Genomic DNA, 54,537 nt, shown 5'->3' on the forward strand with positions numbered 1-54,537 from the left:
CGGCCGCCCCGGCCCTCAGGAACGCCGCAGCCGCCCCACGATCATCACCGAACAGCAGGCGAGCTAGCGCCTCTCCCGAAACGATCGGTTCCTGACGCGTCGCCCCGGGCATGAGCTGAGCCGGACCAATTGAGGGGTTGACCCCTGAGCTGGCCGGTTGTCATCCCGGCATGCGAGGCGCCAACCGGCCATCTGAGGGGTCAACCCCTCAGGGCCACTGGCCGTCGCGGTGTGGGCCCAGCAACGGCTGGGCCGGGCAACCCAGGCGCTGCCCAACGGCTACCGCGGTCTGCCACTGCCACAGTCCTGGCCGGACCAATAGTCAGTACGGCGTTCGAAGGTGTCAGCCGATCGGGAGCCATGCGGCGCGGATATCTTCGGGGGATAGGGTCGCAGCCAGGGACTCGTCAACCATGCGGCGTTCGGTGATGTGTTGCTCCTGAACGCGAGCCCGGAGGGCGCTTTCGGCTGCCTCCAGCAGCGGTATCAAGCGGAATTTCCACCGTCCGCCTTCTCGGTAGAAGGTGAAGGAGAGCGGGCTCTCCTTGCCGTCCAGCTTCATAGATATTGTGCCGATGTCGCCGGAGACCTCGATCGTACCCGCGGACAAACGCTCCACGGCCGCGGCATCGAGTTGCCCTCGCCGCACCGCATGAGTAGCCAACTGAGTCGTCGACCAACTCCGGATGCTCTCTTTCGGGACCGTCGTCCGCAGGAAGATCACGGCCAGTTGGTCACTCATCCTGGCTCGCCTGAGATACGTCTCTGGTGCGGTCAAGGCCAGCTTCCTGATCGCTGCGAAATACTCGAGGCTCTCCGCCGTCAGCGAAGCCGCCACCATCTTGCCGTCCTTCGCCAGCAGGGCCTGACGATAGGAGGAGAACGCCTGCGCCACAGCGGCTTTGTCCGCAGCCGAACCAGAAACAGTCGACTGCGGCGTTGGCGTCGGCTCTGCGCGCTCCTCACCGGAACAGGCAACCAGCGCGACACACAGGACTCCGGCCGTAGCCAACTGACCCACAAACCGCTCAGGCACCCGAGCCTCCCCAGATAGCGTCCCACCGCCACAACCAGCAGCCGAGGATCCACATTGATAGGCCCCGTCGGACTCGGACCGGCAGACCCAGTTCAAAGCTGCGCGCAACGCTACAGCGTCTGTCTCCGGCCGCCACTACCAGCCTTCGCACAGCAACTGCCATCCGAGTACGTCGCGCTGCTGGCCGACCTCCCACATCTCGTGACCCTGGACGTCGAGGGCTTCGGCCAGGTGGTCTGCCACGGCACACCACGCGATCACGGCGACAGGATCTCCGGAGCAGGGCGGACGGGAGCGCCAAGAGATGGAGCGCTGTCGATGAGATGCCGAGATGATGTCTCCATGAACAGCAACCCCGGGTGGTGGCGCGGACAGTCACCGCCCGGTCAGGCCCGGGACGTCGCGCCGGCCGACATGCTTGTCTCAGGACCGGTGACGTCGATCGATCTGGACGCGATCGCACCCCGTGGTGGGCTTCGCGGCGTGCACTTCTTCCAGGCGGCCGTTTCAGGGGTCGAACTGTGGCTCAATGACATCAGTCTTGTGGTCGAGTGGTCCGAGTTTGACAACTGCCACTTCCGACAGCGCGTCCGGCCCGTGTTGAACGAGTACGGCGTTGCGGCCCAAGGCTCGTTCGCGAACAGACCGGCCGTCTACCGGGACTGCACCTTCGAGCGCGTCCGGTTCAAGATCCTCGGCGGTTTCGACACCGGTGCAGGCCGCTTCGAGAACTGCACGTTCGTCAACTGCCGATGGGAGGGCCACTTCGGCTATGACGCCGACCTCATCGACTGCAGGTTCGTCGGACGCATGAACGGCTGCGTGTGGGGCGGGACTGGTCTGAAGGAAGACTCCCGGGGCCAAGGGAGGCGCAACGTGATCACCGGCAACGACTTCACCGAGGTCACGTTCACCGACAACGTGGGCTGGCGGCGCGACTTCCCGGTCGCCTATCAGGTCTGGCCCGACGGCTTCGTCCCGGTCGTCGATGGCGTTGGCATTGACAGCTGACGGCGTCGCGAGCAGGCTCAGCCTCTTGCGACGGCGCTGACGCGTAGGCCGAGCCATTGATCGGCATTCCATGCCTCGAAGCGCTCCATCTCGGCGAAACCGAGTTTCGCGGCGAGGCGCATCGAGGCGACGTTGGCGGTCTGCGTGGTTAGCACCACCGGCTCGCCGGGAAGTACGCCGTCGAGCCAGCCGAGCGCGGCCGCGCAGGCCTCGGCGGCGTACCCGAATCCCCAAGCCTGCGGCAGGAACAGGTAGCCGAGATCGGCCTTGCCCGTGGCGGCCGGCCGGCGGTGGGTGGTGGCTCTCCTGAGCAGGATCCAGCCGATCATCGCCCCGTCGAGTTCGACGACGAAACTGCCGGGCCAGCGCTGCGGCACGTCGGGCAGTTCGCGCTCGAGTTCGGCGCGCGGGCGGGGGCCGCCGACGTACGCGTTCACTTCCGGCGACGCGAGCAACTCGATGAACGCCGTACGATCCCGAGCCTCCGGCTCGCGCAGCACGAGCCGCTCGGTCTTGATCGGCTCAGGCGGCCAGGGCACGTGCTCCAGTGGTTCCACCGGTGCACGCTAACAAAGCAGGCTCAGACCTTGACGAGTTCGTCGGCGCGCTCGGCCGCGGCGAGCTCCTCGGTGCTGCGGAACGGGGCCATGATCGTCCGCACCAGGTGGTCCCGGTTGTGGACGGCCGCGCCGATCGCGAGCACCAGGTAGACCGCGCAGATCACGTAGCGCCCGCTCTGACCGGGTACGGCGAACTGGACCGCGAACAGCCCGAGCAACGTCCACGCCGCCCAGCGGGGGAAGCGCAGGCTCAGCAGGATCGCGATGCCGAGCAGGGTCTGCGTGGCGGTCAGCAGGAACTCCTCGATCTGCCGCCCGTCGAGGTGCAGCGCGGGGCCGCCGCCACCGAGCCCGTACGCGATCGGCAGGCTCCCGATCAGCAGCGTCCACTGGTTCACCTTGGCGGAGATCAGCAGCCCCAGCGCCGCGGCGCCCTTGCCGCGCCACGCGAACAGCAGCGCGACGATGAACTCCGGCGCCTCGGACGCCAGCGGCGCCAGCCACTGGACCAGCAGGAACTGGTCGATGCCGAGCGCCTGCCCGCCCGCGACCAGCGAGTCCGCGAACGGCTCGGCCGCGGCGAGAATCACCCCGGCCGACACCACGAACATGCTCGCCACCACGATCCGTCGCGTGGTCGTGGGCAGTGCCCCGATCGTCGCCGCCGGCCCGATCAGGTCCGGCTCGTCGTCGTGCTCCGACGTCGCCGCCCGGAACAGGTAATAGGCGAAGAACGCGAGCAGCAGCAGCCCGAGCACCAGATGGATCTCACCGGTCACCGGGATCACGAACGCGACCACACCGGCGACTGCGAGGAAGCCCAGCTCACGCCGGTACCCGGTCTCGAGGACGAGAGCCTTGACCGAGCGCCCGCTGCGCCGCGAAGCGACGTACAGGCTGATCAGGACGACGCTGGACCAGCCGAGGCCGAGCAGCAACCGGTTCGAGCCGGTCATGTTGGCGGCGGCGTACTGCACGTAGTCCGGGTTGGTGCCCGCGGTGTGCGCGAAGTACAGGTCCACCGCGTACTCCGGGAGGACCGCGATGACCGCGAGCAGAGCGATCGCCAGACCGCCCGAGATGTCCATCTCCGCCGCCTCCGCGGCCCAGGCCAGCACGAACGAGGCGGCGACCACGGCGAGACCGAAGATCAGCATCGAGGCCAGTGCCGGGGGATGGGTGCCGGTGAGCCGCAGGACGACCGCGGGGATCGCCACCGCGAGCAGCAACAGCACAGGGCGGGCGGCTCGGAACATGGTTCCAGCTTGCCGTAGTTTCGATACTTTCGCAATTGCGAAAGTATGAGACCGTCGTCACCACGGCACGCCGGACTGCCCGGAGACCGGTCCAGCGGTCACAATGACAGCGCGATGACGAACCCTGAACCGACGAAGGCGCAGCTCGAATCCGCCGCGGGCACCTTCGCCATGCTCTCCGCTCCGGTCCGGCTGCACCTGGTGTCGCTGGCCGCCCAAGGGGAGTACGACGTCGGCACCCTGGCGGACCGGGTCGGCGTCAGTATCGCCACCGCCAGCCAGCACCTCGGCAAGCTCCGCCTGGCGGGCATCATCACCGCCCGCCGCGAGGGCCGTCGGCACATCTACACCGTCGACGACCCGCACGTCCTGAACCTGGTCGACCAGATCTTCGAACACATCGCCCCCGACGGCACCTTGGCCCCTGACCCACCACGTCGCACCCGGCCGCCGCACACGGACTAGAGCACGTGCCGAAGGTAACGCTCCGGTGCCTGTAGGTACGCCTTCCAGTTCTGTACGAGTTCCAGGTCGGACCACGTCGTACGCCGGATGCCCCACTCGCCCACCTCGAGGATGGTCGCGCCCGGCAGGGCTGCGATCACCGGTGAATGCGTCGCGCACAAGACTTGCGAGCCGGACTCGGCCAGGCGTTGCAGTACGCCGACCACGGCGAGGCTGCTGGAGAACGAGAGGGCGGACTCGGGCTCGTCGAGGCAGTAGAAGCCCTGCCGGGTGAAGCGGTCGTTGATGAGGGTCAGGAAGCTCTCGCCGTGGCTCAGCTCGTGGAAGACCGGGTCCGGTGGGCCGGCGGTCTTCGGGTTCTGCTCCAGGTATGTGTAGAAGCCGTGCATCGTCTCGGCGCGCAGGAAGAAGCCCGCCCGCTTGGCGCCGACGCCGCGGGTGACCTGGAGGTCGTCGGCGAGGGACGACTCCGTGGCGCGGGTGCTGAGGCGGGCGCCGGTGGAGCCGCCCTCGGGGGACAGGCCGAAGGCGACGGCGATGGCCTCGACCAGCGTGGACTTGCCGGCGCCGTTCTCGCCGACCAGGAAGGTGACGCCCGGGTCGAGGTCCAATCCGTCCGTCAGCAGGTGCCGGACGGCCGGAATCGTGTGTGGCCAGCGGCCGGACGCGCGAATGCCCTCCGCCGCCGCGACCCGGCGTACGGGGTGCGTGGCGAAGGGCATCCACTCAGGTTAGTCGTCCTCGTCGTCCAGGCGGGCGAGCCAGGTGGCGAAGCGCTCGATCGGCGTCTCGAACTCCGGGTTCAGGTCGACGAACTCACGCAGCCGCTCGGCGACGAAGGCGAGGGAGACCTCTTCCTCGCCCCGGCGCTTCTCGAGCTCCTCGATCCCGCGGTCGGTGAAGTACACGTCAGCTGAACGCCTGCTTCAGCAGCGTCGCCTGCTCGGTGCCGTGGACACCGTGCGAGCCGACCGCCGGGGCGGACATGGCCGGCCGGGACACCCGGTAGAACGGCTTGCCGCCCAGGTGCTCGGTCAGGTTCAGCGCCATGAACGGCCACGGACCCTGGTTCGCCGGCTCGTCCTGGACCCAGCGAATCTCGGTCGCGTTCGGGTACTTCGCGAGCTCGGCGACGACCTCGTCCGCGGGCAGCGGGTAGAGCTGCTCGACCCGGAGGATCGCGGTGCTGATCTTGTCCGGCTCGACCTTCTTCCGCTCGGCGAGCAGGTCGTACACGATCCGGCCCGAGGCCAGGATGACCCGCTCGACGGCGCCCGCGTTCGCCTCGGCCTCGGCGTCGCCGATGACCGGCCGGAAGGTGCCGTGGGTCAGCTCCTCCGGCTGCGACACCGCCTCCTTGCGCCGCAGCAGCTGCTTCGGCGTGAAGACGATCATCGGGACGTGCTCCTCGCCGAGCGTGTGCCGACGGAGCAGGTGGAAGTACGACGCCGGGGTCGACGGCTGCGCGACGGTCATCGCGTCCTCGGCGCACAGCTGCAGGAACCGCTCGATCCGGGCCGAGGTGTGGTCCGGGCCCTGGCCCTCGTAGCCGTGCGGCAGCAGCAGTACGACGCCGGACTTCTGGCCCCACTTCGCCTCACCGGACGAGATGTACTCGTCGATGACCGACTGGGCGCCGTTCACGAAGTCGCCGAACTGCGCCTCCCAGAGCACCAGCGCCTCCGGCCGCGCCACCGAGTAGCCGTACTCGAAGCCGAGCGCGGCGTACTCACTGAGCAGCGAGTCGTAGACGTAGAAGTTGCCCTGGTTCTCCTCGTCCAGGTGCTGCAGCGGGACGTGGTCCTGCCCGTTGACCCGGTCGATGACGGCGGCGAACCGCTGCACGAACGTGCCGCGGCGGCTGTCCTGACCGGCCAGCCGGACCGGGCGACCGTCGAGCAGCAGCGAGCCGAAGGCGGTGATCTCCGCGCTGGCCCAGTCGAGCGGGCCCTCGGTGATCGCGTGCGCCCGGCGCTGCAGCTGCGGCTGCACCTTCGGGTGCACGGTGAAGCCTTCCGGCAGCGTCGTGTACGCGTCGGCGATCTTCTTCAGCGTCTCGACGCTGATCGCGGTCGCGTCCGGGCCCTCCGGCTTGTCCGGGTACACCGGGACGGTGACGTACGGCGCCGGCGTGTCGGGCTCGTTCTTCGCGTCCCGGACCTCGGCGAACACCCGCTCGAGGCGCTGCTGGAAGTCCTGCATCGCCTGCTCGGCCTCTTCGATCGTGATGTCGCCACGACCGATCAGGGCCTCGGTGTAGAGCTTGCGGACCGAGCGCTTCTGCTCGATCAGGTCGTACATCAGCGGCTGGGTGAAGCTCGGGTCGTCACCCTCGTTGTGACCGCGGCGGCGGTAGCAGACCAGGTCGATGACGACGTCCTTGTTGAACGCCTGGCGGTACTCGAAGGCCAGGTCCGCGACCCGGATGCAGGCCTCGGGGTCGTCGCCGTTGACGTGGAAGATCGGCGCCTGCACCATCCGTGCGACGTCGGTGGAGTACATCGACGAGCGGGACGAGGCCGGCGAGGTGGTGAAGCCGACCTGGTTGTTCACGATCACGTGGATCGTGCCGCCGGTGCGGTAGCCGCGCAGCTGGGACAGGTTCAGCGTCTCGGCCACGACACCCTGGCCGGCGAAGGCCGCGTCACCGTGGACGAGCACCGGCAGCACCGGGAACGCGGCGCCGCGGTCCAGGATGTCCTGCTTGGCCCGGACGATGCCCTCGAGCACCGGGTCGACGGTCTCCAGGTGCGACGGGTTCGCCGCCACCGAGACCTTGATCTTGTCGCCGAACTCGGAGACGAACTCGCCCTCGGCGCCCAGGTGGTACTTGACGTCGCCGGAGCCCTGCACGGTCCGCGGGTCGATGTTGCCCTCGAACTCGCGGAAGATCTGGCCGTACGACTTGCCGACGATGTTCGCCAGCACGTTCAGCCGGCCGCGGTGCGCCATCCCGATCGCGACCTCGTCCAGCCCGGCGCCGGCCGCCTCCTCGCAGAGCTCGTCGAGCAGCGGGATCGTGGTCTCCGCGCCCTCGAGCGAGAACCGGCGCTGACCGACGTACTTGGTCTGCAGGAAGGTCTCGAACGCCTCGGCCTCGTTCAGCTTGGCCAGGATCCGCAGCTGCTCCTCGCGCGGTGGCTTGGTGTGCGGGCGCTCGACCCGCTCCTGGATCCACTTGCGCTGCTCGGGGTCCTGGATGTGCATGTACTCGATACCGGTGGTCCGGCAGTACGAGTCGCGGAGGATGCCGAGGATCTCGCGCAGCTTCATGAACCGCCGGTCGCCGCCGCCGAACGAGCCGGTGGCGAACTCGCGGTCCAGGTCCCACAGCGTCAGGCCGTGAGTGGCGACGTCCAGGTCCGGGTGGCTGCGCTGCTTGTACTCCAGCGGGTCGGTGTCGGCCATGATGTGGCCGCGCACCCGGAACGCGTGGATCAGCTCGAGGATCCGGGCCTGCTTGCTGATGTCCTCCTCGTGGCTGTGCGGGAGGTCGGCGGCCCAGCGGATCGGCTCGTAGGGGATCCGCAGCGACTGGAAGATCTCGTCGTAGAAGCCCTCGCCGCCGAGCAGCAGCTGGTGCAGCCGGCGCAGGAACTCGCCCGACTGGGCACCCTGGATGATCCGGTGGTCGTACGTCGAGGTCAGCGTCATCACCTTGCTGACCGCGAGCTTGGCCATCGTCTCGTCGGCGGCGCCCTGGTACTCCGGCGGGTACTCCATCGCGCCGACGCCGATGATGCAGCCCTGGCCGGTCATCAGCCGCGGCACCGAGTGCTGGGTGCCGATCGTGCCCGGGTTGGTCAGGCTGATCGTGGTGCCCTGGAAGTCCGGCAGCGCGAGCTTGTTGTCCCGGGCCCGGCGGACGATGTCCTCGTAGGCCATCCAGAAGTCCGCGAAGGTCATCTCCTCGGCGGCCTTGATCGACGGCACCAGCAGCTGCCGGGTGCCGTCCGGCTTCTGCATGTCGATGGCCAGGCCGAGGTTGATGTGCGCCGGGTGCACCAGGGTCGGCTTGCCGTCGGTCTCGTCGTACGACGCGTTCATGTCCGGCAGCGTCTTCAGGGCCTTGACCAGCGCCCAGCCGATCAGGTGCGTGAAGGACACCTTGCCGCCGCGGGCGCGCTTGAGGTGGTTGTTGATGACGATGCGGTTGTCGATCAGCAGCTTGACCGGCACCTGCCGCACGCTCGTCGCCGTGGGGACCGTGAGGCTGGTCTCCATGTTCTGAGCGGTCCGCGCCGGGGCTCCGCGCAGGATCAGCCGCTCGGCGTCCGAGCTGGTCGCGGGAGCGGGCTTGGGCTGGGCCTTGGGCGGCTGGTTCACCTTGCCTCCGGTCGGGGCGCCGGACCGGGCCGGTGCTTGCTTGGCTGCGGGCTGCTGCTGGGGTGCGGCCTGGGCAGCGGCCGGCGCCGGCGTGGAGGGCTGCTTCGCGGCGGTCGTCGCGGCCGGAGCGCTCGAGGCGGGCGCTGCGGCAGCGGTGCCGCGGCTCGGCGCCTCAGGGGTCTTGTTGTCGGACACCGCGTCCGGCCGGGGAGCGTCGGCCGGGGTGGTCGTCACCGGCGTCGCGTCACCTGGCCTGTACGTCTTGAAGAAGTCCAACCACGCCGGATCCACCGACTTCGGGTCCTGCAGGTACTTCTCGTACAACTCGTCGACCAGCCATTCGTTCGCACCGAAGGCTGCTAGGGGATTGGTGTCTGATGGCTCGGTGGCCACTTGGCAGTTCGCCTCTTCCGATTTCGGGTCCGGTACCACGGGTTGGTCATGCTGATGTTATGGGTGGTGCCCCAAGCAAAGGCTAATAGCACGCGGACCACTTCCACAGCCGGGGACCACCGGACCAGTGTGTCGAGTGGTCGGGCCCCGGCGAGCGGATCTGCCGACGCCTGAAACACTGCTCATAAAGGTGTTTCAGGCCACACGCCGTCCGCTCACGTCCGGCCGGAGCGGACAGTGACGGCCGCGGTTGCGGGACGCCTTGCAGAGGTGGCTTTCCGGCGTTCGTCCGAGCTGTCCCGGGTAGGGCGGGCTGAGCGTGGCTGGCCACTGTATGCAGTTGTCCACTCGCGACCCGTGACGATCAGGACCGCGCAGAAGTGTGGTCAACGTCACGTGCGAAATCAGTCCAGTTGGGGATGATTGGCCTTCATCGGTTCGCGAGCCGCCGGACCAGCTTCAGCCCGGACCAGGTGCTGTCGACCGCGCAGACCTTCACGTCGACGACGTCGAGCGGGAGTGCGAGCTCGCGGATCCCGTTCTCGTCCAGGTCGGTGGGCACGCCGGACGAGCGCTTCGGCCACACCGCCCAGATCATCCCGGCGGTCGCGGTCCGCTCGAGCAGCACCGGGAGGCGCCGGGTGAGCCGGGCCCGGTCCGGGCAGAACATCAGCACGACGTCGTACGACGGCCGGGTGGGCCGGCGCGCGACCGACGTACCGGCCGGCAGCCCGTCGAGGACGAAACCGGCCGGCGCGTTGTCGAGCAGGACCAGGTGCTCCGGCTTGATCCCGAGCTTGGCAGCCAGCGGCTTGCCGGAGTAACCGGGTGTCGCGCTCATGCCGGGATGGTAGTCACCTGCTCGTCGAGCGTGCGCAGCTCCGGGACGGCGTGGGCACCGGAGACGGTCGCGGACAGCGGGGTCTGCCAGATCTTCCGCAGGACCCCGACGAAGGCGGTAGCGTCGTCTCGGGTGTCGAAGTCGAGGTCGATGTGGACCGTGCCTGGATCGTCCACCGGCCGGCTGACCCGGTAGGCGCGGACGTGGTGGTCGCGGCGGGCGCGGTCGTAGCGGTCGAAGGCCGCCTTCCACGCGTCGTAGTCGTCGATGGTGTTCTCGATGTGCAGTGTGATCATGCGATCAGCGTGATCCGCGGGGCGCGGCCGTCCCATCCCCGATCCTGGGGATCTTTCGTACGCTCACGGTGTGCGGGATCGGGTGCTGCGACTGTGTTCCGGCACGCTCGACGCGAAGGAGTTGCGCGAGCGGGCGCTGATCGAGCTGCGCCGTACGGTGCCGTTCGGCGCCCACGTCTGGACGCTCACCGACCCGGTCACCCGCGTGGGCACGTCGCCGCTGGCCGACATCCCGGGGCTGTCCTGGCCGGAGCTTCCCGCCCTCGTCCGGGCGCGGTACCTGAGCGAAGGCACGCGCTGGACGGACCTGACCGGCACCTGCGTGGCGACTTGGCGCCATACAGCAGAGGTACTGACGGCAGTGTTCGCCGACCGGTTCGGATGCTGGGCCTGGCTGGACCTGTGGCGCACGACCGGGCCGCCCTTCACCTCTGGCGAACGCGACCTGATCGCGGCCGTGGTTCCGGCCCTGACCGCAGCCCTCCGGAAGGCGCAGGCAAGAACCTTCGCGATCGCTCCGTCGACGGCTCCTCCCGCGGCGCCGGCGGTTCTCGTGCTGGGCGCCGACTTCCAGGTTCAGGTCGGTACGCCGGCGGCTCGTGAGGCGCTTCATCGGCTGAACCCGCCGGACGATCCCGCCGTCGTCGAGCAGGCGATCCCGGCTGCGGCGTACAACCTGGCGGCTGCTCTCGTCGCGGCCGAGAACGGCGTACCGGTCGGGCCGCCGTGGTCGCGGGTGCATCTCGGCGCGGGTCGGTGGGTCACGCTCCGCGCGGCCCGGACCGCGCCCGACGACGGCATCGCGGTCACCATCGAGGAATCCACCCCGGCCGAACGGCTCGAGGTCTTCGCCCTCGCCCACGGCCTGACACCGCGCGAACGCGAAGTCCTGGCCGAGCTCGTCACCGGCACGGACTCCCGGCACCTGGCCCGGCGCCTGGTCCTGTCCGAACACACGGTCAACGACCACATCAAAGCCATCCTGGCCAAAACCGGCGCTCCGACCCGCCCCACGCTGCTCGCCCGGGTCGCCGGAACCGGGTGAACCGCCCCCTGCGAGGGCATACTGACGAAATGGCGTTGACGGATGAGGCGATCGTCAAGATCAAGGGGATGATCACCTCGGGGGAACTGGGACCCGGCGACCGGCTGCCGAAGGAGGCGGATCTCGCCGCCCGGCTGGGGCTGTCGCGGAACTCGCTGCGGGAAGCGGTGAAGGCACTGACGCTCGTCAACGTGCTGGACGTCCGGCACGGCGACGGCACGTACGTGACGAGTCTCGACTCGGCGCACCTGCTGGACGCGCTGAACTTCATGGTCGACCTGCACCGCGACGACTCGGTCCTGCAGTTCTTCGAGGTACGGCGGTTACTCGAGCCCGGTGTCGCCGCGCTGGCCGCGACCCGGATCACCGCGGAGCAGGTCACCGAGCTGCGACTGCTGACCAGCGACCTGGCGCCGGACGCCTCGGTCGAGGAACTGGTGGCGAACGACCTGCAGTTCCATCGCGGGATCGCCGAGGCGACCGGCAACCAGGTGGTCTGCTCGCTGCTGGACGGCATCTCCGGCGCGACCCAGCGGGCCCGGATCTGGCGCGGCGTCACCCAGGCCGGCGCGGTCGAACGCACGCTGGCCGAACACGCCGCGATCCTGGACGCGATCGAGATCCGCGACGCCGAGGCCGCCCGCGCCTGGATGACCGCCCACATCGCCGGCGTCGAGACCTGGTTGCGCAAGGCGCCATGACCGGCGAGCCGCCGCCGCCGCGCAGCGCGTTGACGCTGCGCATCGTGCTGGCGGCCTTCGGCCTGTGCCTGTGGATCGCGGCGACCGTCCTGGCCGCCGTCTTCGAGCTGCCGACCGGGTGGGTGGTCGCGTTCGGCGCGCTCGCGGTCGTGGCCGCCGTCGACCTGTTGATCGTTGCCCGGCGCAAGCTTCACGAAAACGGTTGATCGCGGCGGCCGGCCGCCCGTATCCTGGCAGTCGTCCCATTCCCGGCGTCAGGGGTCTGCGTTGTAACTCCGAGGTCTTTCGTCAGTCGATCGATCGCCACCTGTTCTGGTGCGCGGTCTCGTCCGAGACCTCGTTGGGAGTGCAACGCTCATGAGTTTTTCCCTGTCCTGCACCGACCTCTTCTTCGCCTGGCCCGACGGCGAGGTGCTGTTCGACGGCCTGACGTTCGTCGCCGGGCCGGTTCGTTCCGGCCTGGTCGGCCGCAACGGCGCCGGCAAGTCGACGCTGCTCCGGCTGATCGCCGGCCGGCTCACCCCGCAGCGCGGGGCGATCCGCGTCAGCGGCGAGCTGGGGTACCTGCCGCAGGACCTGACCCTCGACACCTCGTTGCGGGTCGACCAGGCGCTCGGCATCGACGCCGTCCGGCGCGCGATCACTGCGATCGAGTCGGGTGACGCCTCGGAGGAGAACTTCGCGGCCGTCGGCGACGAGTGGGACGTCGACGAGCGCGCGGAGGCGCTGCTCGGCAAGCTCGGCCTCGGCGCGATCGGCCTCGACCGCAGCGTCGGCGAGTTGTCCGGCGGCGAGACGATCCTGCTCGGGCTCGCGGCCGAGTTGCTGCGGCGTCCCGACGTCCTGCTGCTGGACGAGCCGACCAACAACCTCGACCTGCGGGCCCGGCGGCACCTGTACGACGCCGTCGACCAGTTCCGCGGAGCGTTGCTGATCGTCAGCCACGACCGGGAGCTGCTGGACCGCGTCGACCAGATCGGCGACCTGCGGAAGGGCGAGGTCACCTGGTACGGCGGAAACCTGACCGCCTACGAGGAGGCCGTCGCCGTCGAGCAGGAAGCCGCCGAGCGGATGCTGCGCGCGGCGGAGGCCGACGTACGGAAGCAGAAGAAGGATCTGGTCGATGCGCGGATGAAGATGGACCAGCGCCGGGCCCGGGGGCAACGCGCCTTCGAGCAGGGCGGCATCCCGAAGATCGTCGCCGGTGGGCTCAAGCGGGCCGCGCAGGTGTCGGCCGGCAAGCATCTCGGAATGCAGTCCGAGCGGCTCGAGTCGGCGCAGGAGGCACTGGCCGACGCGGAGGAGAAGGTCCACGACGACGACACCATCCGGGTCGACCTGCCGAAGACCGCCGTTCCCGCGGGCCGTGTCGTGCTGCGGCTGGAGGACCACGTCCTGCGGACCGGGGCGCACGTCGACCTGGAGATCCGCGGTCCGGAGCGGATCGCGCTGACCGGGCCGAACGGCGCCGGGAAGACGACGCTGCTGCAGTCGATCGTGACGGGGGAGTTGCCGGCGGTTCCGTTCCGGTACCTGCCGCAGCGGCTCGATCTGCTCCGCGACGACTTGTCGGTCGTGGACAACCTCGCGCTGCTGGCGCCGAGCACGGAGAACCAGGAGCGGCGGGCGCGGCTGGCGCGGTTCCTGTTCCGTGGCCGGGCGGCGGATCAGTTGGTCCGGACGTTGTCCGGTGGTGAGCGGTTCCGGGCGACGCTGGCGGCGTTGTTGCTGGCGGAGCCGCCGCCGCAGTTGCTGATGCTGGACGAGCCGACCAACAACCTGGACCTGTCCAGCGTGGGGCAGTTGCGGGATGCGCTGGCGTCGTACAACGGAGCGTTGGTCATCGCGAGCCACGATGTGCCCTTCCTGCGGGAGATCGGGATCACCCGGTGGGTCGAGCTGACGCCCGGGAGCCTGACCGACATCGATCCGCTGTAGGGGGCCTGTCCTCGCCCCGTCACCCCGACTTCGGCGGGTGACGGGGCGAACTTTTTGTGCGCCGGCGGGAATAGGACGTGCGGCTGCCCGGTTGCCGCCTGATACCCCATGGGGGTATGTTGGTCGGCATCGAGGACGGAGAGGGCACGATGAACGAGCACCACGACCACACCGGGAACGCCGAGCACACCGCTCACACGGCTCACACAGAGCACACAGAGCACACAGAGCACACAGAGCACGCCGGGCACGCTGGGCACGAGATGCACGGCGGGCAGGCGGCGCACGGCGGGCACGGGGGACATGCAGGGCACGGCGATCATGCGGCGCAGTTCAAGGACCGGTTCTGGATCAGTCTCGCGCTGGCGGTGCCGGTGGTGTTCTTCAGCGAGATGTTCGCCGACCTGCTCGGCTACATGCCGCCGGACTTCCCCGGATCGGGGCTGATCGCGCCGGTGCTCGGCACGGTCATCTTCGTGTACGGCGGTCGCCCGTTCCTTACCGGCGGCTGGAGCGAGCTGAGGTCGCGGCAGCCCGGGATGATGCTACTGATCTCGATGGCGATCACGGTCGCGTTCGTCGCCTCCTGGGTGACCACGCTGAAGCTCGGCGGCTTCGACCTGGACTTCTGGTGGGAGCTCGCGCTGCTGATCGTGATCATGCTGCTCGGGCACTGGCTGGAGATGCGTGCGCTCGGCGCGGCCTCCGGTGCGCTGGACGCGTTGGCCGCGTTGCTCCCGGACTCGGCCGAGAAGGTGACCGACGACGGGGTCGTCGAGGTGTCGCTGCACGAGTTGCAGGCCGGCGACGTCGTCCTGGTGCGCTCCGGTGGACGCGTGCCGGCGGACGGAACCGTGGTCGAGGGTCAGGCCGAGGTCGACGAGTCGATGATCACCGGGGAGTCGCGGCCGGTGTCGCGCGCCGTCGGTGACCCGGTCGTCGCCGGAACCGTTGCCACCGACAACGCGCTGCGGGTCGAGATCACCGCGGTCGGCGACGACACCGCGCTGGCCGGCATCCAGCGGCTGGTCGCCGAGGCGCAGGCCTCGTCGTCGCGCGCGCAGGCTCTCGCCGACCGTGCCGCGGCGTTCCTCTTCTACTTCGCGTCGATCGCCGGCGTGATCACGTTCCTGGTCTGGACGTTGCTGGGCGAGCTCAACGAGGCCGTCACCCGAACCGTGACCGTGCTGGTGATCGCCTGCCCGCACGCCCTCGGGCTGGCCATCCCGCTGGTGATCGCGATCTCCACGGAGCGAGCCGCGAAGGCCGGCGTCCTGGTGAAGAACCGGTTGGCGCTGGAGCGGATGCGGACGATCGACGCGGTGCTGTTCGACAAGACCGGCACGTTGACGAAGGGCGAGCCGGCCGTCACCGGCGTGGCCACCGTCGAGGCGGTCTCGCAGGACGAACTCTTGGCGCTGGCCGCCGCGGTCGAGGCTGACAGCGAGCACCCGCTGGCCAAGGCGATCGTCAGGGCGCACGCGGCCCAGGCCGCCGGCGCGCGAGCCGGCGGGGGAGCCGCAGGAGTTTCCGGAGGCAATGGAAAGCTCGTTGCCACGGACTTCCGGTCGCTGACCGGGCGCGGCGTCCAGGCCGTGGTGGACGGATCCGAGGTCGCCGTCGGCGGACCGGCGTACCTGCGGGAGAACGGCCTCGCCGAGCCGGACGGGCTGGAGTCCGAGGTCGCGGGCTGGAAGGACCGCGGGGCCGCGGTGCTGCACGTGGTCCGCGACGGCGAGGTGCTCGGCGCGATCGCGCTCGAGGACGAGGTCCGGGAGGAGTCCCGGCAGGCGGTCGCCGCGCTGCACCGGCGTGGTGTGAAGGTCGCGATGATCACCGGCGACGCGCACCAGGTCGCCGAGGCGGTCGCGAAGGAGCTCGGCATCGACGAGGTGTTCGCCGAGGTGCTGCCGCAGGACAAGGATGCCAAGGTCGCCGAGCTGCAGGCGCGTGGGCTGAAGGTCGCGATGGTCGGTGACGGGGTGAACGACGCCCCGGCCCTGGCGCGCGCCGAGGTCGGGATCGCGATCGGCGCCGGTACCGATGTCGCGATCGAGTCCGCCGGTGTCGTGCTCGCCGCCGACGACCCGCGGGCGGTGCTGTCGGTGATCGAGCTGTCGCGGGCCAGCTACCGCAAGATGTGGCAGAACCTCGTCTGGGCCACCGGCTACAACGTGATCACCGTGCCGCTCGCCGCGGGCGTGCTCGCCTTCGCGGGAGTCGTCGTGTCGCCGGCCGTCGGTGCGCTGCTGATGTCGATCTCCACCATCGTCGTCGCCCTCAACGCGCAGTTGCTCCGCCGCCTCGACCTCTCACCCACGAAGCTGGCCGCGTAGCCCGTCCACCGTGACGCGCACCAGGCGCCGTACCGCCGCTTTCGACGGTACGGCGCCTGCTGCTTGCAGTGCATGAACGCAGTACGTCGCCAGCTCCTTCGGCGGTACGTCGTCGCGCACGGCACCGAGCCGCTCGGCGATGAAGGTGACGAGGTGCTCGCGCGCGTGATTGACGTGCGCCGACCGGTGGAGCGAGGCGGCGGGCTCGGACGGCGGGTGCTCGTGGCAGATGAACGCATACGCCTCCAGCACGTCCTCGATGCGGTGGGTCCGCTCCCAGGTCTCGCCCAGTTGCCGGAGATGGTCCGCGACCTGGCGCTGGTGCCAGGCGGTCAGGATCGCGTCGACGTCCGCGAAGTACTTGTAGAGCGTCGCGCGCCCGATCGCGGACCGCTGGGCGACCTCGGCCATCGTCACCCCGGTCAGCCCGCGCTCGGCGACCAGGGCGGCGGTCGCGTCGAGCACCGCCGTCCGCACCGCCTCCCGATGGCTGGCGATGCTGTCGTCCCACAACTTCGGCATGCCGTGATTCTATCCGGACGATCTGCCTATGATCGAGACACACTGTCTCGAAAAAGGAGTTGCCGATGCCGGCCCTCGAAGCACACCTCGACACCGAGCGCGCCGAGCGGTACCTGACCCAGCTGACCAGTCACCTGTCGCACGGCCCGGGCGGGCTGACGGTGCTGTCCGCGGCGGCGACCGAGCTCGTCATCGACCTCGGCACCGCAATCTGGACGATCCGCTCCACGCCCAGCCACCTCGTCCTGCACCTGCAGGCCGACAACCCAGCCGACCTCGAGCAGCAGAGCGCCCGCGTGGCACACCGCGTCGAGCAGATCGCCCACCGGGACGGCCTGCAGGTCAACTGGCAACCGACCTGATCAAGGGGCCGGACCACGCTCGGCGACCCGGCCCCCTGTCTCAGTCCATCCAGCCAGGCCGGTGCGTCAGGCGGCGGGGAGCCGTCCCAGGAGCCGCTGCATGGTGGCGATTTCCGTGGTCTGGGCGGTTTGGATCTTCTTGGCAAGGGCGATCGACGCGTCGTCCTGGCCGGTGGTCTGTTCGGTCTTGGCCATCGTGATCGCGCCTTGGTGGTGCTTGATCATCATGTCGATCCACAGACGGTCGAACATGCTGCCGGTGGCTCGGTCGAGGTCGTCCATCTCCTGAGGGCTCATCATGCCGGTCATCGTGTGACCTGCATGCTCGCCCGGCGTCGGCACCGGCCTGCCCCAGCCCTTCAGCCACCCGGACAGTTGCTCGATCTCCGGTGACTGGGCGGCCTTGATCGCGGTCGCGAGGGCCTTGACCTCCGTGGTCGTGGCCTTCCGCAACGCCAGGTCGGCCATCGTCACGGCCTGCTGGTGGTGCGGGATCATCTGCGTCGCGAACGCGACATCCGCGTCGTTGAACGCGGTCGCCGGGGCGCTGCTCGGGCTGGTCGCCGGGGTCGGCTCGCCGCAGCCGGCCAGGCCGAAGACTGCGGTGAGGAGGGCGGCCGAGGCCGCGGTCGTGCGGTAGACGTGCGTCATCACATTCCTTGGTTCGTCGAGACAAAGTGGGTACGGCGGAAGTAGGCGCACGTCGGCCTATATGCGCAGTACACCCAACGACGACGGCGTCAGCCGAAGCGAGAACCGTTCACCCGCCACCCGCCGCGCCACCGCGAAGGGCGTGCGAATCACTCGCCAGGCCAGCAGGCTCCGCAGACCCAGCAGCAGCGCGAGCAGCAGCACCAGCCCGGTGAGCACAGCCACGCAGGCCCCGCCCATGCCATGCGCCTCGTCAGCCGGAGAGACGTGGACCGCAGCCAGGTCAGCGTCCAGCACCGGCGATGCGGTGTGCGTCATGGCCGGCCCGGGCATCGCCGTCATCGGGTCGTGGTGAGAGGTCAAGCCGTGCATGGCGAAGACGCCGGCGACTACTGTGAGTACGCCGAGCAACCGCAGCATGCGACCGGCCATCGCGACAAGGGTAGCGGGGTAGGCCGGTTGCACAGTCAGCGCCCGCCGGGTGTGCATTCTCCACGGTGAGTACCAGGGATGCCCGTCGTACGTTCGATGAAATCCCAGGGCTGGAGGTTTCGATGGCCGGTACATCTGTAGGTGCGGACGACTATGCGCTCGCCCGGGTCCCCGAGCACGCGCGGTACTCCTGGTGGTCGGTCGCGACCCAGCGGTTCGGGCAGATCTCGGCGCTCAGTCAGTTCCTGCTCGGCGCGACGCTCGGGTTCGGCATGAGTTTCTGGGACGCGTTCTGGGCGCTCACGCTCGGCGCGGTGATCCTCGAACTGGTGGCGATCCTCATCGGCGTCATCGGCGTCCGCGAAGGGCTGCAGACGTCGGTGATCGCGCGCTGGACCGGCTTCGGCCAGGCCGGCTCGTCGCTGATCGGGCTGGCGATCGGGATCAGCCTGATCGGCTGGTTCGGGATCCAGTCCGCGGTGTCCGCGGCCGGGCTGAGCCAGCTGATCGGCATCCTCCCGACGTGGGGCTGGTCGCTCGTCTTCGGTCTCGCGGTGACGCTGGTCGTGCTGCGGGGCTTCCACTCGATGGCCTGGGTCGCGTACGTGACCGTCCCGGCGTTCCTGCTGCTGGTCGGCTGGTCGATCATCAGTGAACTGTCCGACCACAGCCTCGGGTCGCTGGTCAATGCCGCGCCGGCCGGTCCGCACCTGAGTCTGCTGGAGGGCACGACGCTGGTCGCCGGCGGATTCATCGTCGGAGCGGTGATCACGCCGGACATGACCCGCTTCAACCGGACGGTCGGTGACGTGGTCAAGCAGACCGTGCTCGGCATCACCCTCGGCGAGTACGTGATCGGCCTGGTCGGCGTCCTGCTGGCGCACGCGATCGGCTCGGCGAACGTGGTCACGATCGTCACCTCGTCGGTCGGCTGGGTCGGCACGCTGGTGATCATCCTCGGCACGATCAAGATCAACGACTGGAACCTGTACAGCTCCGGCCTCGGCGTCGTGAACTTCATCGGCACCGTCTTCGGCCGGCACGTCAACCGGGCCGCCGTCACGCTCGTCGTCGGTGTGCTCGGCAGTGTGCTCGCGGCCGGCGGGATCCTGGACAAGTTCACCGAGTTCCTGATCCTGCTCGGGGTCGCGTTCCCGCCGATCGCCGGGATCATGGTCGCGGAGTACTTCGTGGTGAAGCGCTGGCGCCCCGACCTGGACGCCTCCCGGGCGAGCGGCGCGCTGCCCGCGACCGCGCCGACCTGGGTGCCGGCCACGATCGTGATCTGGATCGGCGCCGCGCTGATCGGCAAGTACGTCGCGTGGGGCCTGCCGAGCATCAACTCGCTCGTGGTCGGCTTCCTGGCGTACGTCGTCGCCGGCAAGCTCGGCCTGATCCGCGGCATCGGCACCAGCCGCACGATGGACAGCGAGCCCGCCACCGCCACCGCCGTACCCGCGACAAGCTGAGAGGAATCGCAGATGCGCATCGGTATCGATGTCGGTGGCACCAACACCGACGCCGTGCTGCTGGACGGCACCACCGTGCTGGCGGCCAACAAGTCCGCGACGAGTGCGGACGTGACCGCCGGCATCATCGACACGCTGGACCGGCTGCAGGCGGAGCGATCCTTCGACCCCGCACAGGTGCAGGCCGTGATGATCGGCACCACCCACTTCATCAACGCGCTGGTGGAGGCGCGGCGGCTGGCGCCGACCGCCGCGCTGCGGCTCGGGCTGCCCGCCACCGCGTCGCTGCCGCCGCTGGTCGACTGGCCCGAGCGGCTGGTCGAGGCGATCAGCGGCCGCAGCTACCTGGCGCACGGCGGTCACGAGTTCGACGGCCGGCACATCGCCGAGCTGGACGAGGACGAGCTGCGCCGGCACGCGGGCGACATGGTGAGTCACGGCGTCCGGTCGGTGGCGATCTCGTCGGTGTTCTCGCCGGTCAGCAACGAGTTCGAGCTGCGCGCGGCGGAGATCCTGCGGTCCGAGCTCGGCGACGACGTGGCGATCTCGCTGTCGCACGAGATCGGCCGGATCGGCCTGCTGGAGCGGGAGAACGCGACCATCATCAACGCGGCGCTGCGCGAGCTGGCCGCTTCGATCGTCGATGGACTGGCCAGCGCCGTCGCGGGTCACGGCATCTCGGCGCCGCTGTACCTGAGCCAGAACGACGGCACGCTGATGGACGTCGACTTCGCCCGCCGGTACCCGGTCGCCACGTTTGCGTCCGGGCCGACCAACTCGATGCGCGGCGCCGCGCTGCTGTCCGGTCTCGACACGTGCGCGGTCGTCGACGTCGGCGGTACGACGAGTGACGTGGGTGTCCTGACGCACGGCTTCCCGCGGGAGGCAACGACCGAGGTCGACGTGGCCGGCGTCCGGACCAACTTCCGGATGCCCGACGTGCTCAGCATCGGGATCGGCGGCGGCAGCTTGGTGGCCGACGGCGGCGACCAGGTGACGGTCGGACCGCGGTCGGTCGGGTACCGGCTGACCGAGGAGGCGCTGGTCTTCGGCGGCCGGACGGTGACCGCGACGGACATCGCGGTCGCGGCCGGGCGTGCTGAAGTCGGAGACCCGGGCGCGGTCGCCGATCTCGACCCGACGCTGGTGAAGGCCGCGCTCGCCCGGGTCGCGGCGGACATCGCGGACGCGGTCGAGCGGATGCGGACGTCGCCGGACCCGTTGCCGGTCGTGGCGGTCGGCGGCGGCTCGATCCTGCTCCCGGACGACCTGCCGGGCAGCCTCGCCGTGCACCGGCCGGACAACTTCGCGGTCGCGAACGCGATCGGCGCCGCGATCGCGCAGGTCGGCGGCGAGGTCGACCGGGTGTACGCGATCGACCCGGGCCGCCGGGACGCCGTGGTGGACGAGGCGCGGCAGGAGGCGGTCGACCGCGCGATCGCGGCCGGCGCCGACCCGGCGGCGGTGCGGATCGTCGACTTCGACGAGGTCCCGATCCCGTACCTGCCCGGCAACGCCACCCGCATCCGCTGCAAGGCGGTCGGCGACCTCCGTCTGGGGGAGACCCGATGAAGCTGCGGGCCGAGGATCTGGGCGCGTTGGCCCGGGGCGCTGCCGTGCTCGGCACGGGCGGGGGCGGGGATCCGCACATCGGGCGGTTGCTGGCACAGCAGGCGTTGCGGGAGCACGGGCCTGTGGAGATCGTTGCCGTCGGCGACCTTCCCGACGACGCCTGCGTGCTGCCGGTGGCGATGATGGGCGCGCCGACGGTGATGGTGGAGAAGCTGCCGTCGGCGGACCAGATCTCGGTCGCCGTGCAGACCCTGGCGAAGTACGTCGGGAAGACGCCGACCCACCTGGCCTGTATCGAGGCCGGCGGGGTCAACTCGACCGTCCCGGTGATCGCCGCCGCGCAGCTCGGGCTGCCGCTGGTCGACGGCGACGGGATGGGCCGCGCGTTCCCCGAGCTGCAGATGGTGCTGCCGACGCTGGCCGGGATCGAGGCGACGCCGATGTCGATCGTGGACGAGAAGGGCAACCGCGGCGTCTTCGACACGATCAGCAACGAGTGGGCCGAACGGCTGGCCCGCTCGGCGACCGTCGACATGGGCTGCTCCGCGATCGTGTCGCTGTACGCGATGACGGGCGTGGACGTCCGCGGTTCGTTCGTCGCCGGCACGCTGAGCAAGTGCGTGACGATCGGGCGCGCGATCGAGCAGGCACAGCGGGCCCACACCGATCCGGTCGCGGCGGTGGTGGACGAGCTGGGCGGCCGGCTCCTGCACGTGGGCAAGGTCGTCGACGTGCAACGCCGTACGACGACCGGCTTCGCGCGCGGTGACGCGGCCGTCGACGGACTGGACGCCTCGCACGGCCGGCTGCTGGTGCTGCGCTTCCAGAACGAGCACCTGGTCGCGGAGCTCGACGGTACGGCGGTGGCGACGACGCCGGACCTGATCATCGTGCTGGACACCGAGTCCGGTGAGCCGATCACCACCGAGGCGCTGCGCTACGGCCACCGGGTCAGCGTGCTCGCGGCCCCGGCCGACGAACGCTGGCACTCCCCGGAGGGTATCGAGCTGGTCGGTCCGCGGTACTTCGGCTACGACCTCGACCCGATCCGAGCGCTGGAGGCGGTATGAGCTGGCAGCTGGGTGTCGAGCACCTGCGGGATCTCGCCCGCGGGGCGGCGATCCTCGGGACCGGCGGTGGCGGCGACCCGCTGATCGGGCGGCTGCTCGTCGAGCAGGCGATCCGCGAGCACGGCCCGATCACCGTTCTCGACCCGGACGAGCTGGCCGACGACGCGTTCGTGATCCCGACCGCGCAGATGGGCGCGCCGACCGTCATCGTCGAGAAGATCCCGCGCGGCAGCGAACCGGTCGGTGCGCTGCGTGCGCTGGAGAAGCACCTGGGCAGGCGCGCCGACGCGACGATGCCGATCGAGTGCGGCGGCATCAACTCGATGATCCCGTTGCTGGTCGCCGCCCGCACCGGGTTGCCGGTGGTCGACGCGGACGGGATGGGGCGTGCGTTTCCCGAGCTGCAGATGGAGACGTTCTCGGTGTACGGCGTCCCGGGGTCGCCGATGGCGATCGCCGGGGAGCACGACGAGACCGTGGTGATCGACACCGGCCATGACAACCGGCAGATGGAGTGGCTGGCGCGCGGCATCACCATCCGGCTCGGCGGCGTCGCGCACATCGCGGAGTACTCGATGACGGGCGCCGAGGTGAAGCGGACCGCCGTACCGCGGACGCTTTCGCTCGGGCTGTCGATCGGCCGGGCGGTCCGGGAGGCGCGGGCGGCGCACGAAGACCCGATCGAGGCTGTGAGAGCAGCACTCGCCCCGACGCTCTACAACCACCTGCGGGTGCTGTTCCGCGGGAAGGTCGTCGACGTGGAGCGCCGTACCGTCGAGGGTTTCGCGCGAGGACGGGCCCGCTTCACCTCGTACGACGGGGCATCGCGGCTCGAGCTGCGCTTTCAGAACGAGAATCTGGTCGCCGAAGTCGACGGCGAGGTGGTGTGCACGGTGCCGGACCTGATCTGTGTGCTGGAGGCGGACACCGCGGAGCCGATCACCACCGAAGGCCTGCGCTACGGCCAGCGCGTCACCGTGGTCGGCATCTCCACCCCGGAGCTGATGCGCACCCCCGAGGCGCTGGCCGTGTTCGGGCCGTCCTGCTTCGGGCTGGACGTCACGTTCAGCCCTGTCGAGCGCCGCGCGGAGGCGCTCGTCCTCTGACCCTCGGCCCGCCGTGCTGACCCCTCCGCGGCGGGCCGGGGTTCCACCGGACGTCCCGCACTCAGCAACCTCGCGGTCCGTCGGCCCGGCACGCTCAGCCCGTGATCCGCACGGCCGATTTCGCGCGTTTGCTGAGTGCTGCAGGTCCGCCGGTGGCAGGATCGGCGCATGAGCACGGTCGTGCGGGAGCGGGATCTGACGGCGCTCGTTGTCGGGGTGACGCTGCTCGGCTCCGGTGGTGGGGGTGACACGCGCGCCTTCGGCCGGATGCTGCGCCGGCGGCTCGGTGCGGGGGAGTTGGTTCTGCGGGACGCCGCGGATCTGCCCGATGCCTCGGTGAGTCCGATCGGCGTGGTGGGAGCGACCAGTGTGCTGATGGAGAAGCTGCCGGGCGGTGGGGAGTTCGACGCCGCGGTGCGGGCTGTCAGCCGGTGGACGGGTACCGAGGTCACCGGGCTGATGCCGCTCGAAGCGGGTGGGCTGAACGGGCTGACGCCGTTGATCGCCGCCCTGGACCTTGGCCTTCCGGTGGTCGACGCGGACCTGATGGGGCGGGCGCTGCCGCGGCTCGATCAGTTCTCTTGGGCAGTCGCGGGCCGCTCGCTGACTCCGTGTGCACTCAGTGAGCCGAGCGGTCAGGTGATCGTCGTGGACAACGTTGACGCCGCCGGTCTCGAACGCGCCGTGCGCAGCTTCGTCGCCCACACCGGAGGGTGGGCCGTGCTCGCGCTGGCACCGACAGCGGTGGGGGCCGCGACCGCGGACGCCGTACAGGGGAGTCTGACCCGGGCGCTGGCGCTCGGACGAGCCCATGCCGCCCTCGAGTCCGATGCCACGCCCGCTGCGGTCGCCGCGGGTCTCGGTGGACGGCTGGTCGGTGCCGGGCGGGTCGAGGAGGTCGCCCGTCATCTCATCGCCGACGGTGGTGCCGCCTTCGGTCGCGGCAGCATGTGCATGGTCGATGCCGGCAGCCGTGCGGTCATCCGGATCGAGACCGAGAACGAGTACCTGCTCGCGCTGGTCGACGGCACACCGGTCGTCACCACACCGGACCTGCTCTGCGTGCTCGATCGGCGGACGCTGCAGCCGATCGCGGTGGACGCCATCCGCACCGGCGACGAGGTTGTGGTGGTGGCGTTGCCAGGGCCTGCCTGGTGGCGGCGGCCCGACCGGCTCGCTCACGTCGGCCCGCAGGCGTTCGGGCTGTCGTGTCCGCCGCAACTGCTGGAAGCGTCATGACAGACCTGGCGCCGACGCTGGCCGCGATGCTCAGCTCGCCGGGCTGGAACGACGTGGTCGTCCTCGCCGCCACGGCGATCCGGGAGCCTCGTCTGACCGGCTCCCAGGTGGTGCTGGAGGTCTCCGCGCATCCGGAGCAGCTGGACGGCCGGTTGCTCGTCGTACTGCTGGCAGATGATCACGCGGACTGGCGGATCGACGCACTGATCAGCAGGGCCTCGGCAGCCGGCGCGGGTGCGTTGCTGCTTGCGGGTGTGGAGCCTTTGGGGCGCGGTGCGCAGCTCCTGGCGGAGCGGCTGCAGCTGCCCGTGTTGGGCTGCCCGGACCCGCTGGCAGCGCACGAGTACCTGCGTCGCGTCACAGCAGAGCCGGAGGTGCTCCGGTCGGACTTGGTACTGCGAGCTGTCTCGGCGCTGCGGCGCGCGGGCGGCGACCTGAACGCGGTACTGCGGACCACGGCCGACGTACTGGACCGGCCGGTCACATTGGCGGGGGCCGACGGCGGCACGCTGGCCGGTGAGCCGTTGGAGCCCGACGAGCGTACGGCGCTGGCGACGGCCCTGCCACGCGTGCCTGTGGCATGGGCCGCGCCGTACCGCATCGACCTCCCCAGCGGCGCCGTACTGCTTGCGGTTGCTGTGCTCGGCGTCGGGCCGGTGTGCTGGCTGGTGGCGCGGCTGCCCGGTGCGGTGCCGGCCGAGGTCGCCGCCGTGCCTGACGTGCTCAGCGTCGTCGCACCGGCGGTCGGTGAGCGTATGGCGCTCAGAACGCTGGAGCTGGAGCGGGACGCCCGTCAGCGGACGTCATTGCTCGGTGAGCTGCTCCACGGCGAGCCGTCGGAGGCGACGCGGCGGCGTGCGGTGGATCTCGGCTGGCAGCTCGACGGCTGGCACACCGGGATCCGGATCGGGGCCGAGGGACAAGTTGATGTCGCCGGTCGGCGAGCCGATGTGGTGGAGGCGTTCGACGCCGAAGGGCTACGGGCTGTTGTGGTAGAGCAGGGCGACGGCTGGTCCGCGTGGATCACCGCTGTCCGGGAACCGACGGCAACCGAGGTGCAGCAGCAGGCCGCCGCGATCCGGCGGGTCCAGCGGCGACTGGTGCAGACCGTGGACACGTACGTCGGCGTCGGGCGGGTGCAGCCGGGGCCGAGCGGAATCGCCACGACCCTGGCCGAAGCGGGCGACGCGGCCGGTTTGGCGCGCGGCCGGGCCGAGACCGGCCGCTTCCTGCACGTGGACCGGCTGGGCCTGGCGCAACTCCTGCTGGCCTGGACCCGCACCGACACGTTCCAGCCCGCCGCGCGGGCGCTGCTGGCTCCGATCAAGGACCAGCCCGGAGACCTCGTCACCACACTGGCTGTCTACCTGGACACAGAATCCTCCGTGGCCGAAACAGCCGCAGTGCTTGGCATCCACCGCAACACCGCCGCCGCCCGGATCGCCAAGATCCAGCACCTCCTGGGCGTCGACCTCACCAACCCGGACGAACGGCTGGCCCTACACCTGGCCTCCCGCACAACCCCTACGGAGTAGGTGCGTCCTCGCGGAGGAGGCCGGCCGACTTCAGGTCCGACCAGAGTGCGGTAGGGACCTCGGTGCGAGCCAGGGCGGCGTTGGTGTGGACCTCTTCGGCGTTGCGGCAGCCGACGGCGATGCCGGCGACGGCTGGGTGTGCCAACGGGAACGCGATAGCCGCCGCAGGCAGCGTGGTCCCGTGCGACTCGCAGATGTCCGCGAGCTTGTTCGCCTTGTCGATCAGCGACTGCGCCGCGGGCTCGTAGTTGAACGTGGTCCCGGCCGCGGGCCGTGGCTGCGACATCAACCCGGAGTTGAACACGCCCACGGCAACCACCTGTACGTCGTTGTCCACGCAGGCCGGCAGGACGTCGTCGAGGCCGTCCGGGTCGATCAACGTGTACCGACCGGCCAGCATGATCACGTCGATGTCGATCTCGCGCACGAACCGGGTCAGCATCGCCGACTGGTTCATCCCGGAGCCGATCGCGCCGATCACGCCCTGCTCGCGCAGCTCGATCAGCGTCGGGAACGCGGTCGCGACCGCCTCCTCGAAGTGGTCGTCCGGGTCGTGCACGAACACCACGTCCAGCCGATCGGTCCCGATCCGCCGCAGCGAGTCCTCGATGCTGCGCAGGACGCCGTCGCGGGAGAAGTCCCAGCGCCGGCGCCGCGTCGTACTGACGTCGAATCCCTCGTCGTCGGTGGCGGCGTCGGAGGCCTCGTAGATGATCCGGCCGACCTTGCTCGACAACACGTACTCGTCCCGCGGCCGGGATCGCAGGCCGAGGCCGAGCCGTTCCTCCGCGAGCCCGAGACCGTAGTGCGGCGCGGTGTCGAAATACCGCCAGCCCTCGTCCCACGCCGCATCCACGGCGGCGACGGCGTCCGCCTCGTGCACCTCGCCGAGCAGGTTGCCCAGCGGCGCACCGCCGAGCCCGACGCGCTGACCGTCCGGAAAGAGCTTCATCAGCGCGCCGCCGGAAGCCGCAGGTTCTGCATCCCGCCGTCGACCGCGAGCGCCGTACCGGTCGTCGAGCCCGAGAGCGGGCTGGCCAGGTAGACGATCGCCTGCGCGACCTCGGCGGCCGACACCAGCCGGCCCATCGGCTGCCGCGCCTCGAGCGCCGCACGCTCCGCGGCCGGGTCCGCCGCGACGTCGAGCAGCCGCCCGACCCACGGGGTGTCCGCCGTACCGGGGTTCACGCAGTTGACCCGGATCCCTTCGCGCACGTGGTCCGCGGCCATCGCCATCGTCAGTGCGAGGACGGCGCCCTTGCTCGCCGAGTACAGCGCGCGGTTCGGCAGGCCGGCGGTCGCGGCGATCGAGCAGGTGTTCACGATCGCGGCCGCGTCCGACTTGCGCAGGTACGGCAGCGCGGCCCGGGTCACGCGCGCGATGCCGACCACGTTCACGTCCAGCACGCGGTGCCATTCGTCGTCGTCGTTCGCGGTCACGTTGCCCTGCGCGCCGATGCCGGCGTTGTTCACCACGATGTCGATCCCGCCGAGCTGCAGCGCGGCGGCCGCGACCGCGTCCCGCACCGAGCCGTCGTCGGTGACGTCGGTGGCGATCCCGGTCAGCGGCTCGGCGACCTCCGGCTTCAGGTCGAACACGACCACCTGGGCGCCGCGGGCGGCGAGCAGCTCGGCGGCCGCGAGCCCGATCCCCGAGGCGCCACCGGTGACAACCGCGCGGAGGCCGGCGAAATCAGTCACTTCTTCTCCTTGGTCAGGTCGGTCCAGATCTTGCCACCCGGGAACCGGAAGTCGGTCAGCGTCTCGGCATCCATCTCGGCGCCGAACCCGGGCCGCACCGGCGCCACGTACTGCCCGTCCCGGATCACCACCGGGTCCAGGAAGTGCTCGTGCAGGTGGTCCACGAACTCGATCACCCGGTCGTCCATCGATCCGCTCACCGCGACGTAGTCGAACATCGACAGGTGCTGGACCAACTCACACAGTCCTACCCCGCCCGCGTGCGGGCACACCGGGACGCCGAACTTGGCCGCCAGCAGCAGGTTCGCGACGTTCTCGTTGACGCCGGCTACGCGGGCCGAGTCCACCTGCAGCACGGACAGCGCCTGGGCCTGAAGCAGCTGCTTGAACACCACCCGGTTCTGCACGTGCTCACCGGTGGCCACCCGGATCGGCGCGATCGCCTTCGCGATGGCCGCGTGCCCGAGGATGTCGTCCGGGCTGGTCGGCTCCTCGACCCACCAGACGTCGTACGGCGCCAGCGCCTCGACCCAGTGGATCGCCTCCGCTACGTCCCAGCGCTGGTTCGCGTCGACCGCGATCCGGATGTCCGGGCCGACCGCCTCGCGGGCCAGCCGCATCCGGCGGATGTCGTCGTCCAGGTTCGCGCCGACCTTGAGCTTGATCTGCGTGAACCCTTCGGCGACGGCCTCGTGGCAAAGCCGGACCAGCTTCGCGTCGTCGTACCCGAGCCAGCCGGGCGTCGTCGTGTACGCCGGGTACCCGCGCTCGCGCAGGACCGCTTCCCGCTCGGCGCGGCCGTCCTCGGCCTTGCGCAGGATGTCCAGCGCCTCGTCCGGCGTCAGCGCGTCGGTGAGGTACCGGAAGTCGACCAGGTCGACGATCTGCTCCGGCGTCAGGTCCGACAGCAGCTTCCACAGCGGGACGCCGGCGCGCTTGGCGGCGAGGTCCCACACCGCGTTGACGACCGCGCCGATCGCCATGTGCATGACGCCCTTCTCAGGGCCGAGCCAGCGCAGCTGCGAGTCGTGCACGAGCGACTTCCAGAAGCCGCCGAGGTCGGTGAGCGTGGCGTCCAGGTCGAGCCCGAGGACATGGTCGCGGAGCGCCTCGATCGCGGTCGTCTGGATGTCGTTGCCGCGGCCGATCGTGAACGCGAACCCGTGTCCCTCCAGCCCGTCCCCGGCGTCGGTCCGCAGGATCACGTACGCCGCGGAGTAGTCCGGGTCGGTGTTCATCGCGTCGGAGCCGTCCAGGTCCAGCGACGTGGGGAAGCGGACGTCGTACGTCTCGAACTCGGTGAATCGTGGCATCGAGGACCCGATCTGCTGCGGTGGGCGGTCTGTCGGGACGGATCCTATAGGATATGTGGCTCGCGCGATAGGTGGCCCGGACCTGGGTCACTCACCAAGTCGCCGTTGAAGGCGTCGCGCCCGCTCGAGCAGCGCAGGGCGCGGGGGTTGGTGAGTGACCCAGGTCCGCCAGTTACAGTCGGTGGCGTGGCGGACGTGCGTGATGGAGTGCTGCGGCTGGGCAAACGGTCGTTCGGGGTGGACGAGTTCGCGCTGATGGCGATCGTCAACCGGACCCCGGACTCGTTCTTCGACCGCGGTGCGACCTACGCGACCGACGCGGCGTACGCGGCGATCGACAAGGCGGTCGCCGAGGGCGCCGACCTGGTCGACATCGGCGGTGTGAAGGCCGGGTACGGCGAGCCGGTCAGCGAGGACGAGGAACTGCGCCGGACAGTGGACTTCGTGGCCGGTATCCGGGCCCGCCACCCGTCGCTCGTGATCAGCGTGGACACCTACCGCAGCGGAGTCGCCCGGCAGGTCGCGGCGGCCGGTGCGGACCTGATCAACGACACCTGGGCGGGCGCCGATCCCGACCTGGTGCACGCCGCCGCCGAAGCCGGTGCCGGCCTGGTCTGCAGCCATGTCGGCGGTCTCTCGCCGCGCACCGACCCGCACCGGATGGCGTACGACGACGTGGTCGCGGACGTGATCCGTACGACGACCTCACTCGCGGAGCGGGCGCTCGCCGCGGGCGTCCGGCGGGACGGCATCCTGATCGACCCGACGCACGACTTCGGCAAGAACACGCTGCAGTCGCTGGAGCTGACCCGCCGCCTGGACGAACTCACGGCGACCGGCTGGCCGGTGCTGGTCGCGGTGTCGAACAAGGACTTCATCGGCGAGACCCTCGAACTGCCGCCGGGGCAGCGCGGCAACGGGACTCTCGCCGCGCTCACCGTCTCCGCCTGGCTCGGCGCCCGCGTGTTCCGCGTGCACGACGTCCCGGCCGCGCGGCAGGCCCTCGACTTCATCGCCGTACTGCGTGGCACGGCACAGCCCGCCGGAACCCGAAGGAGCCTGGCCTGATGCGGCTGCTGGACGAGCTCAGCGACGAGGAACTGATCGCGGTCTACGAGGTCGCGGACCGGAGCGTGCCGCACCTGCGCGCGAACTTCGTCAGCAGCCTGGACGGCGCGGTCGAGATCGACGGGCGGTCGAAGGCGCTGTCGAGCGACTCCGACAGCCGGGTGTTCAGCATGATCCGGCGGCTCGCCGACGTCGTCCTGGTCGGCGCCGGGACGATCCGCGACGAGGGCTACAACCCGCTCAAGCTGTCCGCGAAGGCCCGCGAGTGGCGGACCGCGGCCGGGCTCGCCGAGAACCCGACGCTCGCGATCGTGTCCTCGCGGCTCGAGCTGAGTCCGGTCAACCCGGTGTTCAGCTCCGCCGTCCGGCCGATCGTCGTGACGCACGCGGCCGCGCCGCCGGACCGGCGGGAGGCGCTGGAGGAGGTCGCCGAGGTGCTCGTCCTCGGAGCGGCCGAGGTCGACCTGCCGGCGGTCGTCGCGGAGTTCTCCGGGCGTGGGCTGCAGCAGATCCTGTCCGAGGGCGGGCCGCATCTGCTGGGTGCGCTGACCCATGCCGACCTGGTCGACGAGCTGTGCCTGGCGCTGGCACCGCTGCTGGCCGGGCCGGGATCAGGCCGCATCACGGCCGGCCCGCCGTCGACGCTGACCCGCCGGATGAAGCTGAGCTCGAGGCTGGTTGCCTCCGACGACTACCTGTTCTTCCGCTACCTCCGGGAGGCCTGACCCGTGCCCGTCGTTGCCGCCGCGGTCTGCCCGCACCCACCGCTGCTGATCCCCGAGGTGGCCTCCGGCGCCGCTCCCGACCTCGATCCGCTCCGAGCCGCCTGCCTGACCGCGATCGAAGCGCTCGCAACAGCAACCACCGTCCTGGTCGTCGGCTCGATCCCCGCCGGCACCCCTGTCTTTCCGCGGGTCTACGGCGCCGACGCAGGTGGCTCGTTCGGGGCCTACGGGGCGCCCGGGGTGCGGTTCGGCGCCGGGCCGGAGGTTCTGCCGTTGTCGCTGGCGGTCGGTGGCTGGTTGCTCGAGCAGTCGAAGGCGGCTTCGCTGCCGCGTACGTACTGGGCCGTGCCGACGGACGCCGTACCGGACGAGTGCGTCCGGCTCGGCCGGGAGATTGCCGACGGCAACGATCGGGTCGGTCTGCTGGTCATGGGCGACGGTTCGGCGCGCCGCAGCGAGCACTCGCCGGTGCACCTGCATCCGCGCGCCGAGATCTTCGACACCACGGTCGCGAAAGCCCTGCAGCACAAGGATCTCGACGTCCTCGAGGCCCTCGACCCGGACCTGGCCGGCGAGTTGCAGGCCGCCGGCCGCGCGCCGTGGCAGGTGCTCGCCGGAGCCCTCGCGGGGACGCCGTTGGCGGGCGATCTCCGCTACGAGGCAGCGCCGTACGGCGTCGGGTACTTCGTCGCGAGCTTCACCTGAGATGACCGACTCACCTGAGCCGTCCGGGGAGCGTGCCGGGTATCGGCGCTCGGCGAAGTCGCCCCGAGGTGAGGCCCGGCGGCGCGAACTGCTGGACAAGGTGGCCGACGAGCTCGGGACCAACGGGCTCGTCGACTTCTCGCTGCGCCGGGCGGCCCGCGCGGCCGGTACGACGCACAAGGTCCTGCTGTACCACTTCGACGGACCCGAGGACCTGCTCACGCAGGCAGTCCTGCAGTTGCGCGAGCGCCGCATCGACCGTGCCGTGGTCGCGGCGGGTGAGGGCGACGGCCGGTCGCTGGCGGACCGGGTGCGCTCGATGTGGCCGACGCTCATCGGCACCGAGTCGTGGGTGCTCGACCAGGCGATCGGCCTCGCGATGTACGACGCCGGGCGGTACGCCGACCTCGCCCGGTCGGCCTCGCGTCAGTACCTGCCGGCGTTGCTGTCGCTGTGCCCGGAGGACTGGGACGAGCAACGCAGGACCGAGGTGGCCGAGCTGATCCTCGCGACGCTGCGCGGTTTCCTGATCGAGTGGCGGACGAGCGGCGACGCGGCCGGGATCGAGGCCGGCTTCGCGGCGCTCGTGCGCGCCCTCGACCGCGAGGAGCGGGCGTAGACAGCGAGGAGCAGGCGTAGACAGCGAGGAGCAGGCGTAGACAGTTTTGCGAACCGCGTGGTTCACTTCTGCTATGCGCGAGAAGGTGAGCTTCACGAGTGGCGGGGTCATGTGCGCGGCCTGGCACTACCCGGGCGCCAACGGCGGGTGTGTGGTGATGACCGGCGGTTTCGGCGTCACGAAGGAGCCAGGGACGGACCGGTTCGCGGAGCGGTTCGCCGCGGCCGGGTTCGGCGTCCTGGCGTTCGACCACCGGAACTTCGGCGAGAGTGCGGGTGAGCCGCGGCAGGTCGCCCGGGTGTCCGATCAGCTGGCGGACTGGCGCGCCGCGATCGCCTGTGCCAAGACGCTTCCGGGTGTCGAGCGGGTGGCGATCTGGGCGTTCTCACTCCCCGGCGGATACATCGTGCAGCTCGCCTCGGAAGATCTCGGGATCGCCGCCGCGATCGCCCAGTCCGCCAACGTCGACGGCCCGACCGTGACGCGCAACGCCTCGCGCTACCAGACGCCCGGCAGCGCGCTCCGGCTGATCGGCCGCAGCCTGCTCGACCTGGCCGGCGGTCTCTTCGGCCGGCCACCTCGCCTGGTGGATCTCGCCGGGCCGCCCGGCACGGTGGCGCTTCTCAACACCCCCGACGCCCAACTGAGCAACGCGACCCTCAACCCGGACAACCGCTATCCCGAGTGGCAGCAGGCGATCGCTGCTCGGTCTGTGTTCCCGGCCGCGCTCTACCGTCCGCTGAAGTACGCGCCTGATGCCCGCTGCCCGATGCTGTACGTCGTGTGCGCCGACGACCAGTCAGCCCTGGCAGCGCCGACGCTGAAAGCCGCCGCGAGCACCCCGAACGCCGACGTCCTCCAGGTGCCCGGCAACCACTACGCACCCTTCCTCGACGCCCACGAACAGGTCGTCGAGGCCGAACTCGCCTTCCTCCAGAAACACCTGACCCCGAGACCAGCCCCGACCAGTCCAGCCGCTTAGGCCGACTCGATCGGCACGGCAGGCCAGCGGTCCGCGGTCGCGGCCAGGTCGTCGCGGCCCGCGGCACGTAGTTGTTCCACCAGTTCGTCGCGGGCAGCTCCTACTGCGGCGACCGCGTCGTCGGACGTGGCGTGCGGGCCGGACCAGTTGCACACCGCGTCCCCGGCGTACCAGTCATCCGTGGCGGAACGGCGTACGTGGGCCGTCGCCAGCCGTGCGGCAGCGAGAGGGCGGTCGGCGAGCTGCACGACCGCGTCGACGGCGATCACGTCGGCGGACAGGTCGAGGCGCGGCCGCAGCTCGACCGCGTCCGTGAGAACGAACTCGTACCCAGCCGGCGCGCGCTCTCCCAACCAGGCGAGCGCCTCCTGGGCCGTGTCGTGCAGCAGGCGGGCGTTGTCCGGATCCGCGAGCGTGTGGACGCCGCACATCCGCGTGTGCGTCGGCCGCAACTCGTTCTGCCAGAGCCGGACCTGCAACTCGTCCCGCCCCGACAACCGCCGCCCGAGAATCCGCGCCAGCCCGACCACGTCGAAGTTCAGCTCGTCAGCCGTCCGCCGCCGCCCCGGCACCGTCGCCTCACCGGCCCGCGTCCCCCGGGCAGTCCACGGACCAACGTGCCACCGCGCGAGAGCCGTCATACCCCCGACACTAATCGGTCAGCTCGCCTTCGCCGGGGCCGGGACGTCGAAGGTCTGGGCGAGGTCGGTGAGGATGGCCCAGGCGCCCTGGAGGCCGACGCCGGTCATCCAGGTGGTGTCGGAGACCTCGTGGACCTTGGGGGCCAGCGGCTTCCACAGCGGGTTCGCCTTGAACTGGGCGGCGGTCTTCTGGCCGAGGCCCTTCTCGTCGGCGTACACGGTGACGAAGATCGCGTCCGCGTCGGCGTCCTTGATCCGCTCCGGGCTGATCTCCAGCGCGAAGTCGTCGACGTCCTGCGACTTCGGGCGGGCCAGGCCGGCGTCCTGCATGACGATGCCGGAGAAGCTCTTCTTCTGGTACAGCCGGGTCGGGCCGTCGACGAACCGGGTGACCGAGATCGTCGGGTTGCCCGCCTTGGCGTTGATCGCGTCGCCGACGGTCTTGGCCGCCTTCTCGTACGCCGTGATCTCCTGCTCGGCGAGCGCCTCCTGACCGAGCGCCTTGGCCTCCAGCCGGATGTTGTCCTTCCAGGTCGGGCCGGTGGTCTCGGACATGATCGTCGGCGCGATCTTGGACAGCTGCTCGTACTGCTTCTCGTGCCGGACCTTCGCGGTGACGATCAGGTCCGGATTCAGCTCGGCGATCTTCTCCAGGTTCGGCTCGGCGAGCGTGCCGACCGCCTGCGCCTCGGAGCCGTACGTCGTCCGGTCGTCGCCGAGGTAGTCCGGCAGGCTGCCCTTGATGCTGCGGTACTCCGTGTAGCCTACAACCGGCGTGTCGAGGATCAGCGTGGCGTCGACGAAGCTGGCGTCGAGTGCGACCACCCGCTTCGGTTTCGCCGGGATCTCGGTGCTGCCCATCGCGTGCTCGATGGTGCGCGGGAACCCGTCGGACGCGCCGGCGGCGTCCGGGGAGTCCTCGTCCTGGGACCCGCCGCAGGCGGTGAGGGCGAGTGCGGTGACAGCGAGCAGGGCGGTGATGCGGGGCAGGCGCACAGACGTCTCCAAGCAACCGGATCAGGCAACGGGATAGGGTGACTCACGACCTCAGCGAAGTAAGGTAAACCTAACCATATGTCCTCCGCCGCTCCCACTGCGAGCCTGGCCGTCCGGCGTACCGCGGCGCTCCTCGCCCTGGTCGTCGTCCTGGTGCTCGCGTTCGCCGCGAGCCTCGCGCTCGGCTCGCGCTGGCTCGGACCGGGGGCGGTCTGGCACGCCCTCGCTGCGAACTCCGGGTCGGACGCGGACGTGATCGTGCGCAGCCTGCGATTCCCACGCACGGTGGTTGCGGTCCTGATCGGGCTCTGTCTCGGGATCGCCGGCGCGTTGATGCAAGGCCACACCAGAAACGCGCTGGCCGAGCCGGGCATCTTCGGCGTGAGCTCCGGCGCGGCGTTCGCCGTGGTGCTCGGACTCCAGCTCGGCCTGGTCGAGTCGGTGTCGTCGACCGTCTGGGTCGCGCTGATCGGCGCACTGATCGCCACCTTCGCCGTACAGCAACTGGCCTCCCGCGGCTCGGGCGCCACGCCCGTCGGCCTGGCGCTGACCGGTGCAGCGGTCGCTGCACTGCTCGGCGCGCTCATCTCAGCCGTCGTTCTCCTCGACGCCGACACCCTCGACAGCTATCGGTTCTGGGCGGTCGGATCGGTCGCCGGCCGCGGGCTGGATGTCGCCGCTCAGGTGCTGCCGTTCGCCGTTGTCGGCCTGCTGCTCGCCGCTGTCAACGCCCGTGACCTCGACCTGCTTGCCCTCGGCGACGACGTGGCGACAGGCCTCGGCCTGTCCGTGCGCCGGGCCCGGCTCGTCGGACTGGCAGCGATCGGCCTGCTGACCGCCGCCGGTGTCGCGGCGTGTGGTCCGATCGGGTTCCTCGGCCTGCTGGCCGGCCACGTCGCGCGCCGGATCTTCGGCGCCCGCAACAGCTGGCTGATCCCCGCCGCGGGCGTCATCGGGGCGACCGCACTGGTGCTCGCGGACCTCGTCGGCCGTCTCGTCGGCGGCGCAGGCGAGGTCCAGGCAGGCGTCGTCCTCGGCATCGTCGGCGCTCCGATGTTCGTCCTCGTCGTACGCCGCCGGGCGGTGGCGCTGTGAAATCTGTGAGATCACGGACGGTCGTCCTCAGCATCCTGTTCGCGGCGCTCGCGGTCGCGGTCGCGCTGGTCTCGCTGAGCGTGGGTACGACGAAGCTCCCGCTCGCCGACGTGGTCGAGGTACTCCTCGGTGGCGGCCGGCGCGGCACCCGGCTTGTGGTGCTGGAGCTACGTCTGCCGCGCGTTGCGACCGGACTGCTGGTCGGCATGGCGTTCGCGGTGTCGGGTGCCCTGTTGCAGACCCTGTCGCGCAACCCCCTCGCCAGCCCGGACATCGTCGGCGTGAACTCGGGCGCGTCCGCCGGGGCGGTCGCCGTGATCGTGCTCGCCGGGACCGGCGGCGGCAACATCTCCGGCGTCGCGGCCAAGGTCGGGATCCCGTTGGCGGCTGTTCTCGGCGGATTGCTCGCGACGCTGGTCGTCGGCGCGCTGTCGGTCCAGCGCGGCGTGGTGGACGCGGGCAGGGTGGTGCTGATCGGCGTCGGCGTCGCGGCCGCGGCGAACTCGCTCGTCGCCTGGCTGCTGGTGGTCGGTGACGTGAACGACGCGGGCCGGGCCGCCGCCTGGCTGGCCGGATCGTTGAACGCACGTACCTGGAGCGACGCGATCCCGGTGCTGATCGCCGTCGTGCTGTTGTTGCCGGTGACAATGATGTTCAACCGGGATCTGTCCGCGCTGGTGCTCGGTGACGACGTGGCGTCGTCGCTCGGCGTCCGGTTGGCGCGGATCCGGCTGGCGTTGCTGGTGATCGCGACGGTGCTGGCCGCGATGGCGACCGCGGGCGCCGGTCCGATCGCGTTCGTCGCGCTGGTGGCGCCGCAGGTCGCGCTGCGGCTCACCCGGACGGAACGGCCGCCGTTGCTGACCACGGCGATGCTCGGCGCGCTGTTCGTCGTCCTCGCCGACCTGTTGGCGCGGAACGGGCTGCACTGGGCGCACGTCGGCCCGTACGAGTTGCCTGTCGGCGTGGTCACCGCCGCGTGCGGAGCGCCGTACCTGCTTCACCTCATCGGTCGCCAGCAGAAGGGACGCTAGTGCACGTCGAGAACCTGACCCTCGCGTACGACGCTGATATGCCGGTGGTCGACGGCCTGACGCTGGAGGTGCCGTCCGGTCAGCTGACTGCGGTTGTCGGGCCGAACGGGTCCGGCAAGTCGACCCTGCTGCGTGGGATGAGCAGACTGCTCGCTCCACAGAGCGGGCGTGTGCTGCTGGACGGCAAGGACATCCACCAACTGCCTGCGCGCGAACTTGCCCGCAAGCTCGGTGTCCTGCCGCAAGGACCGGTCACACCGGAGGGGATCACCGCTGCCGAGCTGGTGTCGCGTGGACGGCATCCGCATCGCGGTCTGTTCGGGAGGCTCACCAGTGATGACGATGCCGCGATCAACGACGCACTGCGGGCAGTTGAGCTGACAGAGCTCCGTGACCGGCCGGTCGACCAGCTGTCCGGTGGTCAGCGTCAGCGGGTGTGGATCGCGATGGTGCTCGCGCAGGGGACACAGCACCTGCTGCTGGACGAGCCGACGACGTACCTCGACCTCGCGCATGCCGTGGACGTGATGAACGTGGTCCACGCCGCCGCCACGACCGGACGGACCGTCGTGGCTGTGCTGCACGACCTGACGCTCGCAGCGCAGTACGCCGACCACCTGGTCGTGATGGGGGACGGGCGGATCGCCGCGCAGGGCCGTCCGGTCGACGTACTGACCGCGGACTTGCTGGCCGAGGTGTTCGGCTTGAAGGCGACTGTTGTCGAGGTCGGCGGCGCACCGGTCGTCGTACCGGATCGTAGGCTGGCTGGATGACCTGCACCGTGAGCCGTCTGGCGGGCGTGCTGGCTGACTCGGTCAGCTGGCTGTCCGTGAGTACGGCGGCGCGTGGCCCGGGCTGGGTCTCGTGTGCGGAGCTGATCGCGGAACAGGAGGCCGGCGGCGACCCGACGCTGGCGTGGCGGTCGGCTGCCGCAGCCGACTACGCGCGGGACTACGGGATCGAGCCGCCGGTGCAGGTCGCGGCCATGTTCACGCTGATGTGGTACCTCCAGGTGCCGTCTCTGGTCGCCGGGGTCACCGGGGCGGCGACAGGTTTCTCGCCTGAGGTTTCACCGGCGGCCCTGGCGTTCAAGCGGCACCCGGTGGCGCACTACCCGGCTGAGGTGGCGCTACTGTCCGACGTGGTCGTGCCGGTCGAGGAAGCTGCAGCACAGCACAAGGCTCACGTCAGCGCGTTCCTCGACTCCTACCGTCCCGGGGTCAAGCTGGGGTCGTTGCAGCGGTTCGGGGCGGCGGACGACGAGGTGCGGGCGGCGATCCGGCTACCGGAGGACGCGCCGTACGCCGACCGGGCCGCGGCGGCGTTCGGAGTGTCGCTGGAGGAGAAGCTGCGGACGTCCTGCTGCTACTTCTACGTGTTGCCGAACGTGACCGCCTGCACCACCTGCCCCCGGTTTCGCTGAGAGCGAACCTCCGGATCGCGAGGTTGTCCGGATCCGGCCGGAAAGTGTCGGTGGCCTCGGGAAGCATGCTCGGCATGAGTCCGTACGCACCCCAGACGTCACCGACGGGTAATTTCCGGTCGGTTGTCCAGCCCTGGACCCGGAGCTAGGTTCGCTGACGTGACCTCGTCCGGTGGTTCTCCGGCGACGACCCCGATCGGCTCCCGGGCCGAGGCGGAGGGTTACGTCGCGATGGTCTGTTTCAAGCACGGTCCACCACGACTGTTCGGCGTCGAGCTGGAGTGGACGGTGCATCACGCGGATGACCCGCACCGGCCGCTCGACGCCGGCCGACTGAGCAAGGCCCTGGGCGTGCACGCCCCGGCGACCCTGGTGCGAGGCAGTCCGCAGCTGCCGCTGAGCCGGGGCGCTCTGGTCACCGTGGAGCCGGGTGGCCAGGTGGAGATCTCCGGCCCCGCGGCGGACTCGGTCCCGCGGCTGATCGAGGACACCGCCGCCGACGCCGCCGAGCTGACGGCCCTTCTGCTGGACGCGGACCTCGTTCCGGGCGACCACGGCCTGGACCCCTTCCGCACGCCGCGCCGCATCCTCACCGTCCCGCGGTACGCCGCGATGGAACACGCCTTCCAGCGGCTCGGGCCGCACGGGCCGCGGATGATGTGCAGCACCGCCGGGCTGCAGATCTGCCTCGATGCCGGCGAGACGGACCAGACCGCACTGCGCTGGCGCGCGCTGCACGATCTCGGCCCCGCGCTGGTCGGCCTGTTCGCCAACTCCCGGCGCCGGGCGGGCGCGGACACCGGCTGGGCCTCGGCCCGCACGCAGGCGACCTTCGGCACCTGCGCCCCGTTCACCGAGCCGCCGCCGCTCGACGCCGACCCGGCCGCGGCCTGGGCCCGGACGGCCATGGAGGCGCCGGTGCTCTGCCTGCGGCGGGGCGACACCTGGGACGCACCGACCGGGCTGACGTTCGGAGCGTGGGCGGACGGACAGCTGCCCGGCGACAGACCGACGTACGACGACCTCGACTACCACCTGTCCACACTCTTCCCGCCGGTCCGCCCGCGCGGGTATCTCGAGGTGCGCTACCTCGACGCGCAGCCAGGCGACGGGTGGATCGCCCCGACCCTGCTGCTCACCGCGCTGATGTCGGCTCCGATCGACCAGGTGCTGGCCGCGGCCGAGCCTGCCGCCGGGCGCTGGTTCCCGGCGGCCCGCGAAGGCCTGAAGGACTCCTTGGTCCTGCGCGCCGCGCGCGCCGTGGTCGCGCTGGGCACCGAGGTCATGGACCGGACCGGCGCGGATCCCGATCTCGTCGCTGCCGTCGCGACCCGGCTGCAGCGCATCGTCGACACCACCCACGGAAGGCGAGCTTCATGAATCACCAACTGTCCGACCTGTCGCCCGAAGGCCTGCGGGCGTTCGTCGGTGAACAGCTCGAGCGCTCGCGGGCGCGGACGGTCCAGCTGACCGAGGCGGTCGACACCGACGACCTGGTCAAGCAGCACTCCAGACTCATGTCGCCGCTGGTCTGGGACTACGCGCACGTCGGCAACCAGGAGGAGCTCTGGCTGGTCCGTGACGTCGGCGGCCGCGAGCCGCTGCGCCAGGACATCGACGAGCTGTACGACGCGTTCCAGCACGCGCGCGCCGACCGCCCGTCGCTGCCGCTGCTCGGGCCGGCCGAGACCCGCGTCTACGTGAACGAAGTGCGCGACAAGGTGCTGGACGTGCTCGACCACGTGAAGTTCGACAACGGCCGGGAGCTCGTCGACAACGCGTTCGCGTTCGGCATGATCGCGCAGCACGAGCAGCAGCACGACGAGACGATGCTGGCCACGCACCAGCTCCGCGAGGGCGCTCCGGTGCTGGACGCGCCGCCGCCTCCCGCGGGTCGGCGGTTGCCGTCGGCCGAGGTGTTCGTGCCGGGCGGCGTGTTCGAGATGGGGACGTCGATCGAGCCGTGGGCGCTCGACAACGAGCGGCCCGCGCACGCCGTCCACGTGCAGCCGTTCGTGATCGACACGGTGCCGGTGACGAACGGGGACTACCTGCGGTTCGTGCTCGGCGGCGGGTACTCCGATCCGCGGTGGTGGTCGGAGGCCGGGTGGGCGCACGTCCGGCAGGCGTCGCTGGTCGCGCCGCGGTTCTGGTCGCAGGCCGACGGCGAGTGGTGGCGGCTGCGCTTCGGGCACCGGGAGCTGCTGCCGCTGGACGAGCCGGTCATGCACGTCTGCTTCTACGAGGCGGAGGCGTATGCGAAGTGGGCCGGGAAGCGGTTGCCGACCGAGGAGGAGTGGGAGTTCGCGGCCCGGTTCGACCCTGAGAGCGGCCGGACCCGGCGGTTCCCCTGGGGTGACGAGTCGCCGGGTCCGCAGCACGCGAACCTGGGGCAGCGGCACCTACGACCGGCCCCGGTCGGCGCGTACCCGGCAGGTGCTTCGCCGCTGGGCGTGGAGCAGCTGATCGGCGATCTGTGGGAATGGACGTCGAGCGACTTCCACGGCTACCCGGGGTTCCGCGCCTGGCCGTACGACGAGTACTCGCTGGTCTTCTTCGGGCCGGACTACAAGGTGCTCCGCGGCGGCTCGTTCGGCACCGACGAGGTCGTTGCCCGCGGCACCTTCCGGAACTGGGACTACCCGATCCGCCGGCAGATCTTCGCCGGCTTCCGGTGCGCGCGCGACCCGCGTCCCGAGGAGCTGCACGCCTGATGTGCCGCCACCTGGCCTACCTGGGTCCGCCCGTCACACTCGCCTCGCTGGTGCTGGAGCCGGAGCATTCGCTCTACGAGCAGAGCTGGGCGCCGGCGGACATGCGCGGCGGCGGATCGGTCAACGCCGACGGCTTCGGCATCGGCTGGTATCCCGAAGGGGACGCGGCCGTGTCCGGCGGGCCGGTGCGCTACCGGCGCGACGTACCGATCTGGACCGACGAGAACCTGCCCGGCCTGGCCGGCACGATCCGGTCCGGCGCCGTCCTGGCCGCCGTCCGGAACGGGACCGTCGGCATGCCGTACGGTCAGTCCGCGGTCGCGCCGTTCGCCTCGGACCACTGGCTGTTCAGCCACAACGGGCGCATCCCCGGCTGGCCGGAGGTGACGCTCAAGCTGGCCGAGCAGTTACCGGTCGCCGACCTGCTGAGCCTCAGCGCGCCGATCGACTCGGTGTTCCTGTGGGCCCTGATCACCCATCGGCTCGCGGAGGGTGTGCCTCCGGCGGACGCGATCGCCGCGGTCGTGCACGAGGTGGACACGCTCGCGCCGGGATCGCGGCTGAACATTCTGCTCACCGACGGCGAACAACTCGTCGCCACCGCCTGGACCCACTCCCTGCACGTACGCCGGGCCGCCGACTCCGTGACCGTCGCCTCCGAGCCGTTCGGCGCGGGCGACTGGACCGCCGTACCGGACCGCTCGCTTCTCGTGGCCACCGCCACCACAGTGCAGATCACCAGCATGGAAGGACAAGCGTGACCCTCATAGACGTACATCTGACGCCGGACTACGCCGCTCGGGCTTTGCGGGAGGACGTTCGGGCAGGGCTGACGGCCACGCCCAAGTGGTTGCCGCCGAAGTGGTTCTACGACGCGCGGGGGAGTGAGCTGTTCGAGGAGATCACGCGTCTGCCGGAGTACTACCCGACCCGCGCGGAGCGGGAGATCCTGCAAGCGCGCGCCGGGGAGATCGCGGCGATCACCGGCGCGCACACGCTGGTCGAGCTCGGGTCCGGGTCGTCGGAGAAGACCCGGCTGCTGCTCGACGGGCTCCGCGACCACGGCACGCTCACGTCGTTCGTCCCGCTCGACGTCTCGGAGTCCGCGCTGCGGGACGCCGCCGACGCCATCAACGCCGACTACGCGGGCCTCAAGGTCCACGGTGTGGTCGGCGACTTCACCGCCCACCTCGACAAGCTGCCGGGCGAGCCGCCGCGGGTGGTCGCGTTCCTCGGCGGCACGATCGGCAACCTGATCCCGGCCGAGCGCGAGGCGTTCTACCGGTCGGTCCGCGAGGTGCTCGAGCCGGGCGAGTCGCTGCTGCTCGGCACCGACCTCGTGAAGAACCCCGCCACGCTGGTCGCGGCGTACGACGACGCGGCCGGCGTCACCGCCGAGTTCAACAAGAACGTGCTGCGGGTGATCAACCGGCAGCTCGGCGCGGACTTCGACGTGGACGCCTTCGAGCACGTGGCGATCTGGGACGCGGACAACGAGTGGATCGAGATGCACCTGCGCGCCACCCGCGCGCTGCGGGTGCTGATCCCGGAGATCCACCTCGAGGTCACGTTCGACGAGGGCGAGGAGATCAGCACCGAGATCTCCGCCAAGTTCCACCGCTCCGGCGTCGAGGCCGAGCTCGACAAAGCGGGCTTCACCCCGGCCGCATGGTGGACCGACGGCGAAGCCCGCTTCGCGTTGTCACTCTGGCAGGCTGTCTAGCTGGCCTGCTAGCTGCCTTGCTTGATCAATCCGTTGATCTTGTCGACGTAGGCCGGCAGGTCGGTGATCGGCTTCTTGCCGCTCAGGATGGGCTGGTAGTTGGCCGTGGTCAGGTCGCCGACCTGCTGGGCCCACTGGGTGGTGAAGCGGACGCCGACCGTCTTCTCGGCTGCCAGGTCGGCCTTGACCGTGTCGACGACCGTGGTCTGCTGCGCCTTCGTCAGCGCGTCGAAGTAGCTGGTCTGGGCCGGGGTGTACGCCGGCGGCGCGACCGGCGAGGCCGGCAGGACGGCGTCCCACACCTTGGTGTTGAGGTACTGCAGCACCTTGAACGTCGCGTCCTGGTCCTTGGTGTACTGCGGCGTGCAGATCCCGACCGAGTCGTACAGCGTGGTCGCAGTCTGCACCTGCGGGAACGGCGCGAACCCGTACTTGATCTTCGGCTTGTCGGTCTGGAACCCGGCCGCCAGCCACTGCCCGCCGAACGTCATCGGGATCTTGCCGGCCGCGAACAGCGACTGCACGTTCGCCGCGTCGTACCCGGGCGGCGCGACCGATCCGTTCTTGATCGCGGCGGTCAGCTTCTCGACGCCTTCCTTGTACTTGTCGTCGGCCTCGGCCTTCGTCGGGTGGTTCACGTTGTCGGTGAACGGCGCGCCGCCCGCCGAGACCGAGTACATGCTCATCGTGAACGGCCCGTCCGGACCGGTCAGCTGGTCGGCGATCAGGCCGTACTTCGCGCCGTTCTTGTTCGCCAGCTTCGCGGCCGCGGCGTACATCTCGTCCCACGTCCAGCCGGCCTTCGGCAGCGGCAGCCCGGCCGCGGTGAACGCGTCGGCGTTGTACCAGACGCCGTACGTGTTCATCAGCGACGGCAGGCCGCCCATCTGGCCGTCGGCGGTCTTCCAGTTCTCCATCGCGGACGGGACGAACTTGTCGGCCTTGAAGTCGCCGTCGCCGTTCTGGATCTTGTCCGCCCAGTCGACCAGCAGGCCCTGCGACGTGTACTGCTGCTCGGTGTCGTTGCCACACCAGAACAGGTCGGGCAGCTTCTTCGCCTGGGTCAGCGACGCCAGCTTGTCGCCGTACTGACCGCTCGGGGTGTCGAGCAGCTGGACCGTGACGTTGTCGTCCTTGAAGTCCGCCAGCGCCTTCTTGATCGCGGCGTTCGTCTCGGCCGACTCCCACGTCATCACGGTCACGGTGACCGGGCCGTCGCTCGAGCCGCCGGAGTCCGACCCGCTGCAGCCCGTTGCCGCGAGCAACCCCGCGCACGCCAGCGCGGTCACAACCGATGTCCTCTTCACAAGGATTCTCCCTCTATTTCTGGTTCGTGCTGCCGAGAGCGCCGAGGCCCTGGATGAAGTAGCGCTGCGCGGCGAAGAAGATGATCAGCGGCGGCAGCATGTACAGCAGGTTGGTGGCCATGTAGTAGCTCCAGTCCGGCGTCTTCCCGGCGAACGGGGAGATGAAGGACGCCATCCCGACCGACAGCGGCCATTTGCCGGACGAGTACAGGTAGACCAGCGGGTTCAGGTAGTCGTTCCAGGACGCCTGGAACGCGAGGATCGCCATCGTCAGCCAGGCCGGCCGGGTCAACGGCAGCATCACGCTGACGAAGATCCGCAGGTGGCCGGCGCCGTCGATCTTGGCCGCCTCGTCGATCGAGTACGGGATGGCCAGGAAGTACTGCCGGGCCAGGAAGATGAACAGCGGGTTCCCGCCGAGGAACGCAGGCACGATCAGCGGCAGCCAGGTGTCGTACCAGCCGATGCTCTTGTAGAGCTGGAACAACGGGATCAGCCCGACCACGCCCGGCAGCAGCATGCTGCCGACGAACAGGTAGAACCACGTCTTGCGGCCAGGGAATCGCAACCTGGCCAGCGCGTAACCCGCCATCATCGCGGTCAGCACGCCACCGAACACGCTGAGAGCGGTGATGACGAGCGAGTTGAGGAACAGCCGGGGGAAGTGGATCGCCTGCGGCCCCTTGACGAAGTTGCTCCACTGGAACTCGTGCGGGAGCAGCCTCGGCGGGATGTCGAACACCGCGGTCCGGCTCTTCAGGCCGATCGTGATCATCCACAGCAGCGGCACGATCATCACCGCGCAGATGAACAACGCGACGACGTACCAGGCGGTGGTACCGACCAGGCGCGGCTTCTTCTTCGGCGGTGGGGCGGCCTGGATGGCGGGCGCCGTCACCGGGGGAGCTTCAGTCGGGAGTGTTGTCACTGTACGTCCAGAGCGAGGAGAACTTCGCGGTCAGGGCGATCACGGCGATGATGATCACGAACAGCACCCACACCTGCGCCGAGGCGTAGCCGAGCTGCGGGATCTTGCCCAGGGTCGGGAAGCCGTTCTCGTAGATCGACAGCATCAGCACCTTCGTGCTGAACCCCGGTCCGCCGTTGGTCAGGATCTTCGGCTGGTTGAACGTCTGCAGCGCCGCGGTGGTCTGCAGGATCACCTGCAGCAGCATGATCGGGCTGATCACCGGGAGCGTGATCCGGTAGAACACCGACCACGGCCCGGCGCCGTCGACCTTGGCGGCCTCGTACAGCTCGGTCGGGACCGCCTGCAGCGCGGCCAGGAAGATGATCATCGTCCCGCCGACGCCCCACAGCATCACCAGCACCACGGAAGGCATCGACATCGTCGAGCTCTGCAGCCACAGGCTCGTCGGCAGGCCGAGCCGGTCGAGGATCGTGTTCATCAGCCCGACCTGCGGATCGAGGATGAACTTCCACAGCGTGATCGTCGCGACGGCCGGCAGCACCACCGGCAGGTACGCCAGCGTGCGGACCACCCGCACCCCGGCGAACCGCTGGTTGAGGAACATCGCCAGCGCCAGGCCGAGGACCAGTGACAACGGGACATAGAGCAGCACCAGATAGCCGGTCGCCCGCAGCGCCGGCCAGAACGCCGGGTCGGTCGTGAACAGCCGGCGGAAGTTGCCCAGGCCAACGAAGACCGGGTCGGTCAACCCGTTGTACTTCGTCAGCGCGAGATAGAACGATCGGATCAGCGGATACCCCACGAAGACCAGAAACCCGATCATCGCGGGTGCGATGAACAGGTACGCGGCCTTCACGTCGGAGCCGGCATTGCGGCTCATGCCACCACGGGTCGTGCGCCTTCGGGTAGCGGATCCGCCGGCAGAGACTGAATTCACCCGGCCTCCTGGACGGTAACGTTTCCAACGTTTTACTGTTGGGTGACGATGCCGTGTCGTGAAAAGGAAGTCAACCCCGTGTCCGAAACGTTTCCAAGCCAGCCGGAGGCTCCCCGGCCGACGATGATCGACGTCGCCCGGCGGGCCGGTGTCGGCCTCGGCACGGTGTCACGCGTGGTCAACGGCGGGCACGGCGTCCGTGACGAGACCGCGGAGCGGGTCCGGGCCGCGATCGACGAGCTCGGGTTCCAGCGCAACGAGGTGGCCAGGGCGCTCCGGCCGGGCAAGAAGTCGACCTCGCTCGCCCTGGTCCTGGGCGACCTGACCAACCCGTTCTACGCGAGCATCGCGAAGGCGTCGCTCGAGGTCGCCGGGCAGTCCGGGTTCGCCGTGGTGCTCGGCAGCGTCGACGAGGACCCCGAAGGTGAGAAGCGGGCCATCCAGGAGCTGGTCAGCCGGCAAGTAGCCGGTCTGATGATCGTGCCCGACCAGGGCGACCACGCGTTCCTGCAGGGCGCCGGCGTGCCGGTGGTGTTCGTCGACCGCCCGGCGACCGGGATCGACGCGGACATCGTGATGGTCGACAACGAGGGCGGCGGGCGGCTGGCGGCCGAGCACCTGCTGCAGCAGGGCCACCAGCGGATCGCGATCCTGCTCGCCCCGTCGTACTACACGATCGGGCGCCGGTTGCGCGGGTTCCGGCGGGCGCACCGCTCGGCCGGGATCGACGTCGACGAGTCGCTCGTCATCCAACTGCCCGAGGGCAACGCGGAGGCCGCGGAGAAGGCGACCCGTGAGGTGATGCTGCGCCCCGATCCGCCGACCGCGATCTTCGCGTCGACGAACTTCCTCGCCGAAGGTGTACTGCGCGCGCTGGGCGAGCTGAGCGGCCCGGAGCCCGCGGTGGTCGGGTTCGACGACTTCCGGCTGGCCGACATGCTGCCGACACCGGTCACGGTCGTTGCCTCCGACATCGCCGAGCTCGGCCGCAGTGCGGCGCGGTTGCTGCTCGATCGCGCGTCGGGCACGGACACCCGTCCACCGCAGCGGATCGTGCTGCCGTGCGCGTTGATCGAGCGCGGGTCGGGCGAGCGGCCGCCTTCTGCTGCCGACAGAAAAGCTCGATGAGTCGCCGCCGTCCTGGCTAGGGTCGCGGTGTGTACTACGAGAGCTTCGGCAGCGGCCGGCCGATCTTCTTCCTGCCCAGCTGGGGTGGCGACGCCGGTGAGGCCCGCGATGTCCACGAGCCGATCTTCGAGGCACGCCCCGGCTGGCGCCGGATCTACGTCGACCCACCGGGCACCGGCCGGTCCCCGGCCGACCCGTCGATCACCGACCAGGACGGCATGCTGTCGTCCATCGCCGGGCTGATCGACTCGCTCGCCGGTGCCGAACCGTTCGCGCTCGCCGGTACGTCGGCCGGCGGCCTGCACGCCCGCGGGATCGTCAGACGCGACCCGTCCCGCGTCCTCGGATTGTTGCTGAGAGCACCGGGCATCGTCATCGACCGCTCCCGCCGCACGCTCCCGACGGACGAGCACCTGCGCCCGTCCACGGCACGCGAGCGTCAGCACCGGTACTACGGCGCGGCCGAGGCGTCGGCGGACCTCGCCTTTCTCGGGCGGATCCAGGGAGACGTCTCGACGTACGGCCTGCGGGAGGATCCGTCGATCCGCTTCGAGCGGCCGACGCTGGTCGTGACGGGCCGGCAGGACACCACGGCCGGGTACGCCGACGCGTGGGCGATCATCGAGGACTACCCGCGCGCGACGTTCGCCGTACTGGATCAGGAGGACCACTTCCTGCCCGGCCCCGGCGCGGCCGTGTATCGCGCGCTGGTCGAGGACTGGCTGGACAGGATCGAGCACCCGGACGCGTGAGGGGCGGGACACGCGTCCGGGTGCTGCGCGAGGGGCAGATCAGAAGTTCGGCCAGGCCCAGCCGAGGTAGTTGGAGAAGTACGGCAGCGCGCGCGTGCCGATCGCGCCGCTGACGCTGGTGGCCCAGAACGTGCCGTCGCCCTTGGCGACTCCGACGTGGCCGTAGGCGCTGATGTTCCAGAAGACCAGAGCGCCCTTCGGCGGGTTCAGATCGCCGCGGTGGGCGGCGCCGCGGGCCACGGCGTCGTTCCAGTCGGCGATCGCCGAGGCCCAGATCCCGGTCTTCCCGTACGAGTTCTCGGCGGCCATCTCGCAGTACCCCTGGAAGGCGGTCGACCCGTTGCGGGCGGCGTACCAGGCGACGGCCTTGTCGGCCCGCGGGTTGCTGGTGCACAGCGGCGCGACCAGACCGCTGCTGCCGGTATTGACGTACGCGTCGGTGATGAAGCCCTTGCCGGGGATGTGGTCCCAGATCAGGCTGCGGCCGAACTTGCCGGTGACCGGCTCGCCGTAGAGCTGACAGTCGATCTCGACCGGGCCGTCCGGCTGGTTGCCGACCGAGCCGAAGCTGGTCGCGTTGCCGGACCGGATGGCGACACCGGTGTTGCTGTCGGTGTCCACGGTCCCGGTCGCGGCGCTGGCCGGGAGCACGCCGGTGCCGAGGACGGCGGCACCGGCGAGCAGGGTCATGGCAGAAAGGCGGGCGGTGATGCGCATGAGGGCGGTACGCATGGTGGTGATCCCTTCTGGAGTTGTACTCGCAGGGAATCAAACCGTGACGGTGTTGTCGCAGTGGGCAACAAGGGCTCAGAAGTTGGGCTGCGCCCAGCCGAGGTAGTTGGAGAAGTACGGCAGGCTCCGCTTGCCGATCGCGCCGCTGACGCTGGTGGCCCAGAAGTTGCCGTCACCGGTGGCCAGCCCGACATGGCCGTAGGAGCTGATGTTCCAGAACACCAGGGCGCCCTTCGGCGGGTTCAGGTCGCCGCGGTGCGCGGCGCCCCGGCGTACGGCGTCGTTCCAGTTGGCGATGGCCGACGCGTAGACGCCGGTCCTTCCGTACGAGTTCTCGACGGCCTTCTCGCAGTAGCCCTGGTACGCGGTGGAGCCGTTCCGGGCGGCGAACCAGGCGATCGCGTCGTCGGCCCGCGACTGCGGCGCGACCGTGGTGGCGGCGACCGGCGCCGCGGCGGCGGCGGTCGCGGGGAGGGTGGCGCCCGTCAGGGGCAGTGTGGCCAGTGCGGCGGTGGCGATCAGACGCTTGAACATGGTGGAAACCCTTTCGCTCTGAACTGCCTGTTGTCTTGGAGAATCCCTTCCTTTGTGCAGACAATCAGAGCGTGATCGGATTGTCGCAGTGGGCAACGGAACTGAATCACTGCGGTTTGGTACTTTGTGTAGATAAGTGACGGCGAGAGCGGAGAGTGCGCCGTGCGCCCAGCCCAGGCTCGATACGTGATCGGAGCGCGCATGCGCGAGCTGCGCGAGGCTGCCGGGATGCCGTTGACCCGGGCGGCCGCCGAGTCCGGCTGGGACAAAGGCCACCTCTCCCGGGTCGAGCGCGGTCACACCAAGCCGAGCCGCGAGCTCATCGAGTGGTACGACGACTCTTTCGGGGCGAACCAGGCGCTGGTCAATCAGCTGATGGAGCTCGACGCCGCCGTCCGCGCGGGCCGGGACATGTCGCAGCGGGACATGCGCCGCCACGTGCAGCCGGTGCTGCTCGGCGGATCCGTACCGATCGACCACCACCCGGACGATCGGGCTGAACTGGTGGGGGAGACCGTGCCGGACGGGACCCAGGTGTGCCGGGAGCAGGTCTTCGAGAAGACCTGGATGATCCGCAACAGTGGCGAACGCCCCTGGCGCGACCGCTGGCTCACCCGCCAAGGCGCCGCCGGCACCCCCGGCTGGCTCCGCTCCCCGAACCGCGCCCCGGTCCCCGACGCCGAACCGGGCGACATCGTCACGGTCGCGATGTCCCTCCAAGCCCCGTGCCAGGTCGGCGCCTCCACGGCGTACTTCAAACTCACCGACGACGCCGGCCGCCTCTACTACCCCGGCCTGGAGTCCCCGCCCCTCTACTGCACCATCTTCACCGTCTACGAGCTGTAGTTGGTCCGCGAAGTGGCATGCGGAGCCCGGCTATGGCATCCGGAGACCTGGAATATCAGGTCTCCGGATGCCATTGGTCGTCTCAGGTGTGATCTCCGGCGATGCGGGCGGCAGTGGTGCATGGGTGATTCAGGTCGGTCCAGCCGACCCGGACCATCTCGTACCCGAGCGCCCGCAGGCGGTCCTCTCGCCACTTCTCGGCGATCACGGTCTGCGCGTCGGCCCCGTACTTCTGCGCTCCGTCGAACTCGACGATGCGATTGCGGAACAGCAGGAAGTCGACTCGGGCGATCAACCGGCCGTCCTGATCGCGGATCTCCACCTGGAGCCGCGGGGCGGGAATCCCGGCGTTCGCCATCAGTACCCGGGTCCGCGACTCGCCCACCGACTCGCTGAGCCCGTCGGCGAACAGCGCGGCTGCCTTGGCGCGCGGCGACCCTGGCCAGTGTTTGTGCCGGTCCGCCGCAGCGATGAGTTCGTCCGGCGTAGTCAGCTCGAGGTGCAGGGCGGCGTCGGCCAGCACCACGCCGACCTCGTACGACGTGGCGCAGGCCGTCTCGACGATCGACCGCGCCGGGCTGGTGACCCGGATGTCGTCGACCTGCGTGATCTCCTCGGCGCCGATGGGGGAACGATGGACCGTCGTGATCTTGTCGGACCGTGTCCGCTTGGCGGGGCGGGTGACGTGGATCCGGCTCAGGTCCAGTCCCCAGGTCGGGAGCCCGTGAAGTACTGCGGCCGACTGGTGACTGACCACCGCGTCAGGGCCCATCCGGCCGGCGACGGCCCGTGCGGTGAGGACATGCATGCGTTGCGCCCGCTCCCAGGGCGCCTCGTCCGCCGGCCATTCGAGCGGATCGACGTACACGTCCCGCGAGAGGCGCAACCAGTGCCCTCGCCGCACACGCAGACGGAGCTCACCGGCGCTGTACCCGGCGTCCAGCGCGTTCGCCCGCGAGAACCACCCGCCCCGCGCCGTCACCAGCCTTCTCAATCTCGGATTCACACCAACAACATGCCGCCCTCGGCACCCTGACGGACGCCCGTCCTCGCCACCTGTGGACAACACCTGGGACCTGCAGTTGCTACCTGGGACCTGCACTTGCTACCTGGGAGCTGACAGAGCAGGTCTCAAGCTGCATCTTCTGGTCTCAGGTCCGGGCGGTGGCTCTAGCGGTCGTAGTCCGCGGCGATCTCGGCGTCGAGTTCGGCCTTGCGTTTGATCCAGCGTTCGCTGAGGCCCTTGACCTCTTCGCCGATGAAGTCGATGAAGCCCAGCGAGATGCGGATCCGGTAGTGGGCGTCGGTGCCGTCGCCGGAGGCGTCGAGAACCTTGCGCAGGGAGTCGGACCAGCGGATCAGGGAGGCGTTCTCGGTCATCATCGTCTGGTACCAGGCGTCGTCCTGGACGACGTACACGTCGCGGCGGCTGCCGGGCTCGCGCTCGCGGGTCGCCAGGCGCAGCTGCAGCAGGTAGTTGACCGCCCCGGACACGGCGGCAGGGCTCGCCTGCAGCTGGTCGGACAGCTCGGCGGCCGTCATTCGTCCGGTCTCGCTGGACAGGATCGCGGCGAACACCCTGGCCGCCATCCGCGGCCAGCCCGTCTCGGCGAGCAGGTTGCCGAACTGCTCGGTGTACCGCCGGACGGCGTCGTCGTCTCGCTCTGCGCTCACGGACCCATCATCTCCTCCCCGGGCCGCCTGACGTGTCAGAAACGCGTTAGGAAGATTCACAAATTTCTGAATGAAGTGTACGTTACGAATCATGACATCAGCCATCGTGGTCTCCGGACTGCACAAGTCGTACGGGAGTACGCACGCCCTCGACGGTCTCGACCTGGAGGTCGCGACCGGTGAGGTGCACGGCTTCCTGGGGCCGAACGGCGCCGGGAAGTCCACCACCATCCGCGTCCTGCTCGGTCTGCTGCGCGGTGATGCCGGAGATGTCTCGCTGCTCGGCGGGGACCCGTGGCACGACGCGGCCAAGCTGCACCGGCGGCTGGCGTACGTGCCCGGTGACGTGAACCTGTGGCCGAACCTGACCGGCGGCGAGGTGATCGACCTGCTCGGCCGGCTCCGCGGCGGGCTGGACGAGAAGAAGCGCGACGACCTGCTGCGCCGGTTCGACCTCGACCCGACCAAGAAGGGCCGGACGTACTCGAAGGGCAACCGGCAGAAGGTCGCCCTGGTCGCCGCGCTGGCGAGCGACGTCGAGCTGCTGATCCTGGACGAGCCGACCTCCGGCCTGGACCCGCTGATGGAGGAGGTCTTCCGGCAGGTCATCGAAGAGGAGCGCGCCCGCGACGGCGACCGCACTGTCCTGCTGTCGAGCCACATCCTGTCCGAGGTCGAGGCGCTGTGCGACCGGATCAGCATCATCCGCCGCGGCAAGGTGGTCGAGACCGGCACGTTGTCCGACCTGCGGCATCTCACCCGGACGTCGATCCACGCCGAGCTGACCGCATCGCCGAACGGACTGGCCCAGCTCCCCGGCGTCCACGACCTCGACGTCGAGGGCAACCGGGTGCGGTGCGAGGTGGACACCGCCCAGCTCGACGCGGTGATGCGGCAGCTGTCGGCGAGCGGCATCAAGAGCCTGGTGGCGCAGCCGCCGACGCTGGAAGAGCTGTTCCTGCGACACTACGACGGCGACCTCGAGCCTGAGGCGGCCGTGCGATGAACGACTTCGTCGGTACCGGGACGCTGGTCCGGCTCGCGCTGCGCCGGGACCGGATCCTGATCCCGATCTGGATCGTCGTGTTCGTGATGTCGGCGGCCGGGTCGGCGAAGGCGTCCATCGACCTGTACTCCGATCAGAACGCGCTGGTCGAGGCCGCTCGGACGTCGAACGCGTCGCCGGCCCTGGTGTCGCTCTACGGCCGGATCTTCGACGAGTCGTCGCTCGGTGAGGTCTCGCTGTTCAAGCTCACCGCATTCGGCGCGCTCCTGGTCGGGCTGCTCGGCGGCATGCTCGTCGTCCGGCACAGCCGGAGCGAGGAAGAGTCCGGGCGGCTGGAGTTGCTGAGCGCCGGCGTCCTCGGTCGGTACGCCGCTCTCGCCGCCGCGCTGGTCGTTTCCGGGGGAACCGCGATCGTGCTCGGCCTGTTGACCGCGCTCTCGTTGATGGGGAGCGGCCTGGACACGAAGGGCTCGTTCGCGTTCGGGCTGATGTGGGCCGCGGCCGGACTGGCGTTCGCGGGTGTCGGCGCGGTGACGGCACAGGTCACCGAGAGCGCCCGGGCCGCGAACGGGCTGACGGCGATCGTGCTCGGTGTGTCGTACGTACTGCGGGCGATCGGCGACTCGTCGGCCGACGGCAGCACGCAGTGGGTGTCGTGGCTGTCGCCGATCGGGTGGTCCCAGCAAGTCCGTGCGTACGCCGGTGACCGGTGGGTCGTCCTGCTGCTGCCAGTCGTGTTCCTGGCGCTGATGGTCGCGGCGGCGATCGCGCTGATCCAGCGGCGCGACGTCGGCGCCGGTCTGGTGCGGCCGCGTCCCGGACCGCCGCGCGGTGCCGCGTCGTTGCGTTCGCCGCTCGCACTGGCCTGGCGGCTGCATCGGGGGTCGCTGTTCGCGTGGGGTTTCGGGTTCCTGCTGCTCGGTCTGCTGGTCGGCAACATCGCCAGCAACGTCGACGGGTTCGTCACCAGCGACAGCGCGAAGGAGATGGTGCAGAAGCTCGGCGGCGTGGAGGGCATCACCGACGCGTTCCTGGCGACCGAGCTGGGCATCATGGGGCTGCTGGCGTCGGCGTTCGGGATCCAGGCGGCCCTCCGGCTCCGGTCGGAGGAGACCGCGCTGCGGGCCGAGCCGCTGCTGGCGACCGGTGTCACCCGGGCGCAGTGGCTCGGGAGTCACGTCGTGATGGCGCTGTTCGGCACCGCAGTACTGATCCTCGTCGCCGGTCTGGGGTCCGGCGTCTCGAGCGGTGCGTCGCTCGGCAACATGGGCCGTCAGGTACCGCGGATGCTCGCCGGTGCCGCCGTACAACTGCCGGCAATCTGGCTGGTGACCGGGCTGGTCGTCCTCCTGTTCGGCCTGGCGCCGAAGCTGGTGACCGGCGGGTGGGCGCTGTACGGCCTGTTCTTGCTGATCGGTCAGTTCGGCGAGCTGTTCAACCTGCCGCAATGGATGATCGACCTCAGCCCGTACGGTCACACGCCGCGGCTGCCCGGCGGTGAGTTCTCCGCCATGCCGGTGCTCTGGCTGACCGCAATCGCCGCCGCACTCACGCTGACCGGCTTCGTCACGTTCCGCCGCCGCGACATCGGCTGAATCCGGATCGCGCTGGTCTGAGGGGTCCAGCGCCCACGGGCCCGCCCGGCACCTCGCCGGGCGGGCCTGTTTACGATCGCTGCGTGTTCAGTGAGCGGCTGGTGGACTTCTGGAGTGAGCGGCACCTGTGCGTGCTGAGTACGGCGCGCGCGGACGGGACCGTCCATGCGACGCCGGTCGGGGCGACGCTGGAC

At 70.1% G+C, this 54,537-nt stretch carries 57 protein-coding genes (2 of these 57 only partly in view); 34 read left to right on the plus strand and 23 right to left on the minus strand.

Features of this window, described 5'->3' with window-relative positions; translation table 11 throughout:
- Positions 1 to 67: the 3' end of a WhiB family transcriptional regulator gene (locus tag ACWEOO_RS26725; RefSeq protein ID WP_363716717.1), read on the plus strand. Its footprint begins 233 nt before the window's first position; the window shows 67 of its 300 coding nt (coding positions 234-300); its start codon lies off the left edge, out of view; the stop codon is at positions 65 to 67.
- Between the two features lie 276 nt (positions 68 to 343).
- Here the strand turns inward: ACWEOO_RS26725 and ACWEOO_RS26730 are convergent, their stop codons facing one another.
- A complete protein-coding gene (locus ACWEOO_RS26730; RefSeq protein WP_452145354.1) occupies positions 344 to 1,036 on the minus strand; it encodes a hypothetical protein in 693 nt (230 codons plus the stop codon).
- 342 nt (positions 1,037 to 1,378) lie between these two features.
- Here ACWEOO_RS26730 and ACWEOO_RS26735 point away from each other — a divergent pair, with 342 nt between their 5' ends.
- Positions 1,379 to 2,047, plus strand: a complete 669-nt coding sequence (locus tag ACWEOO_RS26735) for a hypothetical protein (RefSeq protein WP_452145355.1) — start codon at positions 1,379 to 1,381, stop codon at positions 2,045 to 2,047.
- A 17-nt stretch (positions 2,048 to 2,064) separates the two neighbouring features.
- Here ACWEOO_RS26735 and ACWEOO_RS26740 read toward each other — a convergent pair whose 3' ends face one another.
- Positions 2,065 to 2,604, minus strand: a complete 540-nt coding sequence (locus ACWEOO_RS26740; protein WP_452145356.1) for a GNAT family N-acetyltransferase — start codon at positions 2,602 to 2,604, stop codon at positions 2,065 to 2,067.
- Between the two features lie 23 nt (positions 2,605 to 2,627).
- Complete coding sequence (locus ACWEOO_RS26745; RefSeq protein WP_452145357.1) at positions 2,628 to 3,863, minus strand: sodium:proton exchanger; 1,236 nt, start codon at positions 3,861 to 3,863, stop codon at positions 2,628 to 2,630.
- Between the two features lie 114 nt (positions 3,864 to 3,977).
- On the opposite strand from ACWEOO_RS26745, the gene ACWEOO_RS26750 reads away from it, so the two are divergent.
- Entirely contained in the window at positions 3,978 to 4,328 is a 351-nt protein-coding gene (locus tag ACWEOO_RS26750; RefSeq protein WP_359925220.1) for an ArsR/SmtB family transcription factor, read from the plus strand.
- Here the strand turns inward: ACWEOO_RS26750 and ACWEOO_RS26755 are convergent.
- The 5 genes from ACWEOO_RS26755 to ACWEOO_RS26775 form a co-directional block, all read right to left on the minus strand.
- Positions 4,325 to 5,050 carry an AAA family ATPase gene (locus ACWEOO_RS26755; RefSeq protein WP_452145358.1) on the minus strand — a complete coding sequence of 242 codons (726 nt, stop codon included), beginning with the start codon at positions 5,048 to 5,050 and terminating at the stop codon, positions 4,325 to 4,327. The two genes, ACWEOO_RS26750 and ACWEOO_RS26755, sit on opposite strands and share 4 nt — an antisense overlap.
- A gap of 9 nt (positions 5,051 to 5,059) precedes the next feature.
- Positions 5,060 to 5,236, minus strand: coding sequence for a DUF6104 family protein (locus ACWEOO_RS26760; RefSeq protein ID WP_355476126.1), 177 nt, complete (start codon positions 5,234 to 5,236; stop codon positions 5,060 to 5,062).
- Position 5,237: 1 nt separating this feature from the next.
- Entirely contained in the window at positions 5,238 to 9,047 is a 3,810-nt protein-coding gene (locus tag ACWEOO_RS26765; protein ID WP_452145359.1) for a multifunctional oxoglutarate decarboxylase/oxoglutarate dehydrogenase thiamine pyrophosphate-binding subunit/dihydrolipoyllysine-residue succinyltransferase subunit, read from the minus strand.
- A gap of 430 nt (positions 9,048 to 9,477) precedes the next feature.
- The gene (locus ACWEOO_RS26770) at positions 9,478 to 9,888 is read right to left on the minus strand and encodes a DUF3052 domain-containing protein (RefSeq protein ID WP_452145360.1); all 411 of its coding nucleotides are present in this window, start codon (positions 9,886 to 9,888) and stop codon (positions 9,478 to 9,480) included.
- Entirely contained in the window at positions 9,885 to 10,184 is a 300-nt protein-coding gene (locus ACWEOO_RS26775; RefSeq protein ID WP_452145361.1) for a hypothetical protein, read from the minus strand. The genes ACWEOO_RS26770 and ACWEOO_RS26775 overlap by 4 nt, the downstream gene beginning before the upstream one ends.
- A 70-nt stretch (positions 10,185 to 10,254) precedes the next feature.
- Between ACWEOO_RS26775 and ACWEOO_RS26780 the strand changes: the two genes are divergently transcribed.
- The 5 genes from ACWEOO_RS26780 to ACWEOO_RS26800 all read left to right on the plus strand — a co-directional run bounded on the left by ACWEOO_RS26780 (position 10,255) and on the right by ACWEOO_RS26800 (position 16,204).
- Complete coding sequence (locus tag ACWEOO_RS26780; protein WP_452145362.1) at positions 10,255 to 11,229, plus strand: LuxR C-terminal-related transcriptional regulator; 975 nt, start codon at positions 10,255 to 10,257, stop codon at positions 11,227 to 11,229.
- Positions 11,230 to 11,258: 29 nt separating this feature from the next.
- Positions 11,259 to 11,930 carry a FadR/GntR family transcriptional regulator gene (locus tag ACWEOO_RS26785; protein ID WP_355698868.1) on the plus strand — a complete coding sequence of 224 codons (672 nt, stop codon included), beginning with the start codon at positions 11,259 to 11,261 and terminating at the stop codon, positions 11,928 to 11,930.
- Positions 11,927 to 12,136: a DUF6343 family protein gene (locus ACWEOO_RS26790; RefSeq protein ID WP_452145363.1), complete on the plus strand. Its 210-nt coding sequence runs from the start codon at positions 11,927 to 11,929 to the stop codon at positions 12,134 to 12,136. Before ACWEOO_RS26785 ends, ACWEOO_RS26790 begins: the two co-directional genes overlap by 4 nt.
- A gap of 151 nt (positions 12,137 to 12,287) precedes the next feature.
- The gene (locus ACWEOO_RS26795) at positions 12,288 to 13,868 is read left to right on the plus strand and encodes an ABC-F family ATP-binding cassette domain-containing protein (protein WP_452145364.1); all 1,581 of its coding nucleotides are present in this window, start codon (positions 12,288 to 12,290) and stop codon (positions 13,866 to 13,868) included.
- Between the two features lie 116 nt (positions 13,869 to 13,984).
- Positions 13,985 to 16,204: a heavy metal translocating P-type ATPase gene (locus ACWEOO_RS26800; RefSeq protein ID WP_452145365.1), complete on the plus strand. Its 2,220-nt coding sequence runs from the start codon at positions 13,985 to 13,987 to the stop codon at positions 16,202 to 16,204.
- On the opposite strand, the gene ACWEOO_RS26805 is transcribed toward ACWEOO_RS26800, so the two are convergent.
- Positions 16,181 to 16,726, minus strand: coding sequence for a TetR/AcrR family transcriptional regulator (locus tag ACWEOO_RS26805; protein ID WP_452145366.1), 546 nt, complete (start codon positions 16,724 to 16,726; stop codon positions 16,181 to 16,183). The genes ACWEOO_RS26800 and ACWEOO_RS26805 overlap by 24 nt on opposite strands.
- A 65-nt stretch (positions 16,727 to 16,791) precedes the next feature.
- Here ACWEOO_RS26805 and ACWEOO_RS26810 point away from each other — a divergent pair, with 65 nt between their 5' ends.
- A complete protein-coding gene (locus tag ACWEOO_RS26810; RefSeq protein WP_452145367.1) occupies positions 16,792 to 17,088 on the plus strand; it encodes a DUF2218 domain-containing protein in 297 nt (98 codons plus the stop codon).
- 66 nt (positions 17,089 to 17,154) lie between these two features.
- Here ACWEOO_RS26810 and ACWEOO_RS26815 read toward each other — a convergent pair whose 3' ends face one another.
- Positions 17,155 to 17,739 carry a DUF305 domain-containing protein gene (locus ACWEOO_RS26815; protein WP_452145368.1) on the minus strand — a complete coding sequence of 195 codons (585 nt, stop codon included), beginning with the start codon at positions 17,737 to 17,739 and terminating at the stop codon, positions 17,155 to 17,157.
- Positions 17,740 to 17,796: 57 nt separating this feature from the next.
- Positions 17,797 to 18,171: a hypothetical protein gene (locus ACWEOO_RS26820; RefSeq protein WP_452145369.1), complete on the minus strand. Its 375-nt coding sequence runs from the start codon at positions 18,169 to 18,171 to the stop codon at positions 17,797 to 17,799.
- Positions 18,172 to 18,293: 122 nt separating this feature from the next.
- Between ACWEOO_RS26820 and ACWEOO_RS26825 the strand changes: the two genes are divergently transcribed.
- From ACWEOO_RS26825 to ACWEOO_RS26850, 6 genes are all read left to right on the plus strand, one after another.
- Entirely contained in the window at positions 18,294 to 19,640 is a 1,347-nt protein-coding gene (locus ACWEOO_RS26825; RefSeq protein WP_452145370.1) for a purine-cytosine permease family protein, read from the plus strand.
- Between the two features lie 12 nt (positions 19,641 to 19,652).
- Positions 19,653 to 21,212: a hydantoinase/oxoprolinase N-terminal domain-containing protein gene (locus tag ACWEOO_RS26830; RefSeq protein ID WP_452145371.1), complete on the plus strand. Its 1,560-nt coding sequence runs from the start codon at positions 19,653 to 19,655 to the stop codon at positions 21,210 to 21,212.
- A complete protein-coding gene (locus ACWEOO_RS26835; protein WP_452145372.1) occupies positions 21,209 to 22,282 on the plus strand; it encodes a DUF917 domain-containing protein in 1,074 nt (357 codons plus the stop codon). The genes ACWEOO_RS26830 and ACWEOO_RS26835 overlap by 4 nt, the downstream gene beginning before the upstream one ends.
- Entirely contained in the window at positions 22,279 to 23,388 is a 1,110-nt protein-coding gene (locus tag ACWEOO_RS26840; protein WP_452145373.1) for a DUF917 domain-containing protein, read from the plus strand. Before ACWEOO_RS26835 ends, ACWEOO_RS26840 begins: the two co-directional genes overlap by 4 nt.
- Before the next feature lie 168 nt (positions 23,389 to 23,556).
- Positions 23,557 to 24,627, plus strand: coding sequence for a DUF917 domain-containing protein (locus tag ACWEOO_RS26845; protein WP_452145374.1), 1,071 nt, complete (start codon positions 23,557 to 23,559; stop codon positions 24,625 to 24,627).
- Entirely contained in the window at positions 24,624 to 26,162 is a 1,539-nt protein-coding gene (locus ACWEOO_RS26850) for a PucR family transcriptional regulator (protein ID WP_452145375.1), read from the plus strand. Before ACWEOO_RS26845 ends, ACWEOO_RS26850 begins: the two co-directional genes overlap by 4 nt.
- Here the strand turns inward: ACWEOO_RS26850 and ACWEOO_RS26855 are convergent.
- The 3 genes from ACWEOO_RS26855 to ACWEOO_RS26865 are packed head-to-tail and all read right to left on the minus strand — an operon-like array spanning position 26,152 to position 29,176.
- On the minus strand, positions 26,152 to 27,114 hold the full coding sequence (locus ACWEOO_RS26855) for an aldo/keto reductase (RefSeq protein ID WP_452145376.1): 963 nt from the start codon (positions 27,112 to 27,114) through the stop codon (positions 26,152 to 26,154). The two genes, ACWEOO_RS26850 and ACWEOO_RS26855, sit on opposite strands and share 11 nt — an antisense overlap.
- Positions 27,114 to 27,863: an SDR family NAD(P)-dependent oxidoreductase gene (locus ACWEOO_RS26860; RefSeq protein WP_359925177.1), complete on the minus strand. Its 750-nt coding sequence runs from the start codon at positions 27,861 to 27,863 to the stop codon at positions 27,114 to 27,116. Before ACWEOO_RS26860 ends, ACWEOO_RS26855 begins: the two co-directional genes overlap by 1 nt.
- Positions 27,860 to 29,176, minus strand: a complete 1,317-nt coding sequence (locus ACWEOO_RS26865) for an L-fuconate dehydratase (protein ID WP_452145377.1) — start codon at positions 29,174 to 29,176, stop codon at positions 27,860 to 27,862. Before ACWEOO_RS26865 ends, ACWEOO_RS26860 begins: the two co-directional genes overlap by 4 nt.
- Before the next feature lie 186 nt (positions 29,177 to 29,362).
- Here ACWEOO_RS26865 and folP point away from each other — a divergent pair, with 186 nt between their 5' ends.
- The 5 genes from folP (at position 29,363) to ACWEOO_RS26890 (ending at position 33,275) form a co-directional block, all read left to right on the plus strand.
- Positions 29,363 to 30,244: a dihydropteroate synthase gene (folP, locus tag ACWEOO_RS26870; RefSeq protein ID WP_452145378.1), complete on the plus strand. Its 882-nt coding sequence runs from the start codon at positions 29,363 to 29,365 to the stop codon at positions 30,242 to 30,244.
- Positions 30,244 to 30,969 carry a pyrimidine reductase family protein gene (locus ACWEOO_RS26875; RefSeq protein WP_452145379.1) on the plus strand — a complete coding sequence of 242 codons (726 nt, stop codon included), beginning with the start codon at positions 30,244 to 30,246 and terminating at the stop codon, positions 30,967 to 30,969. Before folP ends, ACWEOO_RS26875 begins: the two co-directional genes overlap by 1 nt.
- A gap of 3 nt (positions 30,970 to 30,972) precedes the next feature.
- Complete coding sequence (locus tag ACWEOO_RS26880; protein WP_452145380.1) at positions 30,973 to 31,674, plus strand: class III extradiol dioxygenase subunit B-like domain-containing protein; 702 nt, start codon at positions 30,973 to 30,975, stop codon at positions 31,672 to 31,674.
- 1 nt (position 31,675) lies between these two features.
- Positions 31,676 to 32,293, plus strand: a complete 618-nt coding sequence (locus ACWEOO_RS26885; protein ID WP_452145381.1) for a hypothetical protein — start codon at positions 31,676 to 31,678, stop codon at positions 32,291 to 32,293.
- A gap of 73 nt (positions 32,294 to 32,366) precedes the next feature.
- Positions 32,367 to 33,275 (plus strand): alpha/beta hydrolase, encoded by a 909-nt coding sequence (locus ACWEOO_RS26890; protein ID WP_452145382.1) that lies wholly within the window; start codon positions 32,367 to 32,369, stop codon positions 33,273 to 33,275.
- On the opposite strand, the gene ACWEOO_RS26895 is transcribed toward ACWEOO_RS26890, so the two are convergent.
- Positions 33,272 to 33,916: a hypothetical protein gene (locus tag ACWEOO_RS26895; RefSeq protein WP_452145383.1), complete on the minus strand. Its 645-nt coding sequence runs from the start codon at positions 33,914 to 33,916 to the stop codon at positions 33,272 to 33,274. The two genes, ACWEOO_RS26890 and ACWEOO_RS26895, sit on opposite strands and share 4 nt — an antisense overlap.
- A gap of 18 nt (positions 33,917 to 33,934) precedes the next feature.
- Positions 33,935 to 34,912, minus strand: a complete 978-nt coding sequence (locus tag ACWEOO_RS26900; protein WP_452145384.1) for an ABC transporter substrate-binding protein — start codon at positions 34,910 to 34,912, stop codon at positions 33,935 to 33,937.
- A gap of 78 nt (positions 34,913 to 34,990) precedes the next feature.
- On the opposite strand from ACWEOO_RS26900, the gene ACWEOO_RS26905 reads away from it, so the two are divergent.
- The 8 genes from ACWEOO_RS26905 (at position 34,991) to egtD (ending at position 42,901) form a co-directional block, all read left to right on the plus strand.
- Complete coding sequence (locus tag ACWEOO_RS26905; RefSeq protein ID WP_452145385.1) at positions 34,991 to 36,007, plus strand: FecCD family ABC transporter permease; 1,017 nt, start codon at positions 34,991 to 34,993, stop codon at positions 36,005 to 36,007.
- Positions 36,004 to 37,041 (plus strand): FecCD family ABC transporter permease, encoded by a 1,038-nt coding sequence (locus ACWEOO_RS26910; RefSeq protein ID WP_452145386.1) that lies wholly within the window; start codon positions 36,004 to 36,006, stop codon positions 37,039 to 37,041. Before ACWEOO_RS26905 ends, ACWEOO_RS26910 begins: the two co-directional genes overlap by 4 nt.
- The gene (locus ACWEOO_RS26915; RefSeq protein ID WP_452145387.1) at positions 37,041 to 37,814 is read left to right on the plus strand and encodes an ABC transporter ATP-binding protein; all 774 of its coding nucleotides are present in this window, start codon (positions 37,041 to 37,043) and stop codon (positions 37,812 to 37,814) included. Before ACWEOO_RS26910 ends, ACWEOO_RS26915 begins: the two co-directional genes overlap by 1 nt.
- Entirely contained in the window at positions 37,811 to 38,464 is a 654-nt protein-coding gene (locus ACWEOO_RS26920; protein WP_452145388.1) for a (2Fe-2S)-binding protein, read from the plus strand. The genes ACWEOO_RS26915 and ACWEOO_RS26920 overlap by 4 nt, the downstream gene beginning before the upstream one ends.
- Before the next feature lie 159 nt (positions 38,465 to 38,623).
- Positions 38,624 to 39,844 carry a glutamate-cysteine ligase family protein gene (locus ACWEOO_RS26925; protein WP_452145389.1) on the plus strand — a complete coding sequence of 407 codons (1,221 nt, stop codon included), beginning with the start codon at positions 38,624 to 38,626 and terminating at the stop codon, positions 39,842 to 39,844.
- Positions 39,841 to 41,178, plus strand: a complete 1,338-nt coding sequence (gene egtB, locus ACWEOO_RS26930; RefSeq protein ID WP_452145390.1) for an ergothioneine biosynthesis protein EgtB — start codon at positions 39,841 to 39,843, stop codon at positions 41,176 to 41,178. Before ACWEOO_RS26925 ends, egtB begins: the two co-directional genes overlap by 4 nt.
- Positions 41,178 to 41,939, plus strand: a complete 762-nt coding sequence (gene egtC, locus ACWEOO_RS26935) for an ergothioneine biosynthesis protein EgtC (protein WP_452145391.1) — start codon at positions 41,178 to 41,180, stop codon at positions 41,937 to 41,939. The genes egtB and egtC overlap by 1 nt, the downstream gene beginning before the upstream one ends.
- Positions 41,936 to 42,901, plus strand: coding sequence for an L-histidine N(alpha)-methyltransferase (egtD, locus tag ACWEOO_RS26940; protein WP_452145392.1), 966 nt, complete (start codon positions 41,936 to 41,938; stop codon positions 42,899 to 42,901). The genes egtC and egtD overlap by 4 nt, the downstream gene beginning before the upstream one ends.
- Positions 42,902 to 42,909: 8 nt before the next feature.
- Here the strand turns inward: egtD and ACWEOO_RS26945 are convergent, their stop codons facing one another.
- Genes ACWEOO_RS26945 through ACWEOO_RS26955 form a run of 3 tightly spaced genes read right to left on the minus strand, consistent with a single transcriptional unit; the run spans position 42,910 to position 46,019 of the window.
- Positions 42,910 to 44,208: an extracellular solute-binding protein gene (locus tag ACWEOO_RS26945; RefSeq protein ID WP_452145393.1), complete on the minus strand. Its 1,299-nt coding sequence runs from the start codon at positions 44,206 to 44,208 to the stop codon at positions 42,910 to 42,912.
- A gap of 13 nt (positions 44,209 to 44,221) precedes the next feature.
- Positions 44,222 to 45,106, minus strand: a complete 885-nt coding sequence (locus ACWEOO_RS26950; RefSeq protein ID WP_452145394.1) for a carbohydrate ABC transporter permease — start codon at positions 45,104 to 45,106, stop codon at positions 44,222 to 44,224.
- A gap of 10 nt (positions 45,107 to 45,116) precedes the next feature.
- Entirely contained in the window at positions 45,117 to 46,019 is a 903-nt protein-coding gene (locus tag ACWEOO_RS26955; protein ID WP_452145395.1) for a carbohydrate ABC transporter permease, read from the minus strand.
- Positions 46,020 to 46,154: 135 nt separating this feature from the next.
- Here ACWEOO_RS26955 and ACWEOO_RS26960 point away from each other — a divergent pair, with 135 nt between their 5' ends.
- On the plus strand, positions 46,155 to 47,204 hold the full coding sequence (locus ACWEOO_RS26960; RefSeq protein ID WP_452145396.1) for a LacI family DNA-binding transcriptional regulator: 1,050 nt from the start codon (positions 46,155 to 46,157) through the stop codon (positions 47,202 to 47,204).
- Positions 47,205 to 47,233: 29 nt separating this feature from the next.
- Positions 47,234 to 47,956, plus strand: coding sequence for an alpha/beta fold hydrolase (locus ACWEOO_RS26965; RefSeq protein ID WP_452145397.1), 723 nt, complete (start codon positions 47,234 to 47,236; stop codon positions 47,954 to 47,956).
- A gap of 39 nt (positions 47,957 to 47,995) precedes the next feature.
- On the opposite strand, the gene ACWEOO_RS26970 is transcribed toward ACWEOO_RS26965, so the two are convergent.
- Positions 47,996 to 48,688 (minus strand): CHAP domain-containing protein, encoded by a 693-nt coding sequence (locus ACWEOO_RS26970; protein ID WP_452145398.1) that lies wholly within the window; start codon positions 48,686 to 48,688, stop codon positions 47,996 to 47,998.
- A gap of 75 nt (positions 48,689 to 48,763) precedes the next feature.
- Positions 48,764 to 49,222 (minus strand): CHAP domain-containing protein, encoded by a 459-nt coding sequence (locus ACWEOO_RS26975; RefSeq protein ID WP_452145399.1) that lies wholly within the window; start codon positions 49,220 to 49,222, stop codon positions 48,764 to 48,766.
- Between the two features lie 186 nt (positions 49,223 to 49,408).
- On the opposite strand from ACWEOO_RS26975, the gene ACWEOO_RS26980 reads away from it, so the two are divergent.
- On the plus strand, positions 49,409 to 50,068 hold the full coding sequence (locus tag ACWEOO_RS26980; RefSeq protein ID WP_452145400.1) for an NBR1-Ig-like domain-containing protein: 660 nt from the start codon (positions 49,409 to 49,411) through the stop codon (positions 50,066 to 50,068).
- 82 nt (positions 50,069 to 50,150) lie between these two features.
- On the opposite strand, the gene ACWEOO_RS26985 is transcribed toward ACWEOO_RS26980, so the two are convergent.
- Together ACWEOO_RS26985 and ACWEOO_RS26990 are read right to left on the minus strand one after the other, a co-directional pair.
- Positions 50,151 to 51,074 carry a type IV toxin-antitoxin system AbiEi family antitoxin domain-containing protein gene (locus ACWEOO_RS26985; protein WP_452145401.1) on the minus strand — a complete coding sequence of 308 codons (924 nt, stop codon included), beginning with the start codon at positions 51,072 to 51,074 and terminating at the stop codon, positions 50,151 to 50,153.
- 164 nt (positions 51,075 to 51,238) lie between these two features.
- The gene (locus ACWEOO_RS26990; RefSeq protein WP_452145402.1) at positions 51,239 to 51,742 is read right to left on the minus strand and encodes a GbsR/MarR family transcriptional regulator; all 504 of its coding nucleotides are present in this window, start codon (positions 51,740 to 51,742) and stop codon (positions 51,239 to 51,241) included.
- A gap of 91 nt (positions 51,743 to 51,833) precedes the next feature.
- Here ACWEOO_RS26990 and ACWEOO_RS26995 point away from each other — a divergent pair, with 91 nt between their 5' ends.
- From ACWEOO_RS26995 to ACWEOO_RS27005, 3 genes are all read left to right on the plus strand, one after another.
- On the plus strand, positions 51,834 to 52,748 hold the full coding sequence (locus tag ACWEOO_RS26995; protein WP_452145403.1) for an ABC transporter ATP-binding protein: 915 nt from the start codon (positions 51,834 to 51,836) through the stop codon (positions 52,746 to 52,748).
- Positions 52,745 to 54,343 carry an ABC transporter permease gene (locus ACWEOO_RS27000; RefSeq protein ID WP_452145404.1) on the plus strand — a complete coding sequence of 533 codons (1,599 nt, stop codon included), beginning with the start codon at positions 52,745 to 52,747 and terminating at the stop codon, positions 54,341 to 54,343. Before ACWEOO_RS26995 ends, ACWEOO_RS27000 begins: the two co-directional genes overlap by 4 nt.
- Before the next feature lie 83 nt (positions 54,344 to 54,426).
- On the plus strand, positions 54,427 to 54,537 hold the 5' portion of the coding sequence (locus tag ACWEOO_RS27005) for a pyridoxamine 5'-phosphate oxidase family protein (RefSeq protein ID WP_359941606.1). 270 nt of this gene lie beyond the right edge of the window; the window shows 111 of its 381 coding nt (coding positions 1-111); it begins with the start codon at positions 54,427 to 54,429; its stop codon lies off the right edge, out of view.

It is taken from the genome of Kribbella sp. NPDC004138, assembly GCF_053603655.1.

What these genes read in the sequence shown, in the direction of transcription:
- egtB (WP_452145390.1), top strand. Translation starts at nt 39,841, where the DNA reads ATGAATCACCAACTGTCCGACCTGTCGCCCGAAGGCCTGCGGGCGTTC.
- ACWEOO_RS26875 (WP_452145379.1), top strand. Translation starts at nt 30,244, where the DNA reads ATGCGGCTGCTGGACGAGCTCAGCGACGAGGAACTGATCGCGGTCTAC.
- ACWEOO_RS26790 (WP_452145363.1), top strand. Translation starts at nt 11,927, where the DNA reads ATGACCGGCGAGCCGCCGCCGCCGCGCAGCGCGTTGACGCTGCGCATC.
- ACWEOO_RS26895 (WP_452145383.1), bottom strand. Translation starts at nt 33,916, where the DNA reads ATGACGGCTCTCGCGCGGTGGCACGTTGGTCCGTGGACTGCCCGGGGG.
- ACWEOO_RS26975 (WP_452145399.1), bottom strand. Translation starts at nt 49,222, where the DNA reads ATGTTCAAGCGTCTGATCGCCACCGCCGCACTGGCCACACTGCCCCTG.
- ACWEOO_RS26840 (WP_452145373.1), top strand. Translation starts at nt 22,279, where the DNA reads ATGAGCTGGCAGCTGGGTGTCGAGCACCTGCGGGATCTCGCCCGCGGG.
- ACWEOO_RS26735 (WP_452145355.1), top strand. Translation starts at nt 1,379, where the DNA reads ATGAACAGCAACCCCGGGTGGTGGCGCGGACAGTCACCGCCCGGTCAG.
- ACWEOO_RS26755 (WP_452145358.1), bottom strand. Translation starts at nt 5,050, where the DNA reads ATGCCCTTCGCCACGCACCCCGTACGCCGGGTCGCGGCGGCGGAGGGC.
- ACWEOO_RS26955 (WP_452145395.1), bottom strand. Translation starts at nt 46,019, where the DNA reads ATGAGCCGCAATGCCGGCTCCGACGTGAAGGCCGCGTACCTGTTCATC.
- ACWEOO_RS26890 (WP_452145382.1), top strand. Translation starts at nt 32,367, where the DNA reads ATGCGCGAGAAGGTGAGCTTCACGAGTGGCGGGGTCATGTGCGCGGCC.
- ACWEOO_RS26885 (WP_452145381.1), top strand. Translation starts at nt 31,676, where the DNA reads ATGACCGACTCACCTGAGCCGTCCGGGGAGCGTGCCGGGTATCGGCGC.
- ACWEOO_RS26830 (WP_452145371.1), top strand. Translation starts at nt 19,653, where the DNA reads ATGCGCATCGGTATCGATGTCGGTGGCACCAACACCGACGCCGTGCTG.
- ACWEOO_RS26920 (WP_452145388.1), top strand. Translation starts at nt 37,811, where the DNA reads ATGACCTGCACCGTGAGCCGTCTGGCGGGCGTGCTGGCTGACTCGGTC.
- ACWEOO_RS26775 (WP_452145361.1), bottom strand. Translation starts at nt 10,184, where the DNA reads ATGATCACACTGCACATCGAGAACACCATCGACGACTACGACGCGTGG.
- ACWEOO_RS26800 (WP_452145365.1), top strand. Translation starts at nt 13,985, where the DNA reads ATGTTGGTCGGCATCGAGGACGGAGAGGGCACGATGAACGAGCACCAC.
- ACWEOO_RS26770 (WP_452145360.1), bottom strand. Translation starts at nt 9,888, where the DNA reads ATGAGCGCGACACCCGGTTACTCCGGCAAGCCGCTGGCTGCCAAGCTC.
- ACWEOO_RS26825 (WP_452145370.1), top strand. Translation starts at nt 18,294, where the DNA reads ATGGCCGGTACATCTGTAGGTGCGGACGACTATGCGCTCGCCCGGGTC.
- ACWEOO_RS26850 (WP_452145375.1), top strand. Translation starts at nt 24,624, where the DNA reads ATGACAGACCTGGCGCCGACGCTGGCCGCGATGCTCAGCTCGCCGGGC.
- ACWEOO_RS26845 (WP_452145374.1), top strand. Translation starts at nt 23,557, where the DNA reads ATGAGCACGGTCGTGCGGGAGCGGGATCTGACGGCGCTCGTTGTCGGG.
- ACWEOO_RS26865 (WP_452145377.1), bottom strand. Translation starts at nt 29,176, where the DNA reads ATGCCACGATTCACCGAGTTCGAGACGTACGACGTCCGCTTCCCCACG.
- ACWEOO_RS26970 (WP_452145398.1), bottom strand. Translation starts at nt 48,688, where the DNA reads ATGCGTACCGCCCTCATGCGCATCACCGCCCGCCTTTCTGCCATGACC.
- ACWEOO_RS26785 (WP_355698868.1), top strand. Translation starts at nt 11,259, where the DNA reads ATGGCGTTGACGGATGAGGCGATCGTCAAGATCAAGGGGATGATCACC.
- ACWEOO_RS26815 (WP_452145368.1), bottom strand. Translation starts at nt 17,739, where the DNA reads ATGACGCACGTCTACCGCACGACCGCGGCCTCGGCCGCCCTCCTCACC.
- ACWEOO_RS26810 (WP_452145367.1), top strand. Translation starts at nt 16,792, where the DNA reads ATGCCGGCCCTCGAAGCACACCTCGACACCGAGCGCGCCGAGCGGTAC.
- ACWEOO_RS26835 (WP_452145372.1), top strand. Translation starts at nt 21,209, where the DNA reads ATGAAGCTGCGGGCCGAGGATCTGGGCGCGTTGGCCCGGGGCGCTGCC.
- ACWEOO_RS26995 (WP_452145403.1), top strand. Translation starts at nt 51,834, where the DNA reads ATGACATCAGCCATCGTGGTCTCCGGACTGCACAAGTCGTACGGGAGT.
- ACWEOO_RS26745 (WP_452145357.1), bottom strand. Translation starts at nt 3,863, where the DNA reads ATGTTCCGAGCCGCCCGCCCTGTGCTGTTGCTGCTCGCGGTGGCGATC.
- ACWEOO_RS26905 (WP_452145385.1), top strand. Translation starts at nt 34,991, where the DNA reads ATGTCCTCCGCCGCTCCCACTGCGAGCCTGGCCGTCCGGCGTACCGCG.
- ACWEOO_RS26805 (WP_452145366.1), bottom strand. Translation starts at nt 16,726, where the DNA reads ATGCCGAAGTTGTGGGACGACAGCATCGCCAGCCATCGGGAGGCGGTG.
- ACWEOO_RS26820 (WP_452145369.1), bottom strand. Translation starts at nt 18,171, where the DNA reads ATGGCCGGTCGCATGCTGCGGTTGCTCGGCGTACTCACAGTAGTCGCC.
- egtC (WP_452145391.1), top strand. Translation starts at nt 41,178, where the DNA reads ATGTGCCGCCACCTGGCCTACCTGGGTCCGCCCGTCACACTCGCCTCG.
- ACWEOO_RS26795 (WP_452145364.1), top strand. Translation starts at nt 12,288, where the DNA reads ATGAGTTTTTCCCTGTCCTGCACCGACCTCTTCTTCGCCTGGCCCGAC.
- ACWEOO_RS26855 (WP_452145376.1), bottom strand. Translation starts at nt 27,114, where the DNA reads ATGAAGCTCTTTCCGGACGGTCAGCGCGTCGGGCTCGGCGGTGCGCCG.
- ACWEOO_RS27000 (WP_452145404.1), top strand. Translation starts at nt 52,745, where the DNA reads ATGAACGACTTCGTCGGTACCGGGACGCTGGTCCGGCTCGCGCTGCGC.
- ACWEOO_RS26750 (WP_359925220.1), top strand. Translation starts at nt 3,978, where the DNA reads ATGACGAACCCTGAACCGACGAAGGCGCAGCTCGAATCCGCCGCGGGC.